The sequence below is a fragment of the Paenirhodobacter hankyongi genome, from assembly GCF_003664585.1.
Taxonomy (GTDB): Bacteria; Pseudomonadota; Alphaproteobacteria; order Rhodobacterales; family Rhodobacteraceae; genus Rhodobacter; species Rhodobacter hankyongi.
In genome coordinates, this window is record NZ_RCHI01000011.1 from 1 (window position 1) to 56389 (window position 56389).

Here is a 56389-nt window from a genome sequence, read left to right on the forward strand (position 1 = left end):
GGTGGGCGATGTCGATTTCGCCTCGGCCTCGCAAGTCGCCGGCGCGATCACCCCGGTGCCGGGCGGCGTCGGGCCGATGACCATCGCCTGTCTGCTGGCGAACACGCTCACTGCCTGCTGCCGCGCCAACGGATTGCCCGAGCCCGAGGGGCTCACGGCGTAAGACCCAAGACCATCACCCGCGCTTGGGAGAGCGCATCCCGGCCCTGGCCGACCCAACACTCATACCGACGGGAGACCGAAATGACCAAATACTGCCTGACCGTGGCCTGTCCCACGACGCGCGGCATCGTCGCCGCGATCGCGACCTATCTCGCCGAGAACGGCTGCAACATCACCGACAGCTCGCAGTTCGACGACACCCAGACCGGCAAGTTCTTCATGCGGGTGAGCTTCGTCTCCGAAGCGGGGCTCGACCTCGCGGCGCTCGAGACGGGCTTCGGCCCGACCGCCAAGACCTTCGACATGGTGGCGAAATTCCATGACGAGGCGGAGAAGATGAAGGTCATCATCATGGTCTCGCGCTTCGGCCATTGCCTGAACGACCTGCTCTATCGCTGGCGCATCGGTGCGCTGCCGATCGACATCGTGGCGGTGATCTCGAACCACATGGAGTACCAGAAGGTGGTGGTGAACCACGACATCCCCTTCCACTGCATCAAGGTGACGAAGGAGAACAAGGCTGCGGCCGAGGCCGAGCAGATGCGCATCGTGCACGAGACCGGGGCCGAGCTGATCGTCCTGGCGCGCTACATGCAGATCCTGTCGGACCAGATGTGCAAGGAAATGTCGGGGCGGATCATCAACATCCACCACTCGTTCCTGCCGAGCTTCAAGGGCGCGAACCCCTACAAGCAGGCCTATGAGCGCGGCGTGAAGCTGATCGGCGCGACCTCGCATTACGTCACCGCCGACCTCGACGAGGGCCCGATCATCGAGCAGGACACGATCCGCGTGACCCATGCGCAATCGCCCGACGATTACGTCTCGCTCGGCCGCGACGTCGAGAGCCAGGTGCTCGCCCGCGCGATCCACGCCCATATCCATCGCCGGGTGTTCATGAACGGCAACAAGACGGTGGTCTTCCCGGCAAGCCCCGGCTCCTACGCGTCCGAGCGCATGGGGTGAGCCGCGCTTGGGGCGCGCGTCCGGAGCGCAAGCGCAGGGCCGGGTGCTTTTGGCGCGTCCCCGAAGCGCCTGTCCCCCGGGCTTTCGCCTTGCCCGAAATACCTCGGGGGTGAATGGCCGTAGGCCAGAGGGGGCAGCGCCCCCTTTCTCCGGCCGGGGCAGGGGCGCTGCCCCCTTGCCCCCCGGGCGCTCTCGCCCGGGAATTTGACGCAATCGGATGTGGGGAAGAGGGCGCGATACCTGCGCGGCGCGTTTCGCGTCTGGATTTTCCTTGGGCAAAGCGGCTATTCTTTGGCCGTCCCGTGCGGGACTGCTCAAGGGAATTTGCAAGTGCCGCCTTCTTCCGGACGTCTTCTTTCCGCGCCGCAAAGCGAGCCTGTCGTCGGCGCGACGGTGCAATATGTCATCGACACGCTGACGACGCGGATCGTTTCGGGAGAATACGGGGTCGATGAACGTCTGCCCTCCGAGCGCGCGCTGGCGCAGGATCTGGGGGTGGCGCGCAACACCGTGCGCGAGGCGCTCGATCAGCTCGAGGAACGCGGCATGATCCGGCGCCGGGCGGGGTCGGGGTCCTTCGTCACCTGGGACCCCTCGGGCACGCAGGCGGCCGTCTCGACCGTCGCGGCCGAGACCGGGCCGCTGCAATTGCAGGTCGTGCGCGGGATCTTCGAGCCCGAGATGGTGCGGCTCGCGATCATCAACATGCCGCCGCGCGCGATCGAGGCGCTTGGCGAGACGCTGTCGCAGATGGAGGCGGTGCAGGCCGATGCCGGCGCCTTCGTGCGGCTCGAGGAGGAATTCCACCGCCAGATCGCGGCGGGCACCGGCAACCCCCTGCTGATCGCCTGCTACAATCTGGTGATCGACGCGCGCCGGCAGAGCTTCCGCGGCGCGATGTATCGCCGGCACCTGACGCCCAATCGCATCGCCTCCTATCAGCGCGGCTACAATGCGCTCTTCAATGCCATCGCAGCGCGCGACATCGAGGCGGCGAGCGAATTCATGAAGCTCACGCTGATCGAGGATCAGAAGCTTCTGATGCAGGAAGACTGATCTGGCGGCGCCGCGGCGCGGGGCGCAGGCGCTGGTGCCAGAGCTGGCCGAGCGCACCGAGGTGCTCGGTGAGGCGCGGCCCGTGTGCCTCGAGCCAGCCGAGCACCGAGCCGAACTCGACGATCTTCGCGCGCCCGCCCTCGATCCGCACCACCGGCCAGTCGCCCACCAGCGCATTGTCGATGCCGAAGACCTCGGCCCCCCACCAGCGCGCCGGGCCGAAGGCGTGCGGCATGATCTGCGAGCGCTTCATCGCGGCCAGCACCGAGACCGGGTCGGTCGTTTCGGCGCTTTCGACGGCGGCGTGCCACAGATCGAGGATCGAGGCATATTCCCAGCTCACCGCCGACCAGCTGCCCGGAAAGCGCGCGCCATAGGCGGCGAAGAAGGCCTCGGGGCGGTGGAAGAAGAAGGCGGTGTCGGCCAGTGCCGGGTCGTCGAAATCGGGGAACTGGAAGGTGTAGCGCGCCATGAAGGCGGCCGAGGTGCGCGCGATCATCCGCGGATAGTCGTCGGCGGTGCAGGCGAGGATCTCGCCGGTGAAGCCCTGGGCGTGGGCCGCCTCGGTCAGGGCATGGATCATCGGCGGCGCCGATGAGCACCAGCACAGCACGTCGGGCTGTTCGGCCAGCATCGCGCGCACGATGCCTTCGGCGTCGGTCTCGGCGGGCGCATAGCGCAGCTCCTTCACCCGGGCGTGGCCCGCGGCCTCGAAGGCGGCGCGATAGACGGCGAGCGAGGGCAGGCCGAGGCTGTCGGTCTGGCTGCACAGGGCGACACGCCGCGCCGCGGGGCGGCTCTTCGCCAGCCACTCGACCCCGGTCACGTTGAACAGCGGATGCACCTCGGCCGGCGCGATCAGATAGGGCGTGTCGGGCGAGAGGTCGGAGGGCAGCAGCGTCGCCACCAGCGCGCGGGTCTTCATCAGCCAGGGCAGGGCGGGGGCGAAGCTGTCGCCGCCAAGGGTCAGGATCAGCCGGCAGTCGAGCCGCTCGACAAGCTCATGGGCGGCGGCGCGGGTCGCCGCGGCGCCCGTCGCGCTGTCGCGTGCCACGATCTCGATCGGGTGGCGGCGCCCGCCCACCATCAGCCCGCCGCGCGCGTTCAGCCCCTCGGCCCAGAGCCGGCAGCCGTCGAGCCCCGGCCGGCCCCAGGATTCCTCGGGACCGGAGAGCGGCGTGAGGAAACCGATCCGCACCGGCGCGCGAGTCTTCACGCCGAGTCGGGGCAGGGAACCAGTTACCAGAAGGCGCTGCGCGAGTGTCGGGCTGCTCATAATTTGATCTATAGCCCTTTTTCGGCAGGCTGGAATGCCGAAAAATGCGGTGAAGCAATATTCCGCGCAGGAAAATTTGTTGACCCAAAAGATTTTGGTCCGCCTCATTGGTCCATGCCGAAGGAACCAGTTTTGAAATCTGGTCCATACCGGATCGAACAGGGAGACTACCATGACCAAACGCGTTGCCATCATCGGTGCCGGCCCCTCGGGTCTGGCCCAGCTCCGGGCCTTCCAGTCCGCCGCGCAGAAGGGGGCGGAGATCCCCGAGATCGTCTGCTTCGAGAAGCAGGAGACCTGGGGGGGCCTGTGGAACTACAGCTGGCGCACCGGCACCGACAAGAACGGCGAGCCGATCCATGGCTCGATGTATCGCTATCTCTGGACCAACGGTCCGAAGGAGGGGCTCGAATTCGCCGACTATTCCTTCGAGGAACATTTCGGCAAGCAGATCGCCTCCTATCCGCCGCGCGCCGTGATGGTCGATTACATCGAGGGCCGGGTGAACAAGGCCGGCGTGCGCGGCTGGATCCGCTTCAACTCGGTCGTGCGCTGGATCGAGTTCGACGAGGAGGCCGAGGACTTCACCGTCACCGTGCACGACATGGAACGCGACCACGTCTACAAGGAGCGCTTCGACCACGTCATCGTCGCCTCGGGGCACTTCTCCTCGCCGAACGTGCCGGAATATCCGGGCTTCGACCAGTTCTACGGCCGCATCGTGCATGCCCATGACTTCCGCGACGCGCGCGAGTTCGAGGGCCAGGACGTGCTGATCGTCGGCTCCTCCTATTCGGCCGAGGACATCGGCTCGCAATGCTGGAAATACGGCGCGAAAAGCGTCACCTCCTGCTATCGCAGCGCGCCGATGGGCTTCAAATGGCCCGAGAACTGGGAAGAGAAGCAGGGCCTCGTCCGGGTCGAGGGCAAGACCGCCTATTTCAAGGATGGCTCGTCGAAGCATATCGACTCGATCATCCTGTGCACCGGTTACAAGCACTACTTCCCGTTCCTGCCCGACAGCCTGCGGCTGAAGACGGCGAACCGGCTCGCGACCGCCGACCTCTACAAGGGCGTGGTCTATGTCCACAATCCGAAGATGTTCTACCTCGGCATGCAGGACCAGTGGTTCACCTTCAACATGTTCGACGCCCAGGCCTGGTATGTGCGCGACATCATCCTGGGCCGGATCGCGGTGCCCACCGACAAACAGACGCTGATCGCCGACGTGGCCGAGCGCGAGGAACGCGAAGAGGCCTCGGACGACGTCAAATACGCGATCAAGTATCAGGGCGACTACGTCAAGGAACTGATCGCCGAGACGGATTATCCGTCCTTCGACGTCGACGGCGCCTGCGAGGCCTTCTTCGAGTGGAAGCACCACAAGGCGGAAAACATCATGACCTTCCGCAACCACGCCTACAAGTCGGTCATCACCGGCACGATGGCGCCCACCCACCACACGCCGTGGAAGGATGCGCTCGACGACTCGATGGAAGCCTATCTCGCGAACTGAGTTGTGTCCCCCTGGGCGGGGGGCCTCGGGCCTCCCGCCTTCTTTTCCTGACGACAAGGACAGACCATGGTGCTTCTGCCCGCCGACACGCTCTTCCGCCCCGGTCCGCCCGCGCCGTCGCGCGCGCGCCGGCCGCTCGCCTATCGGACCGGCCCGGTCGAGGAGCGGCACGCCGTCCCCGGTCGCGGGGCGCTCGTGCTCGAGATCCGGGCGGGCGACCGGATCGAGGTGACCAACGACGAGGGCGGGCAGCGCGCCGAGCTGCTGGCCGCGCACCCCGACGGGCGGGCCGACTGCGGCCTGCTGGGCTGGGCGGGCGATTGCGCGGCGGAGGGGCTGCGCGACCTGCTCGCCTCGGGCGAGCCTTCGCTTGCCCGGCTGCGCCGCGCGCTCGAGCGCCGGGGGATCGACCTGAGCGCGGCCCGCGCCATCGGGCTTTTCGGCGCCGGATCGCGGGCGGGCGAGGCCGTGGGCTTCACCGCACAGGGCGCGGGCGTCGCGATCATCGCCGCGCCGGGCCCGGTGATGGATTTCGAGCGCCAGGACACCGCGACGCCGCTGACGGTGAAGATCACCCGCGCGACGCCGCGCGCCGCGGGCCGCTTCGCGCTGCCCGATCCGCTGGCCGATCCGCTGCTTGATCTGCGGGTGAAATCGGCAACCGCCGAGGCCTATGTGGTGAAGGCGGGCGAGTTCATCCAGATCCTCGACGTCGACGGTCGCCAATGCACCGATTTCCAGTGCTTCGACGCCCGCAAGCTCGACCGCGGCATCATCAACCCGCTCGACGTCACCACCACCCGCACGCTGATGGGGCATGCCTATCCGAACCCGGGGCTGCACGCGAAATACTATGATCAGGATTTCACCCCGCTGGTCGAGGTGATCCAGGACACCTGCGGCCGCCACGACGCCTTCGCCATGGCCTGTTCGTCGAAATATTACGACGACATCGGCTATCCGGGGCACGCGAACTGCTCGGACAACTTCAACACCGCGCTGGCCGCCCATGGCGTGCCCGCCCGCGCGGGCTGGATGGCGGCGAATTTCTTCTTCAACACCGGGATCGACGCGCATGGCGTGCTGGTCGCGGACGAACCCTGGTCGCGGCCCGGCGATTACGTGCTGATGCGCGCGCTGACCGATCTGGTCTGCGTCTCTTCGGCCTGCCCGGACGACACCTCCTCGGCCAATGGCTGGGATCTCACCGACATCCATGTGCGCAGCTATGGCGCGGGCGAGCGGTTCTCGCGCGCCTCGGCCTGGCGCGCCACCCCCGACGCGGAGCCGATCATGACGCGTGAAAGCGCCTTCCACGACAGTTTTGCCGCCCTGACCCGCGATTTCGTCGAATATCGCGGTTTCTGGCTGCCGAATTCCTTCCCGGAATGCGATCCGGTCGAAAGCTATTGGGCGGCGCGCGAGGGCGTGGTCGCGATGGACCTTTCGGCGCTGCGCAAGTTCGAGGTGACCGGCCCCGATGCCGAGGCGCTGATGAACTGGGTTCTGACGCGCGACGTGACGAAGCTGGGCCACGGTCAGGTCGTCTATTCGGCGATGTGCTATCCGCATGGCGGCATGATCGACGATGGCACGCTGTTCCGTCTGGGTGCGCAGAACTTCCGCTGGATCGGCGGCTCGGACGAGGGCGGGGTGTGGATGCGCGAGGAGGCGGCGCGGCTTGGCCTCAACGTGATGATCCGTGCCTCGACCGATCAGATGCACAACCTTGCGGTGCAGGGGCCGCGCTCGCGCGAGCTGATGACGGAAATCATCTGGACCGCACCGCATCAGCCGGCGCTGGCCGATCTGGGCTGGTTCCGCTTCACCGTGGGCCGCATCGGCGGGGCCGAGGGGGTGCCGGTCGTCGTCTCGCGCACCGGCTACACGGGGGAACTGGGCTACGAGATCTTCTGCCATCCGAAGGACGGCAAGGCGGTCTTCGACGCGGTCTTCGGCGCGGGGGCCAAGTTCGGCATCAAGCCGATGGGGCTTGGCGGCCTTGACCTGTGCCGGATCGAGGCGGGGCTGGTCTTCGCGGGCTATGACTTTTCCGACCAGACCGACCCGTTCGAGGCCGGCATCGGTTTCACCGTGCCGCTGAAATCGAAAACCGCCGATTTCGTCGGGCGCGAGGCGCTCCTGCGCCGCAAGGAAACCCCCGCGCGCAAGTTCGTCGGCCTCGAGATCGAGGGCCAGGACCCGGTCTTTCACGGCGATTGCGTGCGGATCGGGCGGGCGCAGGTGGGCGAGGTCTGCTCGGCCATGCACAGCCCGCGCACCAACCAGTGGATCGCGCTCGCGCGCCTCGACGTCGCCCATGCCGAGCCCGGCACCGCGGTCGAGGTCGGCAAGCTCGATGGCCACCTGAAGCGGATCGCGGCGCGCGTCGCGCCCTTCCCGCATTACGACCCGAAAAAGGAACGTCCGCGCTCGTGAGGGTGTGGCGGGCCGGGTGGGGAGACCCGGCCGAAGGCCCCGGGAAACCGGGTGGGGAGGCAAGAAAACGGGGCGGAAACAGCCCCCTTCCACTCAACAGGGAGTTTGGACGTGGAACAGAACATGGCTTCCGCAGCGCCGATGGCGCGCGGACCGGAGGGAACACCCTCCGCGGGGACGCTCAAGCGTGCCCTTGACTGGAAAGGCGCCTTCTGGGTCGCGGCCGGTGTGCCGCCGCTCGTGCTCTTCTCGATCGGCGGCATCGCCGGCGTCGCGGGCAAGGCCGCCTTCGTCGTCTGGATGGTCTCGATGGTGATGGGCTTCCTGCAGAGCTTCACCTATGCCGAGATGGCCGGCATGTTCGGCAACAAGTCGGGCGGTGCCTCGGTCTATGGCGCGACCGCCTGGCTGCGCTATTCGAAACTGATCGCGCCCTTGTCGGTGTGGTGCAACTGGTTCGCCTGGTCGCCGGTGCTGTCGCTCGGTTGCGCGATCGCGGCGGGCTATATCCTGAACGCGCTCTTCCCGATCCCGCTCGCGGAAAGCCAGCCGGTGCTTGACTGGGTCGCGGCGCATCTGTCGCAATACAGCGCCTCGACGCAGGCGGTCATCGACTACATCGCCGCCAACCCGGGCACCGCCCCCGAGGCCGCGATCCAGGCCGTGGCCTCGGCCGATGGCGTCGCCGCGCTGACGCCCGCCTTCCGCGTCTGGGAAGCCTTCGGCATTCCGGTTCCGGGCCTTGGCACGCTGCATTTCAACTCGACCTTCGTGATCGGCGTCGTGCTGATGCTGATGATCTTCGCGATCCAGCACCGCGGCATCGCCTCGACGGCGAAATCGCAAAAGATCATGGCGGTCGTCGTGCTGATCCCGCTGCTTCTGGCCGGGCTGATGCCGATCCTGACCGGTGCCATCGACTGGATGAACGTCACCTCGATCGTGCCGCCCTCGGCCGCCTATTCCGGCACCGATGGCAGCTGGTCGGTGGGCGGCTGGACGCTGATCCTCGGCGCGCTCTACATCGCGGCCTGGTCGACCTATGGTTTCGAGACCGCGGTCTGCTACACCGCCGAGTTCAAGAACCCTCATCGCGACACCTTCCGGGCGATCTTCTTCTCGGGCCTCCTGTGTGTGGTGTTCTTCTTCATCATCCCCTTCGCCTTCCAGGGTGTGCTGGGGCAGGCGGGGATGCTGGCGCCGGGGATCGTCGACGGCACCGGCGTCGGCGAGGTGCTGGGCCAGATGGTGGGCGCGGGGCCGCTTGTCGCCCATCTCTTCGTGATCCTGATGATCATGGCGCTCTTCCTGGCGATCATGACCGCCATGGCCGGGTCGTCGCGCACGCTCTATCAGGGCGCCCGTGACGGCTGGCTGCCGAAGTACCTGACGCATGTGAACGATCATGGCGCGCCGACCGGGGCGATGTGGACCGACCTCGTCTTCAACATCTTCCTGCTCGCGCTCGCCTCGGATGCGACGGGCTACTTCTACGTGCTCGCGATCTCGAACGTCGGCTACATCATGTTCAACTTCCTGAACCTGAACGCCGGCTGGATCCACCGCATCGACAGCCCGCACCTGCCGCGTCCGTGGAAGGCGCCGACCATCCTGATCGGCTTCAACACGCTGCTCGCCTTCGTCAACGCGCTCTTCCTCGGCGCCGGCGCCAAGGTCTGGGGCTATTCGAACGCGCTCTGGTCGGGCGTCATCTTCGCCGCGCTGATCCTGCCGGTGTTCTGGTTCCGCCATTATTACCAGGACAAGGGCCACTTCCCGCGCGAGGCGATGGAAGACCTCGGCCTCACCGATCACGGCGATCTCGGCCCGCGCAACGCCGGCTTCTGGCCCTATCTCGCGCTGATCGCGGGTGTGGCGGTGGTGCTCTGGGCGAACTGGTTCTTCCAGCTGCCGGCCTGAGCCATGCACTTCCCCGCCGCGACGCTCGCGGCGGGGCCCTTCAACGACTGACGAACCCCCAGGGAGACAGGGAATGACCGCATCTTGGAGATTTTCGACGCTGGCCGACCGGCACCGCGCGCTGGGCTCGGCGCTGGAAGACTGGAGCGGCATGGGCACCGCCTGGTCCTATGACGGCGATCCGCTCGCCGAATACATGGCGATCCGGACGAAGGCCGGGCTGATGGATGTCTCGGGCCTGAAGAAGGTCCATATCACCGGGCCGGCGGCCTCCCACGTCATCGACCGCGCCACCACGCGCAACGTCGAGAAGCTGATGCCGGGCCGCGCCGTCTATGCCTGCATGCTCAACGACGCGGGCAAGTTCGTCGACGACTGCGTGATCTACCGCACCGCGCCGAACGCCTTCATGGTGGTGCATGGCTCGGGTCAGGGCTTCGAGCAGCTGACGATGGCCGCAACCGGCCGCGACGTCTCGATCCGCTTCGACGACAACCTGCATGACCTCTCGCTGCAAGGCCCGCTTGCCGTCGATTTCCTCGAGAAATACGTGCCGGGCATCCGCAGCCTGAATTACTTCAGCCACATGCCCACCTCGCTTTTCGGGGTGCCGGCGCTGATCGCGCGCACCGGCTACACCGGCGAGCGCGGCTATGAGCTGTTCGTGCGCGGCCAGGACGCGCCGATGATCTGGGACCGCATCCTCGAAGAGGGCGCGGCGATGGGGATCATCCCCTGCCGCTTCACCACGCTCGACCTGCTGCGCACGGAAAGCTATCTGCTCTTCTTCCCCTACGACAACTCGGAAATGTATCCGTTCGAGAACGAAGCCTGCGGCGACACGCTGTGGGAGCTGGGCCTCGATTTCACCGTCTCGCCCGGCAAGACCGGCTTCCGCGGCGCCGAGGAGCATTACCGGCTCAAGGGCAAGGAGCGCTTCAAGATCTGGGGTCTCAAGCTCGAGGGCAAGGTGCCGCCCGAGAACGGCGCGCCGGTGCTGAAGGACGGGGTCAAGGTCGGCGTCGTGACCCAGGCGATGTATTCGCCGCTGAACGACTGGACCGTCGCCATCGCCCGCCTGCCGGTCGACTGCGCGGTCGAGGGCATGCCCCTCACCGTCGCCAGCACCGAGGCCGGCACGATCGGTGCTACCACCTCGCCGATGCCCTTCTTCGACATCGAGAAGAAGCGTCGCACCGCCAAGGGCTGACGCGAAACGGGCAGGGGCGGCAGCAGACCGCCCCACCCAGACCCAACAGGAACCATGCCATGCCGCGCACCGAATTCTCCCCCTCGATCACCTCGCGTCCGGTCTATCCCGGGCTCACCCCGCAGGGCGCCACCCCGGCGATCATGCTCGCCGAAGGGCCGGGCGCCGAGGCGATCCTCGACCTCGCCGCGCTCGATGCCTCGGTGATGGATCTTGCGCATCTGATCTATATCCCCGCCGGCCATGACGCGGGGCCCCGCCTCGCCGCGCTTGGCGCGAAGATGTATCGCGAGGCGCCGAGCTATGCTTCCGCGCTCGAGCGCTATCGCAAGGCGCTTGCCGATGCCCGGATGGGCACGACGCTTTACCTCGCCGGCTCCGAGGGGATGATCGGTCAGGCCGTGGCCGAGGCGCTGGCCGCGGGCCTGCCGCCCGAGGCGATCCAGACCGAGCATCGCGGCACGATCGCGCGCCGCATGCAATGCGTGCATTGCAAGGGCGTGACCGAGAATGTCACCACCGACCCCTTCGTGTGCAGCCATTGCGGCCTCACCCTTTTCGTGCGCGACCATTTCTCGCGCCGCCTCGGCGCCTTCCAGGGTGTCTGCGTCGATGCCGAGACCCCCGGCATCGTGCCCGCCGTGCAGGAGATCAAACCATGACCAGCCGCATGCTGCGCGTGAGCGCGATCGAGGCACTCTCGCCTCTCGTAAGTCGTTTCCGCTTCGAGGACCCCGAAGGGGCATTGCTGCCGCTCTTCTCCGGCGGGGCGCATGTGGTCGTCGAGATGCCCGACGCGGGCGTGCTGCGCCGCAACGCCTATTCGCTGATCTCCGATCCGATGGACGGTTCGGGCTATGAGATTGCCGTGCGGCGCGAGGACGGCGGCCGCGGCGGTTCGAAATTCCTGCACACGCAGGTAGCGGAGGGGGACCTCATGCGCATCTCCGCCCCGGTGAACCTCTTCTCGCTCGATCTGCGGGCGAAGAAACATGTGATGATCGCCGGCGGCATCGGCATCACGCCGTTTCTGGCACAGCTCAAGCAGCTCGCCCGGCTGCAGATGCCCTTCGAGCTGCACTATGCCGCGCGGAGCCGGGCCGAGGCCGCGGGGCTCGCGCTGCTGCCTGCCTCGCCGCAGGTGCATGTGCACATCTCGGAGGAGGGCAACCGGATGGACCTGGGCGCCATTCTGGGCAGCCAGCCGCTTGGCACCCATGTCTATACCTGCGGCCCCGAGGGGCTGATCGAGGCGGTGGCCGAGACCGGCGCGCGGTTCGGCTGGCCGAGGACGGCGCTGCATTCCGAGGTCTTCATGGCGCCGCCGCCCGGCGCGCCCTTCGAGGTGACGCTGGCGACCTCGGGCAAGGTGGTCACCGTCGGGGCGCATCAGAGCCTGCTCGAGGCGCTCGAGGCGGCTCAGGTCGAGGTGCAGTGGATGTGCCGCGGCGGGGCCTGCGGGCGTTGCGAGACCGGGGTGAAATCCTGCCACGGCACGATCGAGCACCACGACCACTGGCTGAGCGATGACGAGCACGCGCGCCAGACGAAAATCATGCCCTGCGTTTCGCGTTTCAAGGGCGAAACCCTCGTTCTCGACCTCTAGGAGGCACGGATGACCATCCAGTTCCACGACGAAACCTTCCGCGACGACTACACGTTCCACAACTCGCCCGAGGGGATCCGGCGCTTCCCGTTCCCCTTCGATGCGGACAGCTACATGTATTCGGTCAACCTTGAGCCGCACGCGGGCGGCAAGGCCGGATCGCCGTTTGAAAAGCGCTTCGACGTCGATGAGCATTACGTCGCCGAGATGCGCGACCGGGCGATCACGCTGACGGAAGACCCGCTGCGCTGCCAGTCGCTGCCGCATATGGAGCTTGCCGGCTGGGATTTCCTCGAACTGGTGATGGTCTCGAAATCCGAGGATTACCCCGAGCTTTTCACGCTCAACCGCGACGGCGACCGCTGGCACTGGATCAACCGCCCGCTCGGGATCGAGCAGCGCTTCACCTTCCTTGACGCCACCACGCTGCCTTGCGGGCCGATGGAATACATCACCCGCCAGACCCAGGGCGACCACGCGCTCCTTGACCAGCGCGACGGCAACCTGTGGATGGATGCCGGCATGGTGACAAGCCAGGCCGACTGGTCGCTCGATTTCGACATCGGCATGAACTTCTTCGAGTGGCATGCGCCGGTGCCGAAGGCGCATGAGATGGGCGTGTTCCAGCGCGCGCTGAAGTTCCTTCTGAACCTGCAGCAGGGCGCGCCGGTGCGGCGGCTGAACTGGACGATGACGGTCAATCCGCGCCTCGACACCAGCCCCGAGAACTACCACAAATGGGGCCCCGAGAAGCGCACCGTCGCGGCCGATAACGTCGGTGCGAAACAGTATCTGCGGGTCGAGCTGCAGACGCTCTGGCGGTTGCCGCGTTCGAACGCCATCGCCTTCCCGATCCGCTGCTATCTGTGCTCGCTCGAGGATATCGTGACGGTGCCGAAATGGGGCCGCCGGCTGCACCGGGTGCTGCGCGACCTGCCCAATGAGCTGGCCGAATACAAGGGCTTCGCGGTGAACCGGCCGACCATCGTCGACTATCTCGCGGCCTTCGACGACGGCGCGCCGACCTCGCCGGGCATCTTCCCCGACTGATCCGGGGCAGGGGCCCCGGCGGGGCCCCGCTGCCCGGCCGTGGAGTTTTTGCCACGCTCTTTCGCGGTTGCAGCAAGAACTTTTCTGCGATGCGGAAAAGTCCGGGCAGGGCGCGCGAAACCCTGCTAAGACTCGGGTGCACCTGAACTCATGGAGGCACCATGTTCTCGCTGAAGGGACAGAAGATTCTCGTTGTCGGCATCGCCAACGACCATTCCATCGCCTATGGCTGCGCCCGCGCCTTCCGCGAACAGGGGGCGGATCTGGCCGTCACCTGGCTCAACGCCAAGGCCGAACCGCATGTCCGGCCGCTCGCCGAATCGCTCGGCGCCGAGATCATGATGCCGCTCGACGTCACCGTGCCGGGCGAGCTGGAAGCGGTCTACGAGGAAATCGGCAAACGCTGGGGCAAGGTCGACACGATCCTGCATTCGATCGCCTTCGCGCCGAAGGCCGACCTGCACGGCCGGGTCATCGACTGCTCCGCCGAGGGCTTCGGCAAGGCGATGGACGTCTCGGTCCATTCCTTCCTGCGGATGATCCGTCTGGCCGAACCGCTGATGCCCGAGGGCGGCACCTGCCTGTCGGTCTCGTTCTTCGGCTCGTCGCGCGTCGTGCAGCACTACAACATCATGGGCCCGGTGAAGGCCGCGCTCGAAAGCACGGTGCGCTATGCCGCGGCCGAGCTTGGCGAGAAGGGCATCCGCGTGCATGCGCTCTCGCCCGGACCGCTCGCCACCCGCGCCGCCTCGGGCATCGACCAGTTCGACAGCCTGCTGGCCGAGGCGACCGAGCGCGCGCCGACCCATGTGCTGACCACGATCGACGACGTCGGCGCGATGGCGGCCTTCCTGGCTGCGCCCGAGGCGAAGAACCTCACCGGCGGCGTGCACGACATCGACGGCGGCTATTCGATCACCGCCTGAGCGCACCGTCCGCGCCTTGACCGGCATCGGGTTCGCCCGGTGCCGGTTTCGTATTTCCGCCCCTCTCCCGGCGGTTGTCCCCAGATATCGTGTCGGCAGGGACAGTTATCCACGACAAATTGCTTTACAGGGGCCAGATCCCGCCGCACGATATCTTGTAGGGGTCGTGCGCTGCCACGCCGATCCTTGTGGATGGATCGAATCCTAGGGAAACATCCCGGGATCTGCACGAAACGCGTGGGGGGTATGGGCATGGCACTGATCGAGGACTATCTCGGCGTCGAGGACATCCACCCGATCGACGTGGTGGAAACGCTGGCCGAGGCGCATGAATGGGATTTCGACCGCGTCGCCGATGACCAGATCGCGATGATGGTCGAGGGGCAGTGGCGCAGCTATTCGCTCACCCTCGCCTGGTCGGCGCAGGACGAGGTGCTGCGGCTGCTGTGCACCTTCGAGATCGACCCGCCCGCGGCGCGCGAGGGCGCGCTTTACGATCTGCTCAACCGCATCAACGACCAGTGCTGGACCGGTGCCTTCACCTTCTGGCGCGAGCAGAAGCTGATGGTGTGGCGCTATGGCCTTGTGCTGTCGGGCGGCCAGATCGCGGGACCGGCGCAGATCGACCGGATGATCGGCGCCGCGGTCAGCGTCTCGGAACGCTTCTACCCGGCGATGCAGCTTGCCTGCTGGGGCGACGAAACCCCCGAAGCGGCGCTGAAGGTCGCCATTGCAGAGGCCTACGGCCGCGCCTAAGCTCTCCCCCGCAAAGGGGAAATGCGATGGACTTTTCGACGATTGAGGCACGCGGTCTGGTTCTTCTGGGCTGTGGCAAGATGGGCTCGGCGCTGCTCGCCGGCTGGCTGCGCGGCGGGCTGAGCCCGAGCGCGGTGCATGTGATCGACCCGCACCCGTCCGACTGGCTGATGGGCACGGGCGTGGCGGTGAACGGGCCGCTGCCCGAGGCGCCGGCGGTGGTGCTGGTCGCGGTCAAGCCGCAGATGATGGGCGCGGCGCTGCCGCAGCTGACGGCGATGGGGGGCGGGCGCACGCTCTTCGTCTCGATCGCGGCGGGCACGACGATTGCCACCTTCGAAGGGGTTCTGGGCGCCGGCACCCGGCTTGTCCGCGCGATGCCGAACACGCCGGCCGCGATCGGCCGCGGCATCACCGCGATCGTCGGCAACACTCAGGCCACCGCCGCCGATCTCGACATGGCCGAGGGGCTGTTGTCGGCCGTCGGTCAGGTGGTGCGGCTCGATGCCGAAAGCCAGATCGACGCGGTGACGGCGGTGTCGGGCTCGGGCCCGGCCTATGTCTTCCACCTGATCGAGGCGCTCGCCGCCGCGGCCGAGGCCGAGGGGCTGTCGCCCGAGCTGTCGATGCGGCTCGCCAAGGCCACCGTCGGCGGCGCCGGCCAGCTGGCCGAGGATGCGGCCGAGGACCCCGCGCAGCTGCGCGTCAACGTGACCAGCCCGGGCGGCACCACCGCCGCCGCGCTTGCCGTGCTGATGGATGCCGAAACCGGCTTCCCGGCGCTTCTGAAACGTGCGGTCAAGGCCGCCGCCGACCGCGGACGGGAGCTTGGCAAGTGACGATCAGTTTCGACGATTTCCTCAAGGTCGACATCCGTGTCGGCCGCATCACCGCCGCCGAGACCTTCCCGCAGGCGCGCAAGCCCGCCTACAAGCTGACCATCGACTTCGGTCCCGAGATCGGCACCAAGCGCTCCTCGGCGCAGATCACCAAGCATTACACGCCCGAGGAGCTGGTGGGCCGGCAGGTGATGGCGGTGGTGAACTTCCCGCCGCGCCAGATCGGCCCCTTCATGTCCGAGGTGCTGACGCTCGGCGTGCCCGACGAGAGCGGCGAGGTGGTGCTGATCGGTCCCGGTCAGGACGTGCCGATCGGCGGAAGGCTCTACTGATGAAGCTGCTCGTCACCCGTGCCCTCACCCCGGCTGTCGAGGCGCGGGTGCGCGCGGAGTTTCCCGACGCGACCTTCCGCAACGGCGCCGCCCCGATGACCGAGGCCGAGGCGGCCGAGGCGCTGGCCACCCATGACGCGCTTCTGGTGACGCTGGGCGATCAGGTCCGCGGTGCGGCCTTCGCCGGGCCGCTGCGTGCGAAGATCGTGGCGAATTTCGGCGTGGGCTATAACCATATCGACGCGGTGGCGGCGAAGGCGCACGGGATCACCGTGACCAACACCCCGGGTGCAGTGACCGACGCCACCGCCGACATCGCGCTGACGCTGCTCCTGATGAGCGCGCGCCGCGCCGGGGCGGGGGAGCGCTTCGTGCGTTCGGGCGCCTGGACCGGCTGGACGCCCACCCAGTTCCTCGGTCATCACGTCACCGGCAAGCGCGTCGGCATCGTCGGGCTTGGCCGGATCGGCAAAGCGATCGCGCGGCGCTGCCATTACGGCTTCGACATGGAGGTGGTGTTCCACAACCGCTCGACCGTGACCGAGCCGGGGCTGCCGGCGCGGCAGGTGCCGCTTCACGAGCTGCTGGCGATCTCCGATTTCGTGGTGATCGCGGTGCCCGCGACGCCGCAGACGCATCACCTGATCGGGGCGGCGGAACTCGCGCGGATGCAGCCCCATGCGCATCTCGTCAACATCGCCCGCGGCGACATCGTCGACGAGGCAGCGCTAATCGCGGCGCTCGAGGGCGGGCAGATCGCCGGGGCGGGGCTCGATGTCTTCGAGCGCGAGCCCGTCGTGCCCGCGGCGCTGCGCGCGCTCGACTGCGTCACGCTGCTGCCGCATCTTGGCACCGCGGCGCTTGAGGTGCGCGATGCCATGGGCTTCATGGCGCTTGCCAATCTGACCGCCTTCCGTGACGGCAAGGTGCCGCCGAACGCGGTCTGACCCTTGACCCCCGGCGCGGTTCGCAAGACTGTGCCGCGACTTTCGAGAGGACCAGATGTTCACCCCTGCGATCACCGGAACCGGGGTCTTCACCCCGCCAGAGACCATCACCAACGACGAGCTGGTCGTCGCCTTCAACGCCTATGCCGACCGCTACAACGCCGAGCATGCGGCCGAGATCGCGGCGGGCACGCTGGCGGCCAAGGATCATTCCTCGTCCGAGTTCATCTTCAAGGCCTCGGGCATCGAGAGCCGCTATGTGATGGACAAGACGGGCGTTCTCGACCCCGCGCGGATGTATCCGCAGCTGCGCCAGCGCAGCGACGACGAGCCCGGGATCATGGCCGAGATGGCGCTCGAGGCCTGCGCCAAGGCCCTTGCCGCCGCCGGACGCGAGGGCAGCGAGGTCGATCTGGTGATCTGCGCCGCCTCGAACATGGAACGCGCCTATCCCGCCATCGCGATCGAGATCCAGAAGCTTCTGGGCGCCTCGGGCTTTGCCTTCGACATGAACGTGGCCTGCTCCTCGGCGACCTTCGGCATCCAGGCCGCGGCCGACATGATCCGCACCGGCTCGGTGCGGCGCGCGCTGGTGGTGAACCCCGAGATCACCTCGGGCCATCTCGAATGGCGCGACCGCGACTGCCATTTCATCTTCGGCGATGTCGCGACCGCGACGCTGATCGAGCGGCGCGACGAGGCGAAGGCCGGCGGCTTCGAGATCCGCTCGAGCCGCTGCGCCACCGAGTTCTCGAACAACATCCGCAACAACAACGGCTTTTTGCGCCGCACCCGGCCCGACGGGATGGCCGACCGGCGCGACATGCAGTTCATGCAGGAGGGCCGCAAGGTCTTCAAGGAAGTGCTGCCGATGGTCTGCGCCCATATCCTCGGCCATCTGGCCGAGGAAGGGCTCGAGCCCGCGGCGCTGCGCCGGCTCTGGCTGCATCAGGCGAACAAGACGATGAACGACTTCATCGGCCGCAAGGTGCTGGGCCGCGATCCGGCACCCGGCGAGCAGCCGAACATCTTGCAGGAATATGCCAACACCTCCTCGGCCGGCTCGATCATCGCCTTCGACCGCTTCTCGGGCGATTTCGCGCCGGGCGAGACCGGGCTGATCTGCTCCTTCGGGGCGGGGTATTCCGTCGGCTCGGTGATCGTCGAGAAGTTCTGAGACCGCGCGCGGCCGGGGGCGAAGGATGCCTCCGGCGGGAGAATTTGCACAAGGAAAAGCCCGGGGCCTGAGAACCGTCCCCTGGCTTTTCCCTGGCCTGAAGACTCACTCTTCCGTGGGGCCGGGGGCTTCTTCCATCGCCTCGCGCCAATGGCGGCGGCACAGGCTGACATAGGTCTCGTTGCCGCCGATCTGCACCTGTGCGCCCTCGCGCAGCGCGCGCCCGTCGGGGCCCATGCGCACCACCATCGTCGCCTTCTTGCCGCAATGGCAGATCGTGCGCACCTCGCGCATCTCGTCGGCCAGCGCCAGCAGCGCCGCCGACCCCGGGAACAGCACGCCGCGGAAGTCGACGCGCAGCCCGTAGCACATCACCGGCACACCGAGATCGTCGACCACGCGGGCCAGCTGCCAGACCTGGGCGGGGGTCAGGAACTGTGCCTCGTCGACGAAGATGCAGGCGCAGGGGCCCTGTGCGAGCCGCGCCGCGATCAGCGCCGCCATGTCGGTCTCGGGAGTGAAGGTCGCGGCGCCGGCGTCGATGCCGATGCGGCTGGCGATCCGGCCCGCGCCCGCGCGCGCGTCGATCTGCGCGGTGACGAGGAAGGTCTGCATGCCGCGCTCGATGTAATTGTAGGACGCCTGCAGCAGGAGCGTGCTCTTGCCAGCATTCATCGTCGAGTAGTGGAAGTAGAGCTTGGCCATGCTGCCCCTTAGCGCGCCGGGCGGTTTCGGGCAAGCGGCGGGATGACCCTCGCGCGCGGGCCGGTCCGAGGATGTCGTCCGGTCCCGGCGCGGGGGCCCCACACTGTTCGACGTCGTGACGTCGGCACTCTTACGCCCGCCGTAGCGGGTGATTTCGGTGTGACAAATTTTCAGGCGGCAGATAAGGGGGAAAAGGTGTGCGGGGGTCCCGCAGACTGTTGATGTTGAGAGGGACGGGTGGTTTCAGGCCCGATTGCGATGACCGAAAAGATTGAAAGCTATCTGAAAAAGCATACCGAGGCGCTGGTGAAGGACATCGGCATCGAGGCGGCGGCCGGGGTTGCCGGCAAGTCGAAGGCGACACTGGGCCGGTATTATTCGGCCGATCCGGACCATGCTGACCGTTTCATGCCGATCGACGTCGTGGCGCGGATCGAGGCGGTGGCGGCCTTCCCGCATGTGACGCAGGCGCTGGCCGAGCTGGGCGGTCTCGAGCTGTCCTTCGACGAGCGGCGGCGCAACCGGCCTGTGGGCGGGGTGGGGGCGGATGTCGTGGTGCTGAGCCAGCGTTTCGCGATGCTGATGGCGGAATATCACGCCTCGATTCTCGACGGGAAGATCACCACGGCCGAGGCGCGCCGGTTGCTGGCCGAGACGCAGGCGTTGCAGAAGGTGCTGATCGAGATGAAGCTGCATCTCGAGGACGAGACCGTGCGCTGACACGGTCCCGCCGAGAGGTTCGCGGGCGGTGCGGCTCAGGCCGCGGCGCCGCCCTTGCTGCCCTGGGTGCGGCGACGCGGGCGGGCGGCACCGCCGGCCGAGGCCTTCGCGGGGTTCGCGCGGGCCGGGTTCGCCTTCGGCGCACCGCCCTGTGCGGGTTTCGGGCCGCGGCCGCGATGCGGCTTCTTGTTGCCACCCGGGCGCGTGGGCGTCGGTGCCGCCACCGCGATGTGGGGCTCGCCGCCGATCACCGGGATGCGTGCGCCCATGGCCTTTTCGATCGCGCGCAGCTCGTCCATCTCCATCGGGCCGCAGAAGGCGACGGCGCGGCCGTTGCGGCCGGCGCGTGCGGTGCGGCCGATGCGGTGGACATAGTTCTCGGGCACGTTCGGCAGGTCGTAGTTGTAGACATGCGCGACCTCGGGGATGTCGAGCCCGCGGGCCGCGACATCGGTCGCGATCAGCAGCTTCACCTCGCCGGCGCGGAAGGCGCTCAGCGCCCGCTCGCGCGCGTTCTGCGACTTGTTGCCGTGGATCGCGGCGACCGAGAAGCCCCACTTGTCCATCAGCGTCGCCAGCTTGTCCGAGCCGTGCTTGGTGCGGTTGAACACCACCGCCAGCTCGCCCGGATGCTTGGCGACATATTCGGCCAGAAGCGCGGCCTTCTCGCCCTGGGTGGTGAAGTGCACGCCCTGCTCGATCTTTTCGGCGGCCTTGCCGGGGGGCGCGACCTCGACCCGCACCGGGTCCTGCAGATAGCTCTGCGCCAGCTCTTCCATCAGCTTCGGCATGGTGGCCGAGAACAGCATCGTCTGCCGGTCCTCGGGGATCAGCCGCGCGATCCGGCGCAGCGCGTGGATGAAGCCGATGTCGAGCATCTGGTCGGCCTCGTCGAGGACGAGATATTTCGTCTCGGACAGCACCAGCGCGCGGCGCTCGAGCAGGTCGAGAAGGCGGCCGGGGGTAGCGATCAGCACGTCGGTGCCCTTCGCGAGCTTTTCCGACTGCACGTTGATCGAGGCGCCGCCGACGACGCGCTGGATGCGCACCGGCGCACCCGCGGCGAAGGCCGAGAGGTTGTCATGGATCTGCGTCGCCAGTTCGCGCGTCGGCGCCAGAACGAGGGCGCGCACGGTCTTCGGCGCCGGGCGCTTGCCGTAGGCGATGATGCGGGTCAGCATCGGCAGGCCGAAGGCCGCGGTCTTGCCGGTGCCGGTCTGGGCGATACCCAGCAGGTCACGGCCGCGCACGATGTGCGGAATGCCCTGTTCCTGGATCGGCGTCGGCTTCACCAGGCCGAGGCCGGCGAGGTTCTGCAGCAGGATCGGCGCGAGGCCGAGGTTTTCGAAGGTTTCCAAAAGTCTGTCTTTCCTGGCACCAATGGGTGCGAAAAATCGGTCTGGCCGGACACGAGGTCCGGCAGGCGGGCGGGCGCGGACAGATCTGTCCGCTGGCCCCCCGCGTGATTGTGAGGCCGGGTGTCCGCCCTTGCGCCGGTCGGGCACAAGGCCCGGGGATGCGCGGCTGCTCACGCGGCAGCGGTTGCGGATAGAGCGCAGATGGGCGCTGCGGCGCGGAAAGTCAAGGAAAACCGCTCAGGCGCGGTCGGCGGTGTCCATCCAGATCGTCACCGGCCCGTCGTTGAGCAGGCTCACCGCCATGTCGGCGCCGAACTCGCCATTCCCGACCGGCAGGCCAAGACCGCGCAGCGCGGCGCTGAAATGCTCGTAAAGCCGGTTGCCGATCTCGGGCGGGGCGGCGGTGGAAAAGCCCGGGCGGTTGCCGCGCGAGGTGTCGGCGGCCAGCGTGAACTGGCTGACCACCAGACAGGCGCCGCCGATATCGGTGACCGAGCGGTTCATCTTGTCGGCCTCGTCGCGGAAGATCCGCAGCTTGGCGATGCGCGCGGCCAGTTTCTCGGCCTCGGCCTCGCCATCGCCCTGCATCGCGCAGACGAGGATCAGAAGCCCCGGTCCGATCTCGCCGGTGATCCGGCCCTCGACCTCGACCTTGGCGTGGCGCACACGCTGGATCAGTGCTCTCATTCCAGGTCCTCCTTCCACGGCGGGTTCGCCCCCGCGCGGGAGACGGTGATGGCGGCGGCGGCGCTGCCAAGGCGCAGACAGGCCTCGAGCACGGCGCCATCGGCCGCGGCGACCGCCTGTTTCGACACCAGCCCGGCGCGGTCAAGCGCGGCCAGGACACCGGCGTTGAAGGTGTCGCCGGCGCCGACCGTGTCGACGACCGCAACCTGTTGCGCCGGCACGAAGATCGTCTGGGTCGCGCTGAAGCCATGGGCGCCGCGCGCGCCCTCGGTGATGAAGACAAGCTTCGGCCCGCGGGCGAGGAGCGCGCGGGCGCGCGGCTCGATCGCGCCGGGGCCGGTGAGCCAGTCCAGATCCTCGTCCGAGAGCTTGACGATGTCTGCCGCGGCGATCATCCGGCCGATGCGGGCGCGATAGGCCTCCTCGTCGCGGATGAAGCCCGGGCGGATGTTCGGGTCGAGCATGGTCAGATGGCCGGGCGCCGCGCGGAGCATCAGCGCCTCATAGGCCGCGGCGCAGGGCTCGACGGCAAGCGAGATGCCGCCGAAGAAGAGCGCGCGCAGGTCGCAGGGCAGGGCGGGCAGGTCGGCGGGCGACAGCATCCGCCCCGCCGTGCCCTCGTCATAGAAGGCATAGCGCGCCTGACCGTCCACCAGCGTCACGAACGCGAGTGTCGTGGGGCGATCCGAGCGCGCCGCAAGCGCCGCGTCGACGCCCGAGGCGGTCAGCGCGTCGCGCAGCATCTGCCCGAAGAGATCGGTCGAGAGCCCCGAGAAGAAGCCGGTCTTCACGCCCAGCCGGCCAAGCGCCAGCGCGGTGTTGAAGACCGCGCCGCCCGGATAGGGCGCAAAGGCCGGCTCGCCGCGCGTGCTTTCACGCGGCAACATGTCGATCAGCGCCTCGCCGCAACACAGGATCATCTTGCGCCTTCCCCGTCAGCCATTCTGCTTCTGATAGAGATAGGCCAGCCCCGCCGCGACGATCAGCCCGAAAACGACCGCAATCGCGATCTTCCACGGCGACCATGGCCGGTCGCCGCGCACCGCGCCGGTCTGGGCGTTGACGACGAAGCGGAACGACCGGCCTTGGAACTTGTAGGCCGCGGTCCAGACCGGCAGCAGGATGTGCTTGAAGGTCTCGGCCGAGAAGCTCGGGTCGAGGCTGGCGATGCGCTGTTCGTCGCCGCCGATGTCGCGGCGCACGTCGGACTGGATCACCCGCAGCATCTCGGCCTGGGCGAGGTGGTGGCCCTCGATCAGCTCGACGGTATAGCCCTCGGCCGACAGCCCGGCGAGGTAATCGGCGCTGTAGGGCACGAGGCCGGTCAGATCCCAGGGGCTGAGCCCGTCGACATGGCCCGCGGGCAGCGAGCGGGCGGCATAGATCAGCACATCGTCGAAATCGCGCGCGACCTGGCCCGCGACCGGGGTCCAGCGGATGTGGCGGATCTGCTCGGTCCGGGTCTCGGGGCGGCCGTCGACCATCACCGTGACCTGCCGCGTCTCGTACCAGGCATCGCCGCGCGCGCCGGTGTAGCGGGTGCGGGTGGCGGCGTCGAAGGTCCAGAACGGGGCATAGACGCCGGTCATCTTGCGTCCGCGCCGGGCGTATTGCGCCAGGCCCGAGGGCGCGAACCACAGGCTGCCCAGCCAGCGGCCAAGGGCGGCGCGCGCCTCTGCCTCGGTCAGCCGGAACGGGATCAGGCCTTGCGGCCGGATCAGCCGCTTGCTGCCGCTGTCGGTGACGACCGGGGTTGCGCAGAACGGGCATTGCGTGGCGTGTTCGGGCCCCGTCAGCTCGATCGAGGCGCCGCAGTTCGGGCAGGAAAGGGTGCGGTGCTCCTCGAGCTCCTCGACCGGCAGATCGGCGCGCAACCCGGCCTCGAGCGGCAGCTCGTGCAGCACCGAGGCACCGCGGCCGGTGGCGCGGGGGATGTCCTGGACATGGCCGCAATGGTCGCACACCAGCCGCTCCTGCCCGGGGGCGAAGCGCAGGTCCGCGCCGCAGGCCTCGCAGGGGAAGTGCTGCTCGGCCTGCGCCTGCCGCAAGGGGGCGGTCATGCGCGCCTCACTGTGCCGGCGGCGGGGGCGGCGGCGGCGCGATGGTGAAGAGCTGGGCAAGCTCGGTGATCTCGCCCGCGGGCTTCCAGCCGTCCTGCCCCGGGGTCCAGACCAGCGTGTCACGGCTGAAGCTGCCCTCGCTCACCATCCGGCCCAGATGGCCGCGGCCGTAGGGGCCCTGGGTCTCGCCGTTCACCGCGAGGTGCCAGACCTTCTCGACCGGCGGCGGGGGCGGCGGCGCCATCGCGGCGGGCTGGGCCATCGGCTGCGCCGCGGGCGCCATGCCCCAGGGGCCCGCCATGGCCTGCCCGGCCATCGTCTGCCCCATCGCCATGCCCATGCCGGCGCCGAGACCCGCACCCATGGCAGCCCCCATGCCGGCCGCCGCACCCGAGCCCGGCTGTGCCATCGCCTCGGCCGCGTTGAACTGCATGTATTTGTTCAGATCGCCGACGATCCCCATCGAGGTGCGCTTGTCGAGCGCCGCCTCGACCGCTTCGGGCAGCGAGATGTTCTCGATGTAGAATTCGGGCGTCGAGAGGCCGTAATTCGCCACCACCGGCTCGATCGCCTTCACCACCAGCTTGCCCAGATCGGCGGTGTTCGCCGCCATGTCGAGCACCGGGATCGACGAGGCCGCCACCGCGCGCGAGAATTCCTGCACGATGACGTTGCGGATCTGGAACGAGATCTCGTCCGAGGTGAACTCGCCGTCCGTGCCGACGATCTCGGCCATGAATTTCGCCGGGTCGGTGACGCGCATCGAATAGGTGCCGAAGGCGCGCAGCCGCACCGGGCCGAATTCCGGATCGCGGCAGATCACCGGGTTCTTCGTGCCCCATTTCAGGTCGTTGAACCGGGTGGTGTTGACGAAATAGATCTCGGACTTGAACGGCGAGCTGAAGCCGTGGTCCCAGTGCTGCAGCGTGGTCAGCACCGGCATGTTGTTGGTCTCGAGCTGATAGAGCCCGGGGCCGAAGACATCGGCGATCTGGCCCTCGTGCACGAAAACCGCGGCCTGGCCCTCGCGCACGGTCAGCTTGGCGCCATACTTGATCGCGTGGTCATAGCGCTCGAACCGCCACACCATGGTGTCGCGGGTGTCGTCGGTCCAGGCGATGACGTCGATGAATTCGCCGGTGAGAAAGTCGAGAATGCCCATCTGGCCCTCCTTGGTCAGGCGTCCGGTCCCATCAGCTCGGATGCGATGATTTCGACGATCGGCCGCGCCTCGGCCTCGGTCATGCCGGGGCGCAGGCGCGGGTCATAGAGGATCTGCAACAGCAGCTCGTCATGGCGGGTGAGCAGCGCGAATTCCTCGTCGTCGTTGAAGATCGAGGGGCGCGCGCGCGGATAGTCGTTGGCAAGGCCGAGGCCCTGCGACAGTTCCTCGTGGATGCACGAGAGCCGCAGGTCGCGCGGATGCTCGGCGCGGATCACCGCCACGGCGCGCGAATAGTTCGGCGCCGCCCCTTCCGAGAAGGCGAAGACCACGCAGAAGGTCGAGGGCGAAAGGTCGGTGATCGCCGAGACCGAGGCCGCGTCGATGCCGGGCACCAGCTCGCGCAGCCGCGGCGCCAGGGCGCGGCGCTCGTCCTCGTTCACCACCAGCACCGAGAAGTTGCCGCCCGCGGGGACCATGCCGATCGGATGACGGCTCGCCCGCGCGAGCTGCCCGGCATAGGCCGAGATCGAGGCGTCGTCGGTGGCGCGCTGCGCCAGCGGCACCGAGGCGCCGAATTCGACCGAGATCCGCACCGGCTCTTCCCAGCGGCGCAGGCGGCTGGCCGTCTGGCTGGCGATGAAGGCGCCGCCGCGCCGCGAGTATTCGTCGTAAAGCGCGATGTGGATGAAGTCGTCGACCAGCCGGCGCGTGCCGAAGGGGGCGTCGCGCGGCGCCACGTCCTGGCGCATCAGACCGCGGCCCTTCAGCGTCTTTTCGACCTGCCGGTAATAGGCCTGCATCGCCCGGCTTTCCTCCGAGCGCGGCGCGACCACCGTGCCCTCGCCCCAGCGGCCGGGGGCGGGCAGGGGCGCAGGGGTGACGTCGGGGGCAAGCACCGGCGGCAAGTCCGGCGGTGGCCGCACCGGGGCCTCGAAACAGCCCGCGAGCGCCGCACACAATGCCATCGCGCTGCCCGCGCGCAGAGTCCTCGCCTCCCGGTGCCGCATCTCAGCCCTTGTCCGTCGCCTGCGTCGCTCGCGCCGAGGACAGCGTCTCGCGCAGCTGGGTTTCCATTTCCGCGAGATCCTTCTCCGCCGCGGCGCGCTTGCGCTTGCCCTCGTCGGCGATGCGCAGGCTGTCCTCGATGGTGGCGATCAGCTCGCCATTCGCGGCCTTCACCGCCTCGATGTCGAAGATGCCGCGCTCCATCTCGGTGCGCACCGCGGCATTCGCCTCGCGCAGGTTCTTCGCATTCGCGGTGAGCAGCTCGTTGGTCAGGTCGGAGGCCTGTCTGACCGCCCGTGCCGCCTCGGCCGAGCGCTGGATCGTCACCGCCTGCGCAAGCTGCGTCTCCCACAGCGGCACGGTGTTGACGAGGGTCGAGTTGATCTTCGTCACCAGGGACTTGTCGTTTTCCTGCACAAGCCGGATCGAGGGCAGGGACTGCATCGTCACCTGCCGCGTCAGCTTCAGGTCATGCACGCGCCGTTCCAGATCGTCGCGCGCGGCGCGCAGGTCGCGCAGCTCCTGCGCGCGCAGCACCTTCTGTTCCTCGGGCGCGGCCTCGACCTCGGCCGCCTTCGCCGGGATCACCGTCGCATCGACCTCGCGCAGCTTCTCCTCGCCCGCGGCGATGAAGAGCGCGAGCTCGTCATAGAAGCCGAGCGTCTTCGCATAGAGAAGGTCGAGCGCCTTCACGTCCTTGAGCAGCTTCGTCTCGTGGCCGAGCAGCTCGTCGGTGATCCGGTCGATCTGGGTCTGCACCGCCTCGTAGCGCGCCAGGAACTGCGCGAAGGGCGCGGCGCGGCCGGTCAGTCGTTCCCACCAGCTCTGCTTGCGCCGCACGTCGAGCTCGGAGACGGAAAAGCCGCGAAGGGTGGTGACGATCGCGCTCAGGCTGTCGCCCGCGGGGCCGACGTCCTTGTTCTTCACGTCGGCCAGCATCTCCTGGCTGACCGCCTGCAGGTCGTTTTGCGCACGGGCGCCGAAATACATGATCGAGCTGCTGTCGCCGAGATCGATCTCGGCCATGCGCGCGCGGATCTCCTCGGCCACCGGGGCCGGGGCCGCGCCGAGGGCCACCATCTCCTTGCCGGGGTCGGCAAGCACGGTCTGCGCCACGGTCTCGATCTCGGCCACGGCCTGGGCGGCCTTTTCACGCACGGTCTCGGTCATACACACCCCCGGTTTGCGGGGGCGGGGTCAGCTGTGCCCCAACTCGCCCGCCAGTGACACCCCGGATTCGCCCGAACGCCAGGCCGTGCGAATCCCGTACACGCAAGCCAGCGCCTCGCCCGTCAGTCGTTCGAGCGTGTCGCAATAGCTGCCGAGCGCATATTCGTCCGGCGCGTCGGCAAGGACAACCGAAAGTTTCCCGGTGGCGGCTTCCAGCGTATCGAGACCGCGCGTCAGGTGCGGGCGGACCAGCGCATGGGCTTCGGGGCGCAGGGCGAGCTCACTTTGCAGCCGGTTCATTGCCGCCCCATATTCGGCGAAGGCCGGCAGCAGCTCGGGCGCGCGGTCACGCAGGAAGCGATGCAGCAGGTCGAGGCGATGTTTCGTCGCGCCAAGCAGCGCTGGCACGGGGTCGGTGGTTTCCTGCGGCATGGGGGGCTGCGGTGCGCGGCGGCGCGGCAGGCGCGCGCGCAGATAGCGCGCGAGGCGGTCGAATTCCTCGCCGGCGAGGGGGGCCAGGCGCACGATCGCGCGGCGGGTGGGCTGGTGCAGGGCGATGGCGATCAGCGCGGCGGGCAGGGCAACGAAGATCAGCCCGGTCTTCACGAAGGAACGCAGGGCCTCGAGAAAGGAGCCCTGCTTCTCGGCGGTGATCACATGGGCCGACAGGAAGACGGCGCTCAGAAGCGCGGCTGTACGCAAGAGCATGAGGGGGCGGGAACTGCGCATCGGGGGCCTCGGTCTTCGGGGTGGACCCAAAGTCGTGCCGAAGCGGGGCAGATTTGTGGCCCGCACGTGGCCCGGGGGCGAAATTCACCCCAGGGTTGCGAAACGCAGCGTTTCCGATTCCAGGTCAATCTCCGGTCGGGCCAGCCTCGCCGGCTGGTCGGGTCACGCCCTCGCGTGCAAGACGTTCACGCAGCACCTCGATCTCGATGTCGAGCCCCTCGCGCCCGCCGGCGATCAGGCTGCGGGTGCGGGCGGTGAAATTCGCCTCGAGATCGTCGAGCAGGGCCTCGTAATCGCGGCGTGCCTGCGCGTCGCGGGTGGCGGCCCAGAGATCGGCGAACTTGACCGTCGCGTCGCGCGCGCCCTCGAGGTAGACGCCCATGTAGCGGCGCGCGGCGCTCAGGTCGCCCGGGTCCTCCTCGACGGCGCGGAAGAGTTCGCGCGCGGTGGCGGCGAAGCGCTCGACGCGGGCGCTCAGCAGTGCGTCCTGTGCCCGCACGATCGCCGCGCGCATCGCGGCAAGGTGCTTTTCGCCCTCGGCGACGACGCGGGCGACACGGTCCTGCTGGAACGGGTCGATGCCCTCCATGCCCTTGTCGCGCATCGGGTCGGGGCCGAAGGCCAGAAGCGCCAGCCCGGCGCCGATCACGCCGATCACCGCGGCGCCCGCGATCCCGGCAGCCGGGGCCGCGAGCGCGAGACCGATGCCGCCGACGACGGCGCCAAGCGCTTTGCGCGGCAGGGCCGGGCGGCGGGCGACGCGGCGCGCCTCCCAGGCGGCCTCGGCGCGCAGCCCCTCGCGGATCAGCCAGGCACCGCCCGCGATCAGTGCGAAGGCGCCAAGATTGCGGGCCAGCCCCTCGGGCCCGTCGCCGAAGGCGCGCGGCAGCAGCGGCGCCGCGGCCGCGATCAGCCAGGTCGGGCGGCGCAAGAGCGGATGGCGGGGTTCGGAGGGCGCCTGCGGCACGCGGTCGGGCGCGACGCCCGGATAGCCCTCGTCGGTCTTTGGCTGCGGGCTGTACTTGCCGCCGAAACGCTGGGCCATCTCAGACCGTCCCTTTCAGCGCGACCGAGAGGGTCAGCGCGAAGAACAGCCAGAAGGCGATGGTTTGCACGGTCTTGCGCGACATGGAACCCCCGGGGTCTTGCCGGCGGGAACGGTCCCGCCCGGCCAGAGAGTAGGCATTCGCGCGCCTCGCTTCCAGTGCCAAGCGGCAGGGCGGGGGTGGGGAAAAGCCGGGCGGGCTTTCCCCCTTTCGGTTTGCGGGGACGGCTGGGCTCAGCCGCGCTTCGGGCCGGGGCGGCCGAAGGGCTTGCCGCCGGGCTTGCCGGCACCGCCGTCGCGGTGGCTCTTGAAGCCCTCGGCGCGCGGCTTGCCCTTGCCGCCCTGGCTCTTGAAGCCATGCGACTTGAAGCCCGAGGATTTGCCCTCGCCGCCCTCCGGGCGCTTGCCGTAGCCGGGCTTGTCGCCATAGGACCGCGGCTTGTCACCATAGGACGGCCGGTCGCCCGAGCGCGGCTTGTCGCCGAAGGACCGCGGCTTGTCGCCATAGGACGGACGATCGCCCGAGCGCGGCTTGTCGCCGTAGGACCGCGGCTTGTCACCGTAGGACGGACGGTCGTCCGAGCGGGGCTTGTCGCCGAAGGACCGCGGCTTGTCGCCATAGGACGGCCGGTCGCCCGAGCGGGGCTTGTCGCCGAAGGAGCGCGGCTTGTCGCCATAGGACGGCCGGTCATCCGAACGGGGCTTGTCGCCATAGGACCGCGGCTTGTCGCCATAGGACGGCCGGTCGCCCGAGCGGGACTTGTCGCCGAAGGACCGCGGCTTGTCGCCATAGGACGGACGGTCGCCCGAGCGGGCGGCATAGGGGCGCTTCTCGCCCTCGTCACGGGCCGGGCGCGGGCCGCGGCCGAATTTGCTCTCCTCGTCACGGTGCGAGCGGAAGCCCTCGCCGCGCGGCTTGAAGCCACGGCCTTCCTCGCCCGAACGCGGGCCGTAGGGGCGCTTGCCGCCCTCGGGGCGCGGGCCACGGTCGTCGCCGTCGCGGCGCGGACGGAAGCCTTCGCTGCGGTCCCCGTCGCGGGGACGGAACGGCTTGTCGCCCTCGGGGCGCGGGCCGCGCGGGGCACCGCCCTGGGCGAAGTCCCTCTGCTTGCCGAAGCCCTTCTTCTCGGCCCCGTCCTCGCGGCGCGCAGCGAACGGGCGGCGCTCGCCGCCTTCCCCCTCTTCACGGGCGCGGCGGGTGGCGCGGTGCTGGGCGCGCTCGATCAGCTCGGCGCGCGGCGGGCGGCCATCCTCGGCGCCCGAGAACAACCGGTCGCCAAGCTGGTCGCGCAGGGTCTTGCGCTTCACTTCGATCACCTCGCCGGGCTGCATCTCGTTCAGCCGGAACGGGCCATAGCTGACCCGGATCAGCCGGTTCACCGTCAGCCCGATCTCGGTCATGGCGCGGCGGATCTCGCGGTTGCGGCCCTCGCGGATGCCCACGGTCAGCCAGGCGTTTGCCCCCTGCTGGCGATCGAGCGTGACCTCCATCGGCAGGAATTCCTCGCCCTCGATGGTGATGCCGCGGCGCAGCGGGTCGAAGGTGTCGTTCATCGGCCGGCCGTTGACGCGGACGCGATATTTGCGCAGCCAGGCGGTCTCGGGCAGCTCGAGGCGGCGCTTCAGCCCGCCGTCATTGGTCAGCAGCAACAGCCCTTCCGAGTTGAGGTCGAGCCGGCCGATGTTGAGCACCCGCGGCATGCCCTCGGGCAGCTCGTCGAAGATCGTGCGCCGGCCCTGTTCGTCCTTCTCGGTGGTGACGAGGCCGAGCGGCTTGTAATAGAGCCACAGCCGGGTTTCCTGCGGCGCGTCGATCGGCTTGCCGTCGATCACCACCTTGTCGGTGGGGGCAACATCGAGCGCGGGCGAGGTGACGGGCTTGCCGTTCACCGTGACGCGGCCGGCGAGGATCATCTTCTCGGCATCACGGCGCGAGGCGACGCCGGAGCGGGCGATCACCTTGGCGATGCGTTCCGAGGGGGCGCGTTCGGCTTCGCCGCCGGGCGCGGCGGAATTTTCGGGGGTATCGGTCATCGGAGCAGTCCTTCAACGGGAAACGGGGCGCGGAAGCCGCGGCCAAGGCGGCGCTCTACACCTTTCCGCGGCCCTTGCAAAGCATCTTGCGCGGGCCCGGTTTCACGGCGATGAAGGGGCATGAGCTTCACCTCCTACATGGACCTCGCGCTCGAGGAGGCGCGCGCCGCCGCCGCCCGCGGCGAGGTGCCGGTGGGCGCGGTGATCGTCGCCCCGGGCGGGCGCGTCGTCGCCCGCGCCGGCAACCGCACCCGCGAACTCAGCGACCCGACCGCGCATGCCGAGATCCTCGCGTTGCGCATGGCCTGCGCCGCGGCGGGGTCCGAGCGGCTGCCGGGCCACGACCTCTATGTCACGCTCGAACCTTGCCCGATGTGCGCCTCGGCGCTCGGCCAGGCGCGGATCGCGCGGATCTACTATGGCGCGGCCGACCCGAAATCGGGGGGCGTGGCGCAGGGGCCGCGGATCTTCGCGCATCCGCAAAGCCACCATGTCCCCGAGGTCTATGACGGCATCGGGGCGCGTGCGGCCGAGGCGCTGCTCAAGGCCTTCTTCGCCGAAAGGCGCTGACCGGAGGACGGAATGAACGAAACTGTGCAGGTGGCGGTCCACCTCGACGAGGCCGACCCCGCGCGGATGCGGATGGCGCTGAACAACATCGCCAATCTGCGCGCCCACTACACGCAGGCGGGGCAGGCGGTCGCGGTCGAGCTGGTGGCGAACGGTCCGGGGCTTGCGCTGCTGCGCGCCGACCTCTCGCCGCTGGCCGACCGGGTGGCCGAGCTTGCCGCCGGGGGCGTGCGCTTCTCGGCCTGCGCAAACACCCTGCGCGGGATCACCCGTGACGAGGGAGCCGCCCCCACGCTTCTGCCCGCGGCACAGGTCGTGCCCTCGGGCGTGGTGCGTCTCATCGAGCTGCAACGCGCCGGCTGGGCCTATCTGCGGCCCTGAGCGCGCCCCCGCCGTCGCGGCAGCACGGCGCCCCTGATCTTCCAATTGCTTCAAATATCCCGGGGGGGCAGGGGGGCGGCGCCCCCCTTCCGTCCTCTGCTCAGAGCGCCCGCCAGCCGATGTCGCGCCGACAGAAGCCCTCGGGCCAGTCGATCCGGTCGACCATCGCATAGGCGCGCTCCTGCGCCTCCTTCAGCGTCGCGCCGCGGGCGGTGACGTTCAGCACCCGCCCGCCGGTGGCCAGCACCTTGCCGTCCTTGAGCGCGGTGCCGGCATGGAAGACCATCCGCGCGCTGTCCTCGGGCAGATCGGCAAGGCCGCGGATCTCGCTGCCCTTCACATAAGGGCCCGGATAGCCCTTCGCCGCCATCACCACGGTCAGCGCGTGGTCGTCGGCCCATTGCGCCTTGACCTCGGCCAGCCGCCCCTCGGCGCAGGCAAGCAGCAGATCGAGCGCCTGCGCGCCAAGCCGCAGCATCAGCACCTGGCATTCCGGATCGCCGAAGCGGACGTTGTATTCCACAAGCCGCGCCCGGCCGTTCTCGATCATCAGCCCGGCGTAAAGCACGCCCTGGAACGGCGTGCCGCGCGCCGCCATCTCGGCGATCGTCGGGCGCACGATCTCGGACAGCACCTGCTCCTGGATCGCCGCGGTCAGCACCGGGGCCGGGGAATAGGCGCCCATGCCGCCGGTGTTCGGCCCGGTGTCGCCATCGCCCACGCGCTTGTGATCCTGCGCGGTGCCCACGGGCAGCACATCGGTGCCGTCCGACAGGATGAAGAAGCTTGCCTCTTCGCCCGCCATGAATTCCTCGATCACCACCTCGGCGCCGGCCGCACCGAAGGCGCCGCCGAAGATCTCGTCGATGCCGTCGAGCGCCTCATCGAGCGTCATCGCCACGATCACGCCCTTGCCCGCGGCCAGACCGTCGGCCTTGACCACGATCGGCGCGCCCTGGGCGCGGACATAGTCCTTCGCCGCCGCCGCGTCCGAGAACCGCGCCCAGGCGGCGGTCGGCGCGCCGCAGGCGTCGCAGACTTCCTTGGTGAAGGCCTTCGAGGCCTCGAGCTTCGCCGCCTCGGCCGAGGGGCCGAAGGTCAGGATGCCCGCCGCGCGCAGCGCATCCGCCACACCGGCGGCCAGCGGCGCCTCGGGGCCGACGATGACGAAATCGATGGCGTTTTCCTCGACGCAGGCCAGCACCGCCGCCGCATCGGTCGGCTCGATCGCGGCCAGTTCGGCGATTGCACCGATGCCCGCATTGCCCGGAGCGACGATCAGCCGGTCGCATTTCGGGTTCTGCTTCACCGCCCAGGCAAGGGCATGTTCGCGGCCGCCGCCGCCCAGGATCAGAATGTTCATCGGCGCACCCCCTTGGCCTTCGCTTTCCGGCCTTCTAAGGTCAGACCCGACATCAGGCAAGGCGCAGATGGACCTTCTCGACGACAGCCCGGGCAGCGGCAATGCCCATGAATACACGGTTTCCGAGATCTCGGGCGCGGTGAAGCGCGTGATCGAGGGCGAGTTCGGCCGCGTGCGCGTGCGCGGCGAGGTCGGCCGCGTCAGCCGCCCGTCCTCGGGCCACATGTATTTCGACCTCAAGGACGCCAGCGCGGTGATCGCCGCGGTCAGCTGGAAAGGGCAGGTCGCGCGGATGCAGATCCGCCCCGAAGAGGGGATGGAGGTCATCGCCACCGGCCGCATGACCACCTTCCCGGGCCAGTCGAAATATCAGCTCATCGTCGATGACGTCGAACCCGCCGGGGCGGGGGCGCTGATGGCGATGCTCGAGGCGCGGCGGCGCGCGCTTGCCGCCGAGGGCCTGTTTGATGAGCACCGCAAGAAGCCGCTCCCCTGGTTGCCGGGCGTGATCGGCGTCGTCACCTCGCCCTCGGGCGCGGTCATTCGCGACATCCTGCATCGGCTGCGCGACCGCTTTCCGCGCCGTGTGCTGATCTGGCCGGTGGCGGTGCAGGGCCAGGCCTGCGCGCCCGAGGTGGCAGCGGCGATCCGCGGCTTCAACGCCCTGCCCGAGGGCGGCGCGATCCCGCGCCCTGATCTCATCATCGTCGCCCGTGGCGGCGGCTCGCTCGAGGATCTGTGGGGCTTCAACGAAGAGGCGGTGGTGCGCGCCGCGGCAGCAAGCCGGATTCCGCTGATCTCGGCGGTGGGGCACGAGACCGACACCACGCTGATCGATTTTGCCGCCGACCGCCGCGCGCCGACGCCGACCGCGGCGGCCGAGATCGCGGTGCCGGTGCGCGCCGATCTTGCCACCTGGCTCGCCGAGACCGAGGCGCGGATGGCGCGCGCGGCGCGCTCCCGCGTCGAGGGCCAGGGCCAGCGGCTGCGCGACCTGTCGCGCGCCTTGGGCCGGCCAGAGACGCTGATCGCCCCGGCGCGGCAGCGCTTCGACCTGATGTCCGACCGGCTCGCCCCGGCGCTGCGGATGGTGACGGTGCGCAAGCGCGCAGGCTTTGCGCCGCTCGAGGCGCGGATCGCGCCGGCGATCCTGCGCCGCTACCTCGCGCAGGAGGGGCGCCGGCTTGAAACCCTGGCGGCGCGTCTGGCCCCGGCGCTCGCCCGCACCCGGCTCGAGGCGGAGCGGGCGAACACCCGCAACCGCGCGACGCTCGAAGGGCTGACGGACCGGCTCGCGCGCGCCCCGCAGGCCCGGCTTGCGGCGCTCGCCGAGAGGCTCGACCGGCTCGACCGGATGCGCCAGACGCTCGGCTATCGCGAGACGCTGAAGCGCGGCTATGCGGTGGTGCGGGCGGGCGAGACGCTCGTCACCCGCGCGGCCGAGGCCGCGGCGGCCGCCACGCTGGAGATCGAGTTCCACGACGGCCGCGTGCCGGCCCATCCGGGCGAGGGGCACGCCCCCGCGCCAGGCCCCGCCGCGCCCGCAGCCCCCACGCCCCGCCGCCGGTCGCGCAAGGACGAGCCGCCGGAGCAGGGGAGCCTGTTCTGACCCCGCCGCGCCGGTGACGGCGGTCGGAGGAGTCTTCGGGCCAAGATGAAGCGCAACGGGCTGGTCTGAGGGCCGGGGGGATCGAGAGTGAACGCCCCTGGCTTTTTCCTGGCAAAAAACCTCACGCCGCCCGTGCCGCGGGGGACAGGGCCGGGCGCTTCAGACCCCCAGATCCGGCCCCGGGCAGTTCAGCGAGGTCGTGCTTTCCTTGAGCGAGATCAGCGGCTCGCCGTCGTCGCGCCCCTCGAACCGGGCGACAAGCCCCTCGGGGCTGTCGTGGAAGGTCCAGCACTGCAACGGCGTGTCGTCGTGATAGTCGAAGCAGATCTGGTCGCCCTGCTGGAACCAGTCGCCCTCGTGGCACTCGCCCTCGGCGAAGGCCCAGACGACCTTGTGGCCGGGGCGGTATTCCTCGATGCCATAGACCTGCCCGCCGGCGGAATAGGTGATCGTCTTGCCCTGCGTCCGGGCGTCGAACTCCTCGGCGGTCATCGGCGGGCCGATCTCGGCCGCGGCAAGCGGCACCGCGGCGAGGGCGAGGAGAAGGGGCAGGATCAGGCGGGCGCGCATCGCGGGGTCTCCGGTTCGGTCGCGCCAGCTTGCCCCGGATCGGCGCGCCGGAAAAGCCAAAGCGCCGTGAACGGGCTAAAGCCCGCGGGCGGGCTTGCGCAGGGCGCGGGCCCGGGGGTCCATCACCCGGTGCCACAGCGCCGGGATCAGCGCGAGCGTCGCCATCGCCGGCAGCGAGCGGGGCAGCATCGGCCGCCCCTCGGCCGCGGTCTCGCCAAGGCGCAACTCGGGGTAGGGCCGGGCCGGATGGGCGTGGTGGTCCGAATGGCGCGGCGCGTTCAGCATCCACAGTGACGAGACCGGATCGGGCGCGTCCCAGCTGTGGCGGGCGCTGACGGGCTCGTATTGCCCGGTCCCGGTCTGCGCGCGCTCGAGCCCGTAATGCTGCACGTAATCTGCGAGCAGGATCTGCATCTGCGCGTAAAGGCAGAGCGCGAGATAGGCGAGCACCCCGGCAAGGCCGAAGAGCAGCCCGACGAGGAGCACGCACCAGATCGCGCCGAGGACATAGCTGACATAGGGGTTCACCGCGGCAAGCCGGGCGCGCCAGTCCTCTGGCGCAAGGCGCTTGCGCCGCGCCTCTTCCATCTGCCATCCGGCAATGAAGGCGCCGGTCCAGGCCTGCGGCGCGAAGGCCCAGAAGCTTTCGCCCAGCACGGCGCTGTTCGGGTCGTCGCGGGTGGCGACGAAGCGATGATGCACCAGCCGGTGCGCCGAGGCGTGATGGCCGTAGAGCAGCGAGATATAGACCCATTTGCCCAGCACGAAGAGCCGCTTGTCGGCGCGGTGGATGAGCTCGTGCGCGTTCGAGTTCGACACCTGCCCGAAGAACAGACCGCAGGCGAAGAAGAGCGCGATGCGGGCCGGAAACGACAGCCCCGTCGCCCCGGACAGCGCCGCGACGCCCAGGAGCAGCAGTCCGAAATGCGCCACTGCCAGCGCCACCGAGAGCCGGTCGGCGGCGGGAAACTCGCAGCCCCCGGGGGCGTCGGGGGCGGCATGGGCGATCAGACGGTCAAGGGCATAGATCAGCCCGCCGATCCAGGCGACGGCGAGCCAGGGCCAGAGCCCGCCGAAGAACGCGCCAAGCACGATGAGCGGCACCGGCGCGAAGGTCACGGCGGCGAAGAGGTCGATCCCGGGCACGGCATGCCCGATCGTGCGCAGCCCCTGCGCGAGTCCGGCAAGGCGGGCGGAAAGGTCGGGACGGTCTGACATGGCACTGCTCTCGGCGCGTCTTCTGGCGTTTCGGGGCAGTCTAGCGCAAAATCGGGCCAAGTCAGGGCGAAGGCTTGCCGCAGGGCGGATTTTCTGCACGACTGTGGACATGAGCCTATTGACCGATCCGCTTTTCCTGATCGCGGCCGCGCTGGCGGTGCTGTATCTGCTGCGCTTTGCCGCGGCCGCGGCAAGCTGGCCGAAGACCGCGGTGAAGACGCTGTCGGTGGCGCTGCTGGCCGCCATCGCACTGCGCGCGGGGGCGCCGCTGTCGCTCTCGCTTGGGCTGATGCTGGGGGCGCTTGGCGATTTCTGCCTGTCGCGGCCGGGGCGGGGGATGTTCCTTGCCGGTATGGCGGGGTTTGCGGCGGGGCATCTGGCCTATCTCGCGCTGTTCCTTGGGCTGGGCGCCGGGGCGCCGCCGTTGCTGCCGGCGCTGGCGCTGCTGCTTGTCGTCGGTGCCGCGGTGCTGTGGATCGCGCCGCGGGCCGAGGGGATGGTTGCGCCGGTGCGCGGCTATATCGTGGTGATTGCGGCGATGACGCTCGCGGCGCTCGGGCTTCCGGGCGCGCCGCGGCTCGTCTTCGGCGCGCTCGTCTTCGTCGCCTCGGACTTCGTTCTCGCGCTGCTGCTCTTCGTGCTGGCGCCCGGGCGCGGCGCGCGGGCGGCGGCCTTTCTCGTCTGGGCGCTCTACTGGCCGGCGCAGGCCTTGATCCTTGCGGGCGGGCTTCTGCCCTGAGCCCTTCCATCGCGCGCCCGCATCCAGTAGGTGAAAGGAAACGGAGGTCCCCCGATGTCGTTCTTTTCCAAGCTCAAGTCGCGCCTGACCCGGTCCTCCTCGAGGCTTGAGGAGGGGCTCGAGGCGATCGTCGCCGAAAGCGCCGAGACCGAGGCGCCCGAAGCGGCGGCCCCCGAAGCGCCGGCGCCGGCGCCTTCCGCCCCGGCCGAAGAGGCGCGCAAGCCCGGTTTCCTCGGCCGGCTGCTGGGCCGCACGGGCGAGGAGGCGCCGCGCCGTGTTCTCGACGATGCGATGCTCGAAAGCCTCGAGGAGCTGCTGATCACCTCCGACATGGGGGTGGACACCGCGCTGCGGGTCACCGCGAACCTTGCCGAGGGCCGGATGGGGCGCAAGCTCTCGGTGCCCGAGATCAAGGCGCTTCTGGCCGCGGAAATCGCCCGGATCATGGAGCCTGTCGCCCGGCCGATGCCGCTTTACGCCAAGCGCCCGCAGGTGGTGCTGGTCGTCGGCGTGAACGGCTCGGGCAAGACCACGACGATCGGCAAGCTCGCCTCGCAGTTCCGCGCCGCGGGCAAGACGGTGGTGATCGCCGCGGGCGACACCTTCCGCGCGGCGGCCGTCGAACAGCTGAAGGTCTGGGGCGAGCGCGCCGGCGTGCCGGTGCTGACCGCGCCCGAGGGCTCGGACCCGGCCTCGCTTGCCTTCGACGCGATGACGAAGGCGCAGGAGGATGGGGCCGACCTTCTGATGATCGACACCGCCGGGCGGCTGCAGAACCGCGCCGACCTGATGGAGGAGCTGGCGAAGATCGTCCGGGTGATCCGCAAGAAGGACCCCGACGCGCCGCACAACACGCTTTTGGTGCTCGATGCCACCACCGGGCAGAACGCGCTGAGCCAGGTCGAGATCTTCTCGAAGATCGCCGATGTCTCGGGGCTGGTGATGACCAAGCTCGACGGCACGGCGAAGGGCGGTGTCCTGGTGGCGCTCGCCGACAAGTTCGGCCTGCCGATCCATGCGATCGGGGTGGGCGAGCAGATCGACGACCTCGCCCCCTTCGACCCCGAGGAGTTCGCCCGCGCGCTGGTGGGGGTGGAGGACTGAAGCGGCGATGACCCGGGGTCAGGCCATCGGGTCGGTGGGCGTGTGCCGGTGCCGCGCCTCGTCGTCGGGCGTCATCGGCAGGTCGGCATCCTCGTTCATCGCCCGCGTTGCGGGGCTTTCAAGTCGTTCCTCGATCCGGCGGAACACCCACAGCACGGTGACGGTGATGCCGGTCGCAAGCGCACCAAGCCCGATCCGCCCGGTGCCGCAGGCAAGCCCCACCGCACCGGCAAGCCACATGCTGGCCCCGGTCGTCAGCCCGCGCACCCGCCCGCCCGAGGTGATGATCGTGCCGGCGGCCAGGAAGGCGACGCCCGAGGTGACGGCGCCGATCAGCCGCACGATGTCCGAGCGCGCGCCGCTTGCCGCCCCCTCGGTGCGCGAGATGTCGACGAGTTCGAGCGCAATCAGCGCGAAGAGCGAGGCGGCGACGGCGATCAGCATGTGGGTGCGCAGCCCGGCCGGCTTGTGGTGCCATTCCCGCTCGAAACCGATCGTGCCGCCAAGGGCGAGCGCGGCCAGCATCCGCATCGTCGCCACCGAAGGTGGCGTGGCGGTGAAGGAGTCGGACAGGTCGGTCCAGAGCTGCGACAGGATCTGCATCGGTGAACTCCGTGGAGGCAGTGCATGAGTGACCTTATCGCCTCGCTCGAGGGCACGCCAGCGGGGCACCACGCGGCGCTCGCGCTCGCGCTGATGGCGGCCTTCCTGCATGCGCTCTTCGGGGCGCTGCAGAAGGGGCGGCACGATCCCTGGATCAGCCGCGCGGCGATCGACGCGAGCTATGGCCTGATTGCCGCGCCCTTCGCGCTGTTCGTCGTGCCCTGGCCCGAGCCGCACATGTGGCCGATCTTCGCCACGGTGGTGGTGATCCACATCGGCTACAAGTTCGCGCAGGCGATGACCTATGCCCGCGGCGCCTATACCGTGGTCTATCCGGTGGTGCGCGGCACCGCGCCGCTCTTTGCGGTGATCGGGGCCGGGCTGCTTTTCGGCGAGCATTTCACCCTGGGCCAATGGGCGGGGGTCGGGGTGCTGCTCGCGGGGATCTACGGGCTGGCGCTCTACAACCTGCGCCACGTCACGACGGGCCGCGAGACGATGGTGCCGGCGCTGGCGCTCGCGGTGCTGACCGGCGGATTCGTCGCGCTGTACACCACCTATGACGCCTATGGCATCCGCGCCACGGCCGATCCCTTCACCTTCCTTGCGTGGTTCTTCTTCCTCGACGGCTGGTTCATGCCGCTCGCCACCCTGCGGCGCTGGCGCCACGTTCCGGGCTCGGAACTGCTGCCCTTGCTGAAAAGGGGTGTGCTTGGCGCCTTTGTCGCCTATTTCTCCTTCGGTGCGATCATGCTCGCCACGCGGCTTGACCGGGTGGGCGAGGCCGCGGTGCTGCGCGAGACCTCGACGGTCTTCGCGGCGCTGATCGGCTGGCTCGTGCTGGGCGAGAAGGTCGGACCGCGGCGCACGGCGCTGATGGCGCTGATCGCCGCCGGCGCGGTGATCGTGGAATTCGCGGGCAACCGCTGAGAACGGATGACGACATGAGCGGCAAACGCAAGATCAATCCCTGGCTGAAGGCCGCACTCGATTTCGGGCCGCTGCTGGTCTTCTTCATCGCCTTCAACCGGCTCAAGGACGCCCATGTCGCCTTTGGCGGGCAGAGCTATTCGGGCTTCGTGCTGGCCACGGCGATCTTCGTGCCGCTGCTCGTCGTCTCGACGCTGATCCTGTGGCGCCTCACCGGCCGGCTCTCGCCGATGCAGGTGGCGACGCTCGTTCTCGTCGTGGTCTTCGGCGGGCTCTCGGTGTGGTTCAACGACCCGCATTTCTTCAAGATGAAGCCGACGCTGATCTATCTGCTCTTCGCCGCGCTTCTGGGCTTCGGGCTGGCGCGCGGCAAGCCCTGGCTGCAGCTGGTGATGGAAGACGCGATCCCGATGCGGCACGAGGGCTGGATGATCCTGACGAAGCGGCTGGTGATCCTGTTCCTCGGCCTTGCCGTCGCGAACGAGGTGATCTGGCGCACCATGTCCGACGCCGCCTGGGTCAACTTCAAGACCTTCGGCCTGACGGTGCTGATGTTCGGCTTCTTCATGGGGCAGGGGAAGCTCTTCTCCCGCTACGCCGTTGAAAAGCCCGGCGAAGATGGCACCGAGGGCGGCGGAGAGGGTTGATCTCGCCCGCGCCGCCCTTATTCAAACCCTTGAATACAAGGCCGAATTGCAGGCCCGCGCGGCTGCGGCAGGTTGACGCGCCGGGCCCGCGGAGTTAGGCCGTGTCACCTTTTCAGGAGAGGGCCCATGACGAAAGACTGGAACACCCGGACGAAACTCGTGCATGACGGCATCCGCCGCTCGCAATACGGCGAGATGGCCGAGGCGCTGTTCCTGACCCAGGGCTTCGTCTATCCCTCGGCCGAGGTCGCCGAGGCGCGCTTCATCTCCTCGGGCCCGGACGAGTTCATCTATGCCCGCTACGGCAACCCGACGACGCGGATGTTCGAGGACCGGATGGCGGCGATCGAGGGCACCGAAGACGGTTTCGCCTGTGCCTCGGGAATGGCCGCGATCAACGGCGCGCTGATGGCGCTGGTGAAGCCGGGTGACCATGTCGTGGCGGCGCGGCAGATGTTCGGCTCGTGCCTGCATGTGCTCAAGGTGCTCGCGACCTTCGGTGTCGAGGTGACGCTGATCGACGGCGCCGATCTGGCGAACTGGCGCGCGGCGGTGCGGCCCGAGACCAGGGTGTGCTTCTTCGAGAGCGTGTCGAACCCCGGGCTCGAGGTGATCGACATCAAGGGCGTGGCCGGGATCGCCCATGCTGTCGGCGCCGTGGTGGTGGTCGACAACGCCTTCGCCTCGCCGATCTTCTCGCGTGCGGTGGCGCTTGGTGCCGATGTCATCGTCTATTCCGCGACCAAGCATATCGACGGCGGCGGCCGGGTGCTGGGCGGCATCGTGCTTGGCACGCGCGACTTCATCCGCGGTCCGCTTGAAACCTATGTCAAGCACACCGGCGGCGCGATGAGCCCGTTCCACGCCTGGATCCTGCTCTCGGGCCTGCAGACGCTGGACCTGCGGGTGCGGGCGCAGGCGGCGAATGCGGTGGCGGTGGCCTCGGCGGTGGCGGGGCATGCAAAGCTTGCGCGCACCATCTATCCGGGGCTCGCCGACCATCCGCAGCACGCCCTGGCGATGGAGCAGATGGGGGCGGGCGGCACGATGCTGTGCCTCGATCTGGCCGGCGGCAAGGCGGCGGCCTTCCGCTTCCTCGACGCGCTGCGGATCGTCTCGATCTCGAACAACCTCGGCGATGCGAAGTCGATCGCGACCCATCCCGCGACCACGACGCACAAGAACCTGAGCGAGGAAGACCGCGCCACGATCGGCATCACCGAGGGGCTGGTGCGGATCTCGATGGGGATCGAGGACACCACCGATCTGGTCGGGGACATCCGCGCGGCGCTGGACGCGGCCTGAGTTTCCCTTGGACTTTCGCGGCCCCGGTCCCATATGGTCCGGGGCCGCGACCGACCGGAGGGACAGATGAACATGCACGAGCGCAGCAACAGCCCCGACACCGAGGCCGCGAAGGCCGCGCTGGCCACGCTGCGGGCCTGGGCCGAGCGCGCCGACCCGGTCGAGGTCGCCCGGCTCGACCCGGCGATTGCGCGGCTGCTGCCGGGGCATCTGCTGTCGAACTATCCCGATCTGGTGCGGACCTATGACGCGGAGTTCCGCCCCGATGCCGCCTACAAGGACGGCATGCCCGATCTGCAGAACGGCCCTGCCTCGCTGATCACCGGGGCGCATGCGTCGATCGCCCATGTCGGGATCTCGAACTTCCGCCTGCCGATCCGCTACCGGCTGCGCCCGGGCACCGACAACCCGCCCGGCGAGGTCACGCTCGAGACCTCGGTCACCGGCACGGTCAGCCTCGATGCCGAGAAGAAGGGCATCAACATGAGCCGGATCATCCGCTCCTTCTATGGCCATGCCGAGCGCGAGTTCTCCTTCGAGGTGATGGCGGCGGCGCTCGACGGCTACAAGGACGATCTGGACAGTTTCGACGCCCGGCTGATGATGCGCTTTTCCTATCCGGTGCGGGTCGACAGCCTGCGCTCGGGCCTCTCGGGCTGGCAATATTACGACATCGCGCTCGAGATGGCGGATCAGGGCGGGCGCCGGCTGAAGGCGATCCATCTCGATTATGTCTATTCCTCGACCTGCCCCTGTTCGCTCGAGCTGAGCGAGCACGCCCGCACCAGCCGCGGCCGGCTGGCGACGCCGCATTCGCAACGCTCGGTCGCGCGGATCTCGGTCGCGGTCGAGCCGGGCAAGGTGCTGTGGTTCGAGGACCTGATCGACATCGCCCGCGCCGCGGTGCCGACCGAGACCCAGGTGATGGTGAAACGCGAGGACGAGCAGGCCTTTGCCGAGCTGAACGCCGCGCATCCGATCTTTGTCGAGGATGCGGTGCGGGTCTTCGCCGAGGGCTTGCTCGCCGATCCGCGGGTGGGCGATTTCCGGGTGATGGCGAGCCATCAGGAAAGCCTGCACAGCCACGACGCGGTGGCCGTGCTGACCGAGGGGCCGACCTTCGCCAGCGCAAGCCTCGATCCGCGGTTCTTCGCCTCGCTCGTGCACGCGGGCTGAGACCGGGTCGGGGGGCGCTGCCCCCCGGCTTCGCCTCCCCCCGAGGTATTTTCCGCAAGATGAAAGCCGAGCGGGCGGTTTCATCTTGCCCGAAATACCTCGGGGGAGTCTCCGGCACGGAGACGGGGGCAGCGCCCCCTCCACCAGTTCAATTCACGTGCAGCGCCTCCCGCTCCAGCCGCCGCGCCGCCTCGCGGGCGAGGATCTCGCGCGCGGGATGGGCGGCGATCGGCACGGTGAGATCGGCCGAGATCTCGCCCGCCGCGATCAATGCGTGATAGCGCGCGCAGCAGACCCGGAGGAACGAGGTGAAATTGCCGAGGTCATGATCGGCGTCCATCGCCTCGTGCCAGAGCCGGGTGATCAGCTGCGCCACACTCATCCCGTCGCGCGCGCCGATCTCCTCGAGCGTCGCCCAGAAGGCGTTCTCGATCCGGATCGAGGTGGCGACCCCGTCGATGCGCAGGCTGTGCGTGCGGCTTTGCCATTGGCCGGCATCGGCCTTGATGAAGAGTTCGCACATCGCGGGGCCTCCCTCCCGTTGATGTCAGAGCAGCGCCATGAACTGCCGCAGCCAGCTCGGATGTGCGGGCCAGGCGGGCGCGGTCACCAGCTTGCCATCGGTCACCGCCTCTGTCACCGCAATATCGGCATAGGTGCCGCCCGCCGCCGTCACCTCGTAGGAACAGGCGGGATAGGCCGAGCAGGTCCGCCCGGCAAGCACGCCCGCCGCGGCCAGCAGCTGCGCGCCGTGGCAGATCGCGGCGACGGGTTTGTCGGTCTCAAAAAAGTGCCGCACCATCGCGCGCACCTGCGGATCGAGGCGCAGATATTCGGGCGCCCGGCCCCCCGGCACCACAAGCGCATCATAGCCTGCCGGATCGACCGCGGCGAAATCGGCATTGAGCGCGAAATTGTGGCCGGGCTTCTCGGAATAGGTCTGGTCGCCCTCGAAATCGTGGATCGCGGTCTTCACTGTCTCGCCCGCCGCCTTGCCCGGGCAGACCGCATCCACCGTGTGCCCGCAGGCCAGCAGGCACTGGAACGGCACCATCGTCTCGTAATCCTCGGTGAAATCGCCAGTGATCATCAGGATCTTTGCCATGTTTTCCTCCCTTGGCTCTCCTCCGTCCTCAGCCTAGGCGAAGCGGGCGCGCCGCGGGTGGTGCGGGCATACTACGGTTCAGGAGGCCGCCGCAGCGCGGCGGGCCTCCCACCGCCGGGCGAAATCCTGCGCGGCCTGTGCGGTGGGGAAGGCGATGACGGGCACGATCACCACGGCGGGCGGCGCGTCGAGGAACAGGTGGCGGGCGGTGAGGCACACCTGCCGGATCGCTGCCGCGTCAATCTCCTGCGCGGGGGCGGAGCTGAGCTGCCAGAGGAGGGCGGGGCCCCGTTCGGCAAGCCGGGCCTCGATCGGCGCGGGAACGCGCCGTCGGGCACGGCGGCGCGCGGCGAGGCTCATGGCGAGACTGGCAAGCGCGATCTGCACGGCCACCAGCAGCAGAAGCCGCAGCAGCCCGGCAAGCTGCCCGGTGATCCAGTACGCGGGCAGGAGCAGCAGCCAGCCGGCTCCGGCCGCGAGCCAGAGGTAATAGGCGAAAAGGCGGGTGCAGCGCAGTGCCTGCGGCTGCGCCTCCCAGGCCAGCGCATCGGCCGGGGTGAGGGCAAAGCTCAGGTCGGTTCCGGTGTCGGTCATCATGCGGCCTCCGCGATGCGCGAGGTTTGTCGGGTGCGGCATGGAAGTCCGGCGCGAAGATGTGAACGGATGCGGAACAACTCTTGGCCTCGCCGGCGCGGACGGCTAGATTGCCGCCATGAGCAGTTATGACGACGATGATCCGTTCGAGGGGGCGCTGAGTCTCACGCAGCGCGCCATGCAGGCGATGCAGGGCGGTCCCGCGCCCTATCTCGAGGGGCTGAACCCGGCGCAGCGTGCCGCGGTCGAGGCGCTCGACGGGCCGGTGCTGATGCTGGCGGGGGCGGGCACCGGCAAGACCAAGGCGCTGACCACGCGGATCGCGCATCTGATCCATTCGGGCCGCTGCCGCCCGAACGAGATCCTGGCCGTCACCTTCACCAACAAGGCCGCGCGCGAGATGAAGGAGCGCGTGGGCCGGCTGCTGGGCGGTGCGATCGAGGGGATGCCGTGGCTGGGCACCTTCCACTCGGTCTGCGTCAAGCTGTTGCGGCGGCATGCGGAACTCGTCGGGCTGAAGTCGAACTTCACCATCCTCGACACCGACGACCAGATCCGGCTGCTGAAGCAGCTGATCCTGGCCGCGAACATGGACGAGAAGCGCTGGCCGGCGCGGCAGCTTGCGGGCATCATCGACGGCTGGAAGAACCGCGCGCTGACGCCCGAGCGGGTGAAGGGCGCCGAGACCGCGGCCTTCAACAACCGCGGCTCCGAGCTCTATGCCGCCTATCAGGACCGGCTGCGCGCGCTGAACGCCGTCGATTTCGGCGATCTGCTGCTCCATATGGTGACGATCTTCCAGACCCACGCGGATGTGCTGGCGCAGTATCAGCGCTGGTTCCGCTATATCCTCGTCGACGAATATCAGGACACCAACGTCGCGCAATATCTGTGGCTGCGGCTGCTGGCGCAGGGGCATCGCAACATCTGCTGCGTCGGCGATGACGACCAGTCGATCTATGGCTGGCGCGGCGCCGAGGTTGGCAACATCCTGCGCTTCGAGAAGGATTTCCCGGGTGCGGTGGTGATCCGGCTCGAACAGAATTACCGCTCGACCGAACATATCCTGGCCGCCGCCTCGCGGCTGATCGCGACGAACGAGGGGCGGCTTGGCAAGACGCTCTGGACCGAGGCGAAGGGCGGCGAGAAGGTGCGGCTGATCGGCCATTGGGATGGCGAGGAAGAGGCACGCTGGATCGGCGAGGAGATCGAGGCGATCGCTGCGGGGCGGCGCCCGGTCGGGGCGGTGCAGCTGTCCGATCAGGCGATCCTGGTGCGCGCCAGCCACCAGATGCGCGCCTTCGAGGACCGTTTCCTGACCATCGGTCTGCCCTATCGGGTGATCGGCGGGCCGCGGTTCTATGAACGGCTCGAGATCCGCGACGCGATGGCCTATTTCCGCCTGGCCGTCTCGCCCGAGGACGATCTTGCCTTCGAGCGCGTCATCAACACGCCGAAGCGCGGGCTGGGCGAGAAGGCGCAGGCGCGGATTCAGATGATGGCGCGCGAGGCGGGGCTGAGCCTGTTCGATGCCGCGCGCCGGCTGGTCGCGGCGGGCGAGATCGGCGGCAAGGCGGGCGGGCAGCTGCGGCTTTTCGTCGAGAATGTCGCGCGCTGGAACGCAGAGATCCGCGCCGCCTCGCCGGCCACGGCGACGAGCCCGGCCGAGGATGACGATGCGTTGATCGAGCTCGACGAGGGCGCGGTGCCGCCGGCGAACGATCATTCGCATATCCGGCTGGTCGAGCGCATTCTCGAGGAGTCGGGCTATGTCGAGATGTGGCAGAACGACAAGACCCCCGAGGCGCCCGGCCGGCTCGAGAACCTGAAGGAACTGGTCAAGGCGCTCGAGCAGTTCGAGAACCTGCAGGGCTTCCTCGAGCACGTCGCGCTGATCATGGACAATGACAGTGCCGAGGGCGAGGACAAGGTCTCGATCATGACCTTGCACGCGGCGAAGGGGCTGGAATTTCCGGTCGTCTTCCTGCCGGGCTGGGAGGACGGGCTGTTCCCGAGCCAGCGCGCGATGGACGAGACCGGGCAGAAGGGGCTCGAGGAGGAGCGCCGGCTGGCCTATGTCGGCATCACCCGGGCCGAGGAGCTGTGCACGATCTCGTTTGCGGGCAACCGCCGGGTCTATGGCCAGTGGCAGTCGCAGCTGCCCTCGCGCTTCATCGACGAGCTGCCTGCCGCCCATGTCGAGGTGCTGACCCCGCCCGGGCTTTACGGTGGCGGGTTCGGGGCGGCCGGGGCCTTTGGCGGGGCGGGCAGCGGCTTTGGCGGCGGTTCGCGGATGGAGGAGCGGGCAAGCCGCGCCGATGTCTACAACTCGCCGGGCTGGAAGCGGCTGCAAAGCCATGGCGCCCCGCCGCCGCGCCCGACCACCGTCACCACCGTCGACCATGTCGCCTTCGGCATCGGCGACCGGGTCTTCCACAAGAAGTTCGGCTATGGCGAGGTGATGGAGATCGAGGGCGACACGCTGGTGATCGAGTTCGACAAGGCGGGGGCGAAGCACGTCAAGGCGGGCTTCGTGACCGCGGCCGATGCGGCGGGGGACGTGCCGTTCTGAGCCCTCCGCCGGGGGCTGCCGCCCCCTCGCCGGACGCTTTGCCCAAAAAATTGGCCGAGATCAAAGACAGACGCCCCGAAAAGTGGGATCATTAACCTTACAATGGGGGGAGGGCTGTCATGCGTGTCATGCGTGTTTCGCCGTTGATCGCCACCGTGTCGGTTGCGGCAATTCTGGGAATTTCCGCTGTTCCTCAAGGGTTTGTGTTTGCACAGCAGACGGCGCCACCGGCGCCGGGACAGGCCGCGGCCGAGTCGCCGCAATCCTTGCGTGACCGCGGTCTTGCGCTGGTCTTCGGGCTTGATGGCATCGCGGCGGATGTGTCCGCGGGGGGCGAGCTGCTTGGCCAGGCGGCGGCGCAGGGCGATGTCCGGGCGCAGGCCGAGCTTGGCCGGATGCTGGTCGACGGCTATTACCTGAAGGCCGATCCCGCGCGCGGGCTGGCCCTGCTCGAGGCGGCGGCGACGGCGGGCGATGCGCGGGCGATGACCGCGCTTGGCGGCGCGCTCCTGTGGGGCAAGGCCGCGCCGGCCGATCCGGCACGCGCGAAGGCGCTGCTGGAAAAGGCCGCGGCTGCGGGCAATGCCGAGGCACGTGCCCTTCTGGGCGAGCAGCTGATCGGCGGCTGGATCCTGCCGCGTGACATTGCCGCCGGCAAGGCGTTGCTCGACGCGGGCGTGGCGGCCGGCGACGCCGCCGCACAGACGGCGCTGTCGGGGTTCTATCTCTACGGGATCGGGCTGCCGAAAGATGCCGCGAAGGCGCGCGATCTGGCCGAGGCCGCGGCGGCGCAGGGCAAGCCCCGGGCGCTGCGTCAGGTCGGCGAGATGGCGATGTGGGGCCAGCGCGACCCGGCGGGCGCCGAGGCACTGTTGCGGCGCGCGGGCGAGATGGGCGATGGCGAGGCCTGGGCGATCCTCGCCGAGGGGGCGATGTATGGCTACCTCGGCGGCGGTTCGGTCTCGCGCGCGAAATTCGCGGGCTTTGCCGAGCGGGCGCGGGCGGCGGGCAACGAGCGGATCGAGGTGCTGGATGCCACCCGGCAGATGTGGGGCATCTCGATGATCGCGAGCGGGCCGAAGACGATCGAGCGGTTGCAGGTGGCGGCGGATGCCGGCAATCGCACGGCGGCGCGCTTCCTCGTGGGGATCTTGCGTGACGGCAACCGGATGAACCTGCATCGGCGGCTTGGTGATGCCGATGCGGCGCTGGCGAAATACGGCACGGTGATCGGGCCCGATGACAGCTGGCGGCTTGGCCAGACGATCGCGGCGGCGCGGGCGCGCAAGCCCGCGGCCTGGGAGGCGCTTGCCGGTGCGGTTGCGGCGCGGCCGGATCTGGTTTCCAAGGATTTCGGCCGGGACCTCTACAAGGCCAACCCCAACGCCACGATCTACCTGCTGCAGAAGAAGCTTGCGGGCGAGGGGCTCTATCGCGGCGCGCTGGACGGGATCGCCGGGCGGCAGACACTGCGCGGGCTCTATCAGGCCTGCAGCCGGTTGCCGGACGCGCCGCCCTGCAATGACAGTGTGATGCGCCCCGATGTGCTCGGGGCGATTCTTGCAGCGCGGTGATGGAACCGGGGGGCGATCTTGCGTGAACGTCAGGGGGAGGCGCGCGGTCTGAACGAGATCCGTTCGGCGCGCGTGATGTGGGCGGGGGCGCTGCTGGGGCTGGTGCTTCTCGGGGTGCGGATCGTGGCCCTGCGCGGCGATCTGGCGGGACTGTCCCCGGGTGACGGGGCCGAACTCGTGCTGCGCGGCATGTGGCAGGACTGGCTCATCCTGCTGGCGCTGACCTATGCCACGATCACCGTGCTGCGCGGCGAGGGGCCGCGGGCGGGGCGGGTCGCGGCGGCGCTCTATGGCGTGCTCGCGAGCCTTCTGATGCTGTGGGGGATCGGCAATCTCGTTGCCCTCGACATGCTGGGGGCGCCGGTGACGATGGACTGGGTCGCCTATTCCGACATCGCCCATACCGACGTGATCCTCGACAGCATCTGGCACCTCGTCTCGCCGCTCGCCTTCTTCGGCGTGGCCGCTCTGGTCGCGGCGCTGGTGCTGGGCGCGCGCGGGCTCGCCGGCTGGCGCGCGCCGGGGGCGGCGCTGTTGCTCGGCCTCTTCGGGCTGGGCATCGTCTCGGGCGCCGCGCTCGATACTGCGCCCACCGGTGTCGCGCGGGCGCGTCTGGTGAACCCGGTCTGGGCCTTCCTGCGCTCGATCGGCCGCGCCGATGGCGATGCCGCGGTTGCCGCGCTGGAGCGGGGCAATGCGCAAAGCGCCTTTGCCACCGTGCCCGGGCTGCCGCGGCCGGCCGATCCGCCGAAGAAGATCCGCAACGTGCTGCTCTATGCCTATGAATCGACGCCCGCGCGCCGGGCCGAGGGCTGGGAGGGCACCGTGCCCGTCACCCCGCACCTGAAGGCCGAGCTTGCCCATGCGCTCGCCTTCGATCGCGCCTACGCGCATGTGCCGGCCTCGAACTATTTCCTCGTCTCGGCACTCGCCGGGCTGGTCCCCGAGCTTTCGACCACCTCGATGACCGAGACCGGGGTTCTGGCGGGCTTCCCGAGCCTCGCGCGCGAGATGCAGAAGGCGGGCGCGCGCACCGCTTTCTTCAACTCCTCGGACAACCGGTTCCAGAACACCGGCGGTTTCGTCACCGAGATGGGCTTCGAGCATGTCGTCGATTATCGCGACTGGACCTGCGATCAGGGCGTGTTCGAGGTGCAAAGCGTCACCGACCGCTTCCTGAACACCTCGTCCGACCTGTGCACCGCCGACCGCATCGCCGAGTGGATCGACGCGGCGCCGAAGCAGCCCTTCTTCGTCACCTTCCGCACGGGGATGACGCATCACCCCTATTTCCCGGGGCCGGATCTGCAGCCCTATTCCGACGATCCGGACCTGAACCGCTATCTGAACGCGCTGCGGGTGGGCGACAGCGCCTTCGGGCGGCTGATGGACCACCTGCGCGAGACAGGGCTTGCCGACGAGACGCTGGTCGTCGTGCTCGGCGATCATGGCGAGGCCTTCGGCGAGCATGGCACCTATGTGCACGCCTCGGGGCTGTTCGAGGAGAACGTCCACATCCCCTTCGCCTTCATCAACCCGCAGCTTTTCTCCGGCAGCCGCAGCGACCTGATCGTCGGCATCACCGATGTCGCGCCGACGGTGGCGGACCTGCTCGGCCTGCCGCGCCCCTGGCAGTGGGAGGGGCATTCGGTCTTTGCGCCCGAGCGCCCCGACGGGGTGATGTTCTTCGCGCCCTGGAACGGGTTCCAGCTCGGTTTCCGCGAGGGCGCGCGCAAGTACATCTACAACGCCAGCACCGGCGAGAAGCGGCTGTTCGATCTGTCCGCCGATCCGCTCGAGATGGCGGACCGGGCGGGCGACGTCGCGGCGGCAGAGGCCGCTCAGGCGACGCTGGCCGCGGCTGTTGCGGGCCATGACGTGCATCTGGCGGCGGTGCTGTCGGGCAAGAAGCCCGCCGCCCCGGCCGCGACGCCGACCGAGGTGGTGCTGACCGTTTCGGGCACGCGTTTCGATGCCCCGCCGAAGGGCTGGGTGATGCTCGACGGCACGGATGTCGGCGGTTTCGAGGTGCCGGGTGCGGCCGATACCACCCATGCCGCGGCCAGTGCCGCGGCGATCTCGGCGGCGATGACCGAGGTGCGGCTGCCGCTGGCTGCCGGCGCCTGCGCGCGTCGTCTGGATGTCTGGTTCCTGAACGACGACTGGGCGGGGGCGGGCAAGACCGGCGACACCGATCTGGTGATCCGCAAGGTGACGGTCGGCCCGACCACCTATTTCGCCAACCGTTTCCGTCTGCTGACCGCGAATGCGGGCAAGATGGATGGCGAGGATTTCCGGCTCTGGCGCAAGGGCGGCGTGGCCATCGACCTGGATCTGCCGGCAGATTGCGTAAATGCGGCTTTGGCTGGAAATTAGGCGGGCACTCGCGCAAGGCGATATCCGGACATTAAGAATACAACCTAGAGTATTGCTGGTGCATAGTATTTAAACATCATGAACTTGATATGACTCAACAATAACAAGATTAAAAAGTATATAATAATTCCCGACTCCGGTAACCACTCGGTCCCGGAGCTCCCCAAGGCGCAAGGAGGAAATGCGTTTCGGGGTGGAAAGGGGGGATATCATTATGACGAAGCGTAAGACGTTTTCGATCCGCTTCGACCCTCAGGGCGAACAGCCCTCCGGGCGCAGCGGCAGGACGGTTCTGGTGGCGGGAGGCGCCGGGTTCATCGGCTCCAACCTGATCCGACGATTGCTTGACCATGGCGACAGGGTGATTTGCGTCGACAATCTCTCGACCGGGCGGTTCGAGAATATCGGCACCCTGGTCACCCATCCGCGGTTCGGCTGGATCCAGCATGACGTGATCGAGCCGTTCACCGTCGCCGGGCCGATCGACCGGATCTATAACCTTGCCTGCCCGGCCTCGCCGCCGAAATACCAGGCCGATCCGGTGCATACCTTCAAGACCTCGGTGCTAGGGGCGATGAACCTGCTCGAGCTCGCCGAGGCGAAGCGGGCGCGCATCCTGCAAAGCTCGACCTCCGAGGTCTATGGCGATCCCGACTGCAGCCCGCAGCCGGAAAGCTATCGCGGCAACGTCAACACCGTCGGCCCGCGCTCCTGCTACGACGAGGGCAAGCGTGCTGCCGAAACGCTGTTCTACGAAAGCCACCGCACCAGGCGGGTCGATATCCGCATCGCCCGGATCTTCAACACCTACGGGCCGCGGATGGACCCCGAGGACGGGCGCGTGGTGTCGAACTTCATCGTCCAGGCGATCAGCGGCGCGCCGCTGACGGTCTATGGCGATGGCACCCAGACCCGTTCCTTCTGCTATGTCTCGGACATGGTCGACGCGCTTCAGATGCTGATGGAGGCTCCCGAGGCCACCCAGGCGATCTATGCGCCGGTGAACCTCGGCAATCCGGGCGAGTTCACCATGCTCGAGCTGGCGCAGATGGTGCTCGAACTGACCGGCGCGCGCGGCCCGCTCGTGCATCTGCCGCTGCCGAAGGACGACCCGCTGCAACGCCGTCCCGACATCACCCGGGCGCATAACCTGCTTGGCTGGGCGCCGAAGGTGGCGCTGCGCGAAGGCCTGCTGCCGACGATCGCCTATTTCCGTCAGGAACTTCTGGCGCAGCAGCGGATCAGTGCGGGTGGCGTGGCATGACCCTGCCGAAGACAGTGCTGGTGACCGGCGGTGCGGGCTATATCGGCTCGCATTGCTGCAAGGCGCTGGCCGAGGCGGGGTGCATCCCGGTCACCTTCGACAACCTCTCGCGCGGCCATGCCGATGCAGTGAAATGGGGGCCGCTGGTGCGCGGCGACCTGCGTGACAGGGCGGCGGTTCTTGCCGCCCTGCGCGCGCACCGGGCCGAGGCGGTGATCCATTTCGCCGCGCTCGCCTATGTCGGCGAAAGCGTGGCCGAGCCGCAGGCCTATTACGACAACAACCTCGGCGGCATGATCGGCCTTCTCGGCGCGATGCAGGCGGCGGGGCTGACGCAGATCGTGTTCTCCTCGAGCTGCGCGACCTATGGCACGCCCGACCGGCTGCCGATCTCGGAAGACATGCCGCAGGCGCCGATCAACCCCTATGGCCGCACCAAGCTCGTCTGCGAATGGATGCTGCGCGACGCGGGCGTGGCCTGGGGGCTGCGCCATGTCGCGCTGCGCTACTTCAACGCGGCGGGGGCGGATCCCGCAGGCGAGGCGGGCGAGCGACACGACCCCGAGACGCATGTGTTGCCGCTCGCGCTGCTTGCCGCCTCGGGCAAGGGCGGGCCGTTGCGGATCTTCGGCACCGACTACCCGACGCCCGACGGCACCTGCATCCGCGACTACATCCATGTCACCGACCTGGCGCGCGCGCATGTGCGGGCGCTGGACTATCTGGCCGGGGCGGGCGAGAGTGTGGCCCTGAACCTCGGAACAGGGCAGGGGGCTTCGGTGCGCGAGGTCGTGTCGATGATCGAGAGGGTGACCGGGCGCGCTGTCCCGGTCCTCGAGGAGCCGCGCCGTCCGGGCGATCCGGCGGCGCTTTACGCCGATATCGCGCGCGCCGGCGCCGTTCTGGACTTCCGGCCCGAGTTCGGGCTCGAGCGGATCGTCGCCGACGCCGCGCCCTGGTTCGGCCATGGGGATATCAAGGCCGGGCCATGAGCCGTCATCCTGCCCTGGAGCCGCGTCCGATGCTTGCACCGGTGGTGACGGGCCTCCGGGCCCTGCGCTATCGGCTGGTGATCGCGCTGTGGCTTCTGGCGGCGGGGTGGTTCTGGGCCTGGTGGCTGCAGCCCGCCCATCTCATCGGCCCGGCGCGCTACTGGCTTGTCACCGCGGCGATGGCCTGGATCTGGGGGATGCAGCTCTATTTCGTGCTGGTCTTCCTCTTCGCCCGCCGCTCGGCCGCGCCCGATCCCGAGGTGGGGCGCTGGCACGTCGCGATGGTGACCACCAAGACCCCCTCCGAGCCCTTCGCCGTGGTGCGCAAGACGCTCGAGGCGATGCTGGCGCAGGACTATCCGCACGACACCTGGCTTGCCGACGAGGACCCGTCCGAGGAGACCCGCGCCTGGTGTGCCGCGCATCGGGTGATGATCTCGACCCGCAAGGGGCTCGCGGAGTATCACCGTGCCGAATGGCCGCGCCGGACCCGCTGCAAGGAAGGCAACCTCGCCTATTTCTACGACACCTGGGGCTATCGCGATTACGACATCGTCAGCCAGCTTGATGCCGATCACGTGCCGCAGCCGGGCTATCTGCGCGAGATGCTGCGCCCCTTCGCCGATCCGGAGGTGGGCTATGTCAGCGCGCCCTCGATCTGCGCCGCGAATGCCGCGGAAAGCTGGGCGGCGCGGACCCGGCTTTACGCCGAGGCGGCGTTTCATGGCGTGTTCCAGGCGGGCTATACCGGGGTGCTGACGCCGATGTGCATCGGCTCGCATTACGCGGTGCGCACCGTGGCGCTGCAACAGGCGGGCGGGCTCGGGCCCGAGCTGGCCGAGGACCATTCCACCACCATGCTGATCGCTTCGGCCGGCTGGCGGGGCGTGCATGCGATCGACGCGATCGCGGTCGGCGACGGGCCGGCGACGCTGCCCGATCTGGTGACGCAGGAATTCCAGTGGTCGCGCTCGCTGATGAGCCTGTTGCTGCGCTATACGCCGGGCTATCTCGGCCGGCTGCCGCTGCGGCTCAAGCTGCTCTTCCTGCTGTGCCAGAGCTGGTATGCATTCTTCGCGATCACCATGGCGATGATGTATGTGCTGCCGATCCTGGCGGTGTGCTTCGACATCCGCTTTGCCGACGTCACCTATCCCGCCTTCCTCGGGCATTCGCTGCCCTCGGTCGTGGTGATGATCGCCTTTGCCTACATGATGCGCCACGACGGGCTGTTCCGGCCGCGCGATGCCAAGGTGATCGCCTGGGAGAAGGCGCTGTTCGTCATCCTGCAATGGCCCTGGGTGCTCTGGGGCTGCCTGATGGCGGTGTGGGACCGGGTGACCGGGCGCTTCGTGGATTTCCGCATCACGCCCAAGGGCGAGGCCGCCGCCGCGGTGCTGCCGCCGCGGATCTTCTGGCTCTACCTCGCTCTGGCGGCGGGCGCGATCGTGCCAGTGCTCATGGTCTCGAACGTGGTCGAGGCGCGGGGCTTCTACCTGCTCTCGATCATCAACGCGCTGCTCTATGTGACCTTGCTGGTGGTCATCCTGTGGCACCACCGCCGCGCCGCGCGGGCAAAGGGGCAGGCGCCGCGCGACGGCGCAGAATTCGCAAGATATGTCGCCGGTTTGACCCTTGTCATGGTGCTCTGTGCCGGGGGGATTACACTGCGAGGCGATGCGAGTCTTCGCGCACTCGCCGTCGGCCTTGCGCCGCTGAAACTGACCCGGGTCGAATATCTCGTCTCGGGGGCAGGCATGGGGCAGAACGGGGAAGTGCGGATCTTCTTCGCACCCGATCTGTCCGGCTGGTTCTCGAAGGAGAATGGGGAGGGGGAAAAATGAAGCATTCTTTCTGGACGGGCATTGCCGCATGTGCCGCGGCGCTTTGCCTCGCGGGGCCGGTTCTGGCCGCCCCCGTCGAGGTGCCACCGGGAGACATCCCGTTCGGTGTCTATGACCCGGACGGCGATTTCACCGACAAGACCCCGGTGGTGATCGAGCATCTGTTCCTGCCGTGGGAGGACGTCTACCTGCCGTCGCTGAACGATGCCGATCAATATGCGCTGGAACGGCACCGGGCACTTCTGGTCACGGTCGAGCCCTGGACCTGGTCGCGCAGCGAGCGCAACACCGCGCAATATCTGCGCCGGGGCATCGCGCGCGGGGAATATGACCCGAACATGATCGCGATCTGCGACGTGCTCGCCACGCTGAAGAGCCCGGTGACCCTGCGTTTCGCCCACGAGATGGACGACACCTCGGGGCAGTTCATCTGGGCGGGCTGGAATCCCAAGGATTACATCTCGGCCTATCGTCACATGATCGACCTGTGCCGTGCCCGTGCGCCCAACATCACCGTGATGTGGTCGCCGCTCGGCGAGAAGAACATGGCCGAGTACTACCCGGGCGACGACTATGCCGATCTGATCGGGCTCTCGGTCTTCGGGCTGCAGGCCTGGGACCAGGCGAAATACGGCCATGACCGCACCTTCGACGAGATCTTCGCGCCGCGCTACGAGCGGGCCGCGCAGTTCGGCAAGCCGGTCGTCGTCGCCGAGCTCGGCTATGTCGGCAAGGCCGATTATGTCCAGATGTGGAAGGACAGCGTGCGCGTCGAGAAGAAGGAATACCCAAGTCTCGTCGGCGTGGTCTATTTCAACCAGCACGAGGTCTATCCCTGGCCGGAGAACTTCGGTGCGCCCGACTGGCGCATGAAGAACCAGATCCTGCAATAGGGGTCCGGGACGGCAGAATTTCGCCGATCTTCTGCCCAAAGGGCAATGACATGAAAACGCGGGGGAAATCACTTCCCCCGCGTTTTCGTTGCCACTGCCGCATC

51 protein-coding genes and 1 pseudogene are annotated in these 56389 nt (G+C 68.7%); 33 read left to right on the plus strand and 19 right to left on the minus strand.

The genetic code is table 11. The annotated features are described in order from the left end of the window. The 3 genes and pseudogenes from DYS74_RS11665 to DYS74_RS11675 all read left to right on the plus strand — a co-directional run. A pseudogene (locus DYS74_RS11665) lies at positions 1-163 on the plus strand (bifunctional methylenetetrahydrofolate dehydrogenase/methenyltetrahydrofolate cyclohydrolase); the annotation flags it as partial. Positions 164-243: 80 nt separating this feature from the next. Beyond that, the gene (gene purU / locus DYS74_RS11670; RefSeq protein ID WP_121533875.1) at positions 244-1128 is read left to right on the plus strand and encodes a formyltetrahydrofolate deformylase; all 885 of its coding nucleotides are present in this window, start codon (positions 244-246) and stop codon (positions 1126-1128) included. 330 nt (positions 1129-1458) lie between these two features. Beyond that, positions 1459-2184 carry a FadR/GntR family transcriptional regulator gene (locus DYS74_RS11675; protein ID WP_113900136.1) on the plus strand — a complete coding sequence of 242 codons (726 nt, stop codon included), beginning with the start codon at positions 1459-1461 and terminating at the stop codon, positions 2182-2184. Here DYS74_RS11675 and DYS74_RS11680 read toward each other — a convergent pair. Continuing rightward, positions 2141-3460: an ABC transporter substrate-binding protein gene (locus DYS74_RS11680; RefSeq protein ID WP_121533876.1), complete on the minus strand. Its 1320-nt coding sequence runs from the start codon at positions 3458-3460 to the stop codon at positions 2141-2143. The genes DYS74_RS11675 and DYS74_RS11680 overlap by 44 nt on opposite strands. A gap of 172 nt (positions 3461-3632) precedes the next feature. Here DYS74_RS11680 and DYS74_RS11685 point away from each other — a divergent pair, with 172 nt between their 5' ends. From DYS74_RS11685 to DYS74_RS11745, 13 genes are all read left to right on the plus strand, one after another. Next, the gene (locus DYS74_RS11685; RefSeq protein WP_121533877.1) at positions 3633-4976 is read left to right on the plus strand and encodes an NAD(P)-binding domain-containing protein; all 1344 of its coding nucleotides are present in this window, start codon (positions 3633-3635) and stop codon (positions 4974-4976) included. Positions 4977-5042: 66 nt separating this feature from the next. Continuing rightward, positions 5043-7415 (plus strand): DUF1989 domain-containing protein, encoded by a 2373-nt coding sequence (locus DYS74_RS11690; protein WP_121533878.1) that lies wholly within the window; start codon positions 5043-5045, stop codon positions 7413-7415. Between the two features lie 123 nt (positions 7416-7538). Continuing rightward, the gene (locus DYS74_RS11695; RefSeq protein WP_220668844.1) at positions 7539-9335 is read left to right on the plus strand and encodes an APC family permease; all 1797 of its coding nucleotides are present in this window, start codon (positions 7539-7541) and stop codon (positions 9333-9335) included. A gap of 73 nt (positions 9336-9408) precedes the next feature. Further along, the gene (locus tag DYS74_RS11700; RefSeq protein WP_121533880.1) at positions 9409-10545 is read left to right on the plus strand and encodes an aminomethyltransferase family protein; all 1137 of its coding nucleotides are present in this window, start codon (positions 9409-9411) and stop codon (positions 10543-10545) included. A 59-nt stretch (positions 10546-10604) separates the two neighbouring features. After that, positions 10605-11207, plus strand: a complete 603-nt coding sequence (locus tag DYS74_RS11705; protein ID WP_121533881.1) for a dimethylamine monooxygenase subunit DmmA family protein — start codon at positions 10605-10607, stop codon at positions 11205-11207. Continuing rightward, positions 11204-12151 carry a PDR/VanB family oxidoreductase gene (locus DYS74_RS11710; RefSeq protein ID WP_121533882.1) on the plus strand — a complete coding sequence of 316 codons (948 nt, stop codon included), beginning with the start codon at positions 11204-11206 and terminating at the stop codon, positions 12149-12151. Before DYS74_RS11705 ends, DYS74_RS11710 begins: the two co-directional genes overlap by 4 nt. A 9-nt stretch (positions 12152-12160) precedes the next feature. Then, positions 12161-13201, plus strand: a complete 1041-nt coding sequence (locus DYS74_RS11715; protein ID WP_121533883.1) for a heme-dependent oxidative N-demethylase family protein — start codon at positions 12161-12163, stop codon at positions 13199-13201. A gap of 161 nt (positions 13202-13362) precedes the next feature. Then, the gene (gene fabI / locus DYS74_RS11720) at positions 13363-14127 is read left to right on the plus strand and encodes an enoyl-ACP reductase FabI (protein WP_121533884.1); all 765 of its coding nucleotides are present in this window, start codon (positions 13363-13365) and stop codon (positions 14125-14127) included. Positions 14128-14379: 252 nt separating this feature from the next. Then, positions 14380-14883 carry a type III secretion system chaperone family protein gene (locus DYS74_RS11725; protein ID WP_121533999.1) on the plus strand — a complete coding sequence of 168 codons (504 nt, stop codon included), beginning with the start codon at positions 14380-14382 and terminating at the stop codon, positions 14881-14883. 26 nt (positions 14884-14909) lie between these two features. Continuing rightward, the gene (gene proC, locus DYS74_RS11730; protein WP_121533885.1) at positions 14910-15722 is read left to right on the plus strand and encodes a pyrroline-5-carboxylate reductase; all 813 of its coding nucleotides are present in this window, start codon (positions 14910-14912) and stop codon (positions 15720-15722) included. Continuing rightward, on the plus strand, positions 15719-16054 hold the full coding sequence (locus tag DYS74_RS11735; protein WP_121533886.1) for a tRNA-binding protein: 336 nt from the start codon (positions 15719-15721) through the stop codon (positions 16052-16054). Before proC ends, DYS74_RS11735 begins: the two co-directional genes overlap by 4 nt. Then, positions 16054-17001, plus strand: a complete 948-nt coding sequence (locus DYS74_RS11740) for a 2-hydroxyacid dehydrogenase (protein WP_121533887.1) — start codon at positions 16054-16056, stop codon at positions 16999-17001. Before DYS74_RS11735 ends, DYS74_RS11740 begins: the two co-directional genes overlap by 1 nt. A 55-nt stretch (positions 17002-17056) precedes the next feature. Then, positions 17057-18178 (plus strand): beta-ketoacyl-ACP synthase III, encoded by a 1122-nt coding sequence (locus DYS74_RS11745; protein WP_121533888.1) that lies wholly within the window; start codon positions 17057-17059, stop codon positions 18176-18178. Between the two features lie 105 nt (positions 18179-18283). On the opposite strand, the gene DYS74_RS11750 is transcribed toward DYS74_RS11745, so the two are convergent. After that, a complete protein-coding gene (locus DYS74_RS11750) occupies positions 18284-18883 on the minus strand; it encodes a thymidine kinase (protein WP_121533889.1) in 600 nt (199 codons plus the stop codon). 258 nt (positions 18884-19141) lie between these two features. Between DYS74_RS11750 and DYS74_RS11755 the strand changes: the two genes are divergently transcribed. Continuing rightward, positions 19142-19603, plus strand: a complete 462-nt coding sequence (locus DYS74_RS11755) for a hypothetical protein (protein WP_121533890.1) — start codon at positions 19142-19144, stop codon at positions 19601-19603. 35 nt (positions 19604-19638) lie between these two features. Here DYS74_RS11755 and DYS74_RS11760 read toward each other — a convergent pair whose 3' ends face one another. From DYS74_RS11760 to DYS74_RS11805, 10 genes are all read right to left on the minus strand, one after another. Further along, a complete protein-coding gene (locus tag DYS74_RS11760; RefSeq protein ID WP_121533891.1) occupies positions 19639-20961 on the minus strand; it encodes a DEAD/DEAH box helicase in 1323 nt (440 codons plus the stop codon). A 237-nt stretch (positions 20962-21198) separates the two neighbouring features. After that, positions 21199-21648 (minus strand): D-aminoacyl-tRNA deacylase, encoded by a 450-nt coding sequence (gene dtd, locus DYS74_RS11765; protein ID WP_121533892.1) that lies wholly within the window; start codon positions 21646-21648, stop codon positions 21199-21201. Beyond that, on the minus strand, positions 21645-22568 hold the full coding sequence (locus DYS74_RS11770; RefSeq protein WP_121533893.1) for a carbohydrate kinase family protein: 924 nt from the start codon (positions 22566-22568) through the stop codon (positions 21645-21647). Before DYS74_RS11770 ends, dtd begins: the two co-directional genes overlap by 4 nt. A gap of 15 nt (positions 22569-22583) precedes the next feature. Then, positions 22584-23708, minus strand: coding sequence for a zinc ribbon domain-containing protein (locus DYS74_RS11775; RefSeq protein WP_121533894.1), 1125 nt, complete (start codon positions 23706-23708; stop codon positions 22584-22586). A gap of 7 nt (positions 23709-23715) precedes the next feature. Continuing rightward, positions 23716-24870, minus strand: a complete 1155-nt coding sequence (locus DYS74_RS11780) for an SPFH domain-containing protein (protein ID WP_121533895.1) — start codon at positions 24868-24870, stop codon at positions 23716-23718. 14 nt (positions 24871-24884) lie between these two features. Next, complete coding sequence (locus DYS74_RS11785; protein ID WP_121534000.1) at positions 24885-25838, minus strand: DUF2927 domain-containing protein; 954 nt, start codon at positions 25836-25838, stop codon at positions 24885-24887. A 43-nt stretch (positions 25839-25881) separates the two neighbouring features. Continuing rightward, positions 25882-27048 (minus strand): toxic anion resistance protein, encoded by a 1167-nt coding sequence (locus DYS74_RS11790; RefSeq protein ID WP_121533896.1) that lies wholly within the window; start codon positions 27046-27048, stop codon positions 25882-25884. Positions 27049-27075: 27 nt separating this feature from the next. Next, a complete protein-coding gene (locus tag DYS74_RS11795) occupies positions 27076-27777 on the minus strand; it encodes a hypothetical protein (RefSeq protein ID WP_147435496.1) in 702 nt (233 codons plus the stop codon). Positions 27778-27901: 124 nt separating this feature from the next. Then, positions 27902-28822, minus strand: a complete 921-nt coding sequence (locus tag DYS74_RS11800; RefSeq protein ID WP_121533898.1) for a 5-bromo-4-chloroindolyl phosphate hydrolysis family protein — start codon at positions 28820-28822, stop codon at positions 27902-27904. A 234-nt stretch (positions 28823-29056) separates the two neighbouring features. After that, positions 29057-30856 (minus strand): pseudouridine synthase, encoded by a 1800-nt coding sequence (locus DYS74_RS11805; protein ID WP_121533899.1) that lies wholly within the window; start codon positions 30854-30856, stop codon positions 29057-29059. A gap of 120 nt (positions 30857-30976) precedes the next feature. On the opposite strand from DYS74_RS11805, the gene DYS74_RS11810 reads away from it, so the two are divergent. Next, positions 30977-31426, plus strand: a complete 450-nt coding sequence (locus DYS74_RS11810; RefSeq protein WP_121533900.1) for a nucleoside deaminase — start codon at positions 30977-30979, stop codon at positions 31424-31426. 12 nt (positions 31427-31438) lie between these two features. Next, the gene (locus DYS74_RS11815) at positions 31439-31807 is read left to right on the plus strand and encodes a DsrE family protein (RefSeq protein WP_121533901.1); all 369 of its coding nucleotides are present in this window, start codon (positions 31439-31441) and stop codon (positions 31805-31807) included. 100 nt (positions 31808-31907) lie between these two features. On the opposite strand, the gene purD is transcribed toward DYS74_RS11815, so the two are convergent. Next, positions 31908-33170, minus strand: a complete 1263-nt coding sequence (purD, locus tag DYS74_RS11820; protein WP_121533902.1) for a phosphoribosylamine--glycine ligase — start codon at positions 33168-33170, stop codon at positions 31908-31910. Positions 33171-33237: 67 nt separating this feature from the next. On the opposite strand from purD, the gene xseA reads away from it, so the two are divergent. Further along, positions 33238-34779, plus strand: a complete 1542-nt coding sequence (xseA, locus tag DYS74_RS11825; protein WP_121533903.1) for an exodeoxyribonuclease VII large subunit — start codon at positions 33238-33240, stop codon at positions 34777-34779. A 159-nt stretch (positions 34780-34938) separates the two neighbouring features. Here the strand turns inward: xseA and DYS74_RS11830 are convergent, their stop codons facing one another. Both DYS74_RS11830 and DYS74_RS11835 read right to left on the minus strand, forming a co-directional pair. Then, a complete protein-coding gene (locus tag DYS74_RS11830) occupies positions 34939-35349 on the minus strand; it encodes a hypothetical protein (RefSeq protein WP_121533904.1) in 411 nt (136 codons plus the stop codon). Between the two features lie 75 nt (positions 35350-35424). Further along, a complete protein-coding gene (locus tag DYS74_RS11835; protein WP_121533905.1) occupies positions 35425-36567 on the minus strand; it encodes an alkane 1-monooxygenase in 1143 nt (380 codons plus the stop codon). 109 nt (positions 36568-36676) lie between these two features. Here DYS74_RS11835 and DYS74_RS11840 point away from each other — a divergent pair, with 109 nt between their 5' ends. Next, positions 36677-37306, plus strand: a complete 630-nt coding sequence (locus DYS74_RS11840) for a lysoplasmalogenase family protein (protein WP_245965271.1) — start codon at positions 36677-36679, stop codon at positions 37304-37306. A gap of 54 nt (positions 37307-37360) precedes the next feature. Next, entirely contained in the window at positions 37361-38410 is a 1050-nt protein-coding gene (gene ftsY / locus DYS74_RS11845) for a signal recognition particle-docking protein FtsY (protein ID WP_121533907.1), read from the plus strand. Positions 38411-38428: 18 nt separating this feature from the next. Here ftsY and DYS74_RS11850 read toward each other — a convergent pair whose 3' ends face one another. Further along, positions 38429-39013: an MgtC/SapB family protein gene (locus DYS74_RS11850; protein ID WP_121533908.1), complete on the minus strand. Its 585-nt coding sequence runs from the start codon at positions 39011-39013 to the stop codon at positions 38429-38431. A 24-nt stretch (positions 39014-39037) separates the two neighbouring features. Between DYS74_RS11850 and DYS74_RS11855 the strand changes: the two genes are divergently transcribed. From DYS74_RS11855 to folE2, 4 genes are all read left to right on the plus strand, one after another. Then, a complete protein-coding gene (locus DYS74_RS11855; RefSeq protein ID WP_121533909.1) occupies positions 39038-39943 on the plus strand; it encodes an EamA family transporter in 906 nt (301 codons plus the stop codon). Between the two features lie 14 nt (positions 39944-39957). Then, on the plus strand, positions 39958-40590 hold the full coding sequence (locus DYS74_RS11860; RefSeq protein ID WP_121533910.1) for an inner membrane-spanning protein YciB: 633 nt from the start codon (positions 39958-39960) through the stop codon (positions 40588-40590). A gap of 126 nt (positions 40591-40716) precedes the next feature. After that, positions 40717-41895 carry an aminotransferase class V-fold PLP-dependent enzyme gene (locus DYS74_RS11865; protein WP_121533911.1) on the plus strand — a complete coding sequence of 393 codons (1179 nt, stop codon included), beginning with the start codon at positions 40717-40719 and terminating at the stop codon, positions 41893-41895. A 66-nt stretch (positions 41896-41961) separates the two neighbouring features. Continuing rightward, positions 41962-43071, plus strand: coding sequence for a GTP cyclohydrolase FolE2 (folE2, locus tag DYS74_RS11870; RefSeq protein ID WP_121533912.1), 1110 nt, complete (start codon positions 41962-41964; stop codon positions 43069-43071). Positions 43072-43219: 148 nt separating this feature from the next. On the opposite strand, the gene DYS74_RS11875 is transcribed toward folE2, so the two are convergent. The 3 genes from DYS74_RS11875 to DYS74_RS11885 form a co-directional block, all read right to left on the minus strand. Further along, positions 43220-43594 carry a ribbon-helix-helix domain-containing protein gene (locus DYS74_RS11875; protein ID WP_121533913.1) on the minus strand — a complete coding sequence of 125 codons (375 nt, stop codon included), beginning with the start codon at positions 43592-43594 and terminating at the stop codon, positions 43220-43222. Positions 43595-43618: 24 nt separating this feature from the next. Then, a complete protein-coding gene (locus DYS74_RS11880; protein ID WP_121533914.1) occupies positions 43619-44176 on the minus strand; it encodes a DJ-1/PfpI family protein in 558 nt (185 codons plus the stop codon). Between the two features lie 78 nt (positions 44177-44254). Continuing rightward, positions 44255-44770: a hypothetical protein gene (locus DYS74_RS11885; RefSeq protein ID WP_147435498.1), complete on the minus strand. Its 516-nt coding sequence runs from the start codon at positions 44768-44770 to the stop codon at positions 44255-44257. 118 nt (positions 44771-44888) lie between these two features. Between DYS74_RS11885 and DYS74_RS11890 the strand changes: the two genes are divergently transcribed. From DYS74_RS11890 to DYS74_RS11920, 7 genes are all read left to right on the plus strand, one after another. Next, a complete protein-coding gene (locus DYS74_RS11890; RefSeq protein ID WP_121533916.1) occupies positions 44889-47342 on the plus strand; it encodes an ATP-dependent helicase in 2454 nt (817 codons plus the stop codon). A 266-nt stretch (positions 47343-47608) separates the two neighbouring features. Next, positions 47609-48916, plus strand: a complete 1308-nt coding sequence (locus DYS74_RS11895) for an SEL1-like repeat protein (RefSeq protein WP_183077518.1) — start codon at positions 47609-47611, stop codon at positions 48914-48916. Between the two features lie 18 nt (positions 48917-48934). Continuing rightward, a complete protein-coding gene (locus tag DYS74_RS11900) occupies positions 48935-51292 on the plus strand; it encodes a sulfatase-like hydrolase/transferase (protein WP_121533918.1) in 2358 nt (785 codons plus the stop codon). A gap of 214 nt (positions 51293-51506) precedes the next feature. Further along, positions 51507-52556, plus strand: a complete 1050-nt coding sequence (locus DYS74_RS11905) for a UDP-glucuronic acid decarboxylase family protein (protein ID WP_121533919.1) — start codon at positions 51507-51509, stop codon at positions 52554-52556. Between the two features lie 2 nt (positions 52557-52558). Next, a complete protein-coding gene (galE, locus tag DYS74_RS11910; RefSeq protein WP_121534001.1) occupies positions 52559-53548 on the plus strand; it encodes a UDP-glucose 4-epimerase GalE in 990 nt (329 codons plus the stop codon). 29 nt (positions 53549-53577) lie between these two features. Continuing rightward, entirely contained in the window at positions 53578-55392 is a 1815-nt protein-coding gene (locus tag DYS74_RS11915) for a glycosyltransferase family 2 protein (RefSeq protein WP_245965272.1), read from the plus strand. Further along, positions 55389-56285 (plus strand): glycoside hydrolase family 26 protein, encoded by an 897-nt coding sequence (locus DYS74_RS11920; protein ID WP_121533921.1) that lies wholly within the window; start codon positions 55389-55391, stop codon positions 56283-56285. Before DYS74_RS11915 ends, DYS74_RS11920 begins: the two co-directional genes overlap by 4 nt. The last annotated feature ends 104 nt before the right edge of the window (positions 56286-56389 follow it).

Coding starts and splice junctions, on each gene's coding strand:
- purU (WP_121533875.1), top strand. CDS start 244: ATGACCAAATACTGCCTGACCGTGGCCTGTCCCACGACGCGCGGCATC.
- DYS74_RS11680 (WP_121533876.1), bottom strand. CDS start 3,460: ATGAGCAGCCCGACACTCGCGCAGCGCCTTCTGGTAACTGGTTCCCTG.
- DYS74_RS11685 (WP_121533877.1), top strand. CDS start 3,633: ATGACCAAACGCGTTGCCATCATCGGTGCCGGCCCCTCGGGTCTGGCC.
- DYS74_RS11690 (WP_121533878.1), top strand. CDS start 5,043: ATGGTGCTTCTGCCCGCCGACACGCTCTTCCGCCCCGGTCCGCCCGCG.
- DYS74_RS11695 (WP_220668844.1), top strand. CDS start 7,539: ATGGCTTCCGCAGCGCCGATGGCGCGCGGACCGGAGGGAACACCCTCC.
- DYS74_RS11700 (WP_121533880.1), top strand. CDS start 9,409: ATGACCGCATCTTGGAGATTTTCGACGCTGGCCGACCGGCACCGCGCG.
- DYS74_RS11705 (WP_121533881.1), top strand. CDS start 10,605: ATGCCGCGCACCGAATTCTCCCCCTCGATCACCTCGCGTCCGGTCTAT.
- DYS74_RS11710 (WP_121533882.1), top strand. CDS start 11,204: ATGACCAGCCGCATGCTGCGCGTGAGCGCGATCGAGGCACTCTCGCCT.
- DYS74_RS11715 (WP_121533883.1), top strand. CDS start 12,161: ATGACCATCCAGTTCCACGACGAAACCTTCCGCGACGACTACACGTTC.
- fabI (WP_121533884.1), top strand. CDS start 13,363: ATGTTCTCGCTGAAGGGACAGAAGATTCTCGTTGTCGGCATCGCCAAC.
- DYS74_RS11725 (WP_121533999.1), top strand. CDS start 14,380: ATGGCACTGATCGAGGACTATCTCGGCGTCGAGGACATCCACCCGATC.
- proC (WP_121533885.1), top strand. CDS start 14,910: ATGGACTTTTCGACGATTGAGGCACGCGGTCTGGTTCTTCTGGGCTGT.
- DYS74_RS11740 (WP_121533887.1), top strand. CDS start 16,054: ATGAAGCTGCTCGTCACCCGTGCCCTCACCCCGGCTGTCGAGGCGCGG.
- DYS74_RS11745 (WP_121533888.1), top strand. CDS start 17,057: ATGTTCACCCCTGCGATCACCGGAACCGGGGTCTTCACCCCGCCAGAG.
- DYS74_RS11750 (WP_121533889.1), bottom strand. CDS start 18,883: ATGGCCAAGCTCTACTTCCACTACTCGACGATGAATGCTGGCAAGAGC.
- DYS74_RS11755 (WP_121533890.1), top strand. CDS start 19,142: ATGACCGAAAAGATTGAAAGCTATCTGAAAAAGCATACCGAGGCGCTG.
- dtd (WP_121533892.1), bottom strand. CDS start 21,648: ATGAGAGCACTGATCCAGCGTGTGCGCCACGCCAAGGTCGAGGTCGAG.
- DYS74_RS11770 (WP_121533893.1), bottom strand. CDS start 22,568: ATGATCCTGTGTTGCGGCGAGGCGCTGATCGACATGTTGCCGCGTGAA.
- DYS74_RS11775 (WP_121533894.1), bottom strand. CDS start 23,708: ATGACCGCCCCCTTGCGGCAGGCGCAGGCCGAGCAGCACTTCCCCTGC.
- DYS74_RS11780 (WP_121533895.1), bottom strand. CDS start 24,870: ATGGGCATTCTCGACTTTCTCACCGGCGAATTCATCGACGTCATCGCC.
- DYS74_RS11785 (WP_121534000.1), bottom strand. CDS start 25,838: ATGGCATTGTGTGCGGCGCTCGCGGGCTGTTTCGAGGCCCCGGTGCGG.
- DYS74_RS11790 (WP_121533896.1), bottom strand. CDS start 27,048: ATGACCGAGACCGTGCGTGAAAAGGCCGCCCAGGCCGTGGCCGAGATC.
- DYS74_RS11795 (WP_147435496.1), bottom strand. CDS start 27,777: ATGCGCAGTTCCCGCCCCCTCATGCTCTTGCGTACAGCCGCGCTTCTG.
- DYS74_RS11800 (WP_121533898.1), bottom strand. CDS start 28,822: ATGGCCCAGCGTTTCGGCGGCAAGTACAGCCCGCAGCCAAAGACCGAC.
- DYS74_RS11805 (WP_121533899.1), bottom strand. CDS start 30,856: ATGACCGATACCCCCGAAAATTCCGCCGCGCCCGGCGGCGAAGCCGAA.
- DYS74_RS11810 (WP_121533900.1), top strand. CDS start 30,977: ATGAGCTTCACCTCCTACATGGACCTCGCGCTCGAGGAGGCGCGCGCC.
- DYS74_RS11815 (WP_121533901.1), top strand. CDS start 31,439: ATGAACGAAACTGTGCAGGTGGCGGTCCACCTCGACGAGGCCGACCCC.
- purD (WP_121533902.1), bottom strand. CDS start 33,170: ATGAACATTCTGATCCTGGGCGGCGGCGGCCGCGAACATGCCCTTGCC.
- xseA (WP_121533903.1), top strand. CDS start 33,238: ATGGACCTTCTCGACGACAGCCCGGGCAGCGGCAATGCCCATGAATAC.
- DYS74_RS11830 (WP_121533904.1), bottom strand. CDS start 35,349: ATGCGCGCCCGCCTGATCCTGCCCCTTCTCCTCGCCCTCGCCGCGGTG.
- DYS74_RS11835 (WP_121533905.1), bottom strand. CDS start 36,567: ATGTCAGACCGTCCCGACCTTTCCGCCCGCCTTGCCGGACTCGCGCAG.
- DYS74_RS11840 (WP_245965271.1), top strand. CDS start 36,677: ATGAGCCTATTGACCGATCCGCTTTTCCTGATCGCGGCCGCGCTGGCG.
- ftsY (WP_121533907.1), top strand. CDS start 37,361: ATGTCGTTCTTTTCCAAGCTCAAGTCGCGCCTGACCCGGTCCTCCTCG.
- DYS74_RS11850 (WP_121533908.1), bottom strand. CDS start 39,013: ATGCAGATCCTGTCGCAGCTCTGGACCGACCTGTCCGACTCCTTCACC.
- DYS74_RS11855 (WP_121533909.1), top strand. CDS start 39,038: ATGAGTGACCTTATCGCCTCGCTCGAGGGCACGCCAGCGGGGCACCAC.
- DYS74_RS11860 (WP_121533910.1), top strand. CDS start 39,958: ATGAGCGGCAAACGCAAGATCAATCCCTGGCTGAAGGCCGCACTCGAT.
- DYS74_RS11865 (WP_121533911.1), top strand. CDS start 40,717: ATGACGAAAGACTGGAACACCCGGACGAAACTCGTGCATGACGGCATC.
- folE2 (WP_121533912.1), top strand. CDS start 41,962: ATGAACATGCACGAGCGCAGCAACAGCCCCGACACCGAGGCCGCGAAG.
- DYS74_RS11875 (WP_121533913.1), bottom strand. CDS start 43,594: ATGTGCGAACTCTTCATCAAGGCCGATGCCGGCCAATGGCAAAGCCGC.
- DYS74_RS11880 (WP_121533914.1), bottom strand. CDS start 44,176: ATGGCAAAGATCCTGATGATCACTGGCGATTTCACCGAGGATTACGAG.
- DYS74_RS11885 (WP_147435498.1), bottom strand. CDS start 44,770: ATGACCGACACCGGAACCGACCTGAGCTTTGCCCTCACCCCGGCCGAT.
- DYS74_RS11890 (WP_121533916.1), top strand. CDS start 44,889: ATGAGCAGTTATGACGACGATGATCCGTTCGAGGGGGCGCTGAGTCTC.
- DYS74_RS11905 (WP_121533919.1), top strand. CDS start 51,507: ATGACGAAGCGTAAGACGTTTTCGATCCGCTTCGACCCTCAGGGCGAA.
- DYS74_RS11915 (WP_245965272.1), top strand. CDS start 53,578: ATGCTTGCACCGGTGGTGACGGGCCTCCGGGCCCTGCGCTATCGGCTG.
- DYS74_RS11920 (WP_121533921.1), top strand. CDS start 55,389: ATGAAGCATTCTTTCTGGACGGGCATTGCCGCATGTGCCGCGGCGCTT.